Consider the following 56,588-nt stretch of genomic DNA (forward strand, 5'->3'; position numbering starts at 1 on the left):
CGATTGAAACGAAAAGTGGCGGCGTGGGACGACGAATTCCTCGTAAGCGTCATCTCACGATAATTAACTCACCCGATTCCCCTGCCCCTTCGGTGCTGTGTCGTGCAAATCTTGTGCGATGTGATATAAGTGGGGATGCAGCGGCACGGCTCGCAGGGGTTTCGCCGGATGGAGGCCATGCGTCTGGCGCAACACTGGCGCCGTCACGGCTTTTGTACGGCCCGCACGGCGGGCTTGAAACACCGGCCACGATCGTTTATATCAGCCTCAAATTCTTGGTCGGTATGACGAAGAGTGGGTCCACCCGGTCCCGCTCTTTTTTATTACCCGCCGATAACTTCGGAATAGAGCGACAGGATCTCAATGACTGCAACGGCAAGCGAGGGCGACGATCGCATCATCCGCGAAAGCGGCATTGATGCGCGCATCGCGCTGATCGTCCAGCCGGTTCTGCGCGGCATCGGCTTCCGCCTCGTGCGGGTGCATCTGTCGGGCCAGAACGGGCTGACGCTGCAGATCATGGCCGAGCGCGAGGACGGCACCATGACCGTCGAGGATTGCGAAGAGGTCAGCCGCGCGGTGTCGCCGGCGCTCGACGTCGACGATCCGATCGAAAAGGCCTATCATCTGGAGGTCTCGTCGCCCGGCATCGACCGGCCGCTCGTCCGCAAATCGGATTTCACGACCTGGACGGGTCATCTGGTCAAGATGGAAACCTCGATCGTGGTCGCCGACCGCAAGCGGTTCAAGGGCAAGATCGTCGAGGCCGGCGAAGACGATGTGCTGATCGAGCGCGAAAAGGCAGCCTATGGCGAGGAGCCGACGGTGCGTGTCCCCTATGACGCGATTTCCGAAACGCGCCTGATCCTGACCGACGATCTCATCCGCGATGCCCTGTCGAAGGACAACAGGGCGCGCAAGGAAGCAAAAAAACGTCGCGGCGAACCGGACGACGATGAGTCGGGTACGGAAGCGGACGCCACGGAAGAACACGAACAGGAACTATGATTGAGCTGCCGGGCGCGAAGGTCCGGCAAACAGGCTCGGGAGAAAAACGATGGTTGTAAGCGCCAACAGACTTGAACTGCTGCAGATCGCCGACGCGGTCGCGCGCGAAAAGTCGATCGACAAGTCGATCGTCATCGCCGCCATGGCCGATGCGATCCAGAAGGCGGCGCGTTCGCGTTACGGCCAGGAGACCAACATCCGCGCCGACATCAACCCGAACACCGGCGAGATGAAGCTGCAGCGGCTGATGGAAGTGGTCGAGAAGGTCGATGACTACGCCACGCAGATCGCCATTTCCTCGGCCCGCGAGCGCAATCCGGACGCCCAGCTCGGCGACTTCATCGCCGAACAGCTGCCGCCGATGGATTTCGGCCGCATCGCCGCCCAGTCGGCCAAGCAGGTCATCGTGCAGAAGGTGCGCGAGGCCGAGCGCGACCGCCAGTATGACGAATACAAGGACCGCATCGGCGAGATCGTCAACGGCACCGTCAAGCGCGTCGAATACGGCAACGTCATCGTCGATCTCGGCCGCGGCGAGGCAATCATCCGTCGCGACGAACTGATCCCGCGCGAAAACTACAAATACGGTGACCGCGTCCGCGCTTACGTTTACGACGTGCGCCGCGAGCAGCGCGGCCCGCAGATCTTCCTGTCGCGCACCCATCCGCAGTTCATGGCCAAGCTGTTCACCATGGAAGTGCCGGAAATCTATGACGGCATCATCGAGATCAAGTCGGTCGCCCGCGACCCCGGCTCGCGCGCCAAGATCGCGGTCATCTCGCGCGACAGCTCGATCGATCCGGTCGGCGCCTGCGTCGGTATGCGCGGCAGCCGCGTCCAGGCCGTCGTCGGCGAGTTGCAGGGCGAGAAGATCGACATCATTCCGTGGTCGCCCTCGGCGGCGTCCTTCATCGTCAACGCGCTGCAGCCGGCGGAAGTCGCCAAGGTCGTGCTCGACGAGGATGCCGAACGCATCGAAGTCGTGGTTCCCGACGACCAGCTGTCGCTGGCCATCGGCCGCCGCGGCCAGAACGTGCGGCTTGCTTCGCAACTGACCGGCTGGGATATCGATATCCTGACCGAGGCCGAAGAGTCCGAGCGTCGCCAGAAGGAATTCGTCGAGCGGTCGTCGCTGTTCATGGAAGCCCTCGACGTCGACGAGATGGTCGGCCAGGTGCTCGCCTCCGAAGGCTTCACCAGCGTCGAGGAAGTCGCCTATGTCGATTCCGGCGAGATCGCCTCGATCGACGGCTTCGACGAGGACACCGCTTCGGAAATCCAGACCCGCGCCCGCGAATATCTGGAGAAGATCGAAGCCGAACACGACGACAAGCGCAAGGCCCTCGGCGTCTCGGACGAATTGCGCGAAATCCCTGGCATCACCACCGCCATGATGGTGACGCTCGGCGAGGACGGCGTGAAGACGATCGAGGACTTCGCCGGCTATGCCGCCGACGACCTGACCGGCTGGAAGGAACGCAAGGACGGCGAAACCAAGGTATTCCCCGGCGTGCTGGCCAATCATGGCGTGACACGCGCCGATGCCGAACAGATGGTTCTGGCCGCCCGCCTTAAGGCTGGATGGATCACCGAAGACGAGCTTGCGGCCGAAGAAGAATCGGCTGACGAAGCCGTTGGTGCGTGAGGTGAAACCGCATCGCACCGAACCCGCCCTTGGACGAGATGAACGATCGCACCTGCATCGTCACCCGCAGACAGGCCGAACCGGATGATCTGATCCGGTTCGTCGTCGGCCCGGATTCGGTCGTCGTTCCCGACATCAAGAGAAATTTGCCCGGCCGAGGTTGCTGGGTGAGCGCCGACCGCCTACATATCGACAAGGCTGCGGCGAAGAACCTTTTCGCTCGCGCCTTCAAGGCACAGGTGGCCGTGCTGCCCGATCTTGGCGGCATGGTCGACGGGTTGCTTTCCAGATACGCTCTGGGCATGCTTGGTCTTGCCCGCAAGGCAGGCGCGATTGCGCTGGGCGCCACCAAGGTCGAGAGCGCTGTGCGCGGCGGATTGGCGCTTTTCGTGCTTCACGCGACCGAAGCGTCCGACGACGGTGTACGCAAGATCAGCCAGGCACGACGGGCGACAGTCCATCTCGGCGGCCCCGCAATCCTTGCCTACAAACTTTTCTCCGAGGCCGAGTTGAGCTTGGCATTGGGGGGTACAAATGTGATACATGCTGCCGTTCTCGCGGGAGACGCGGGCAGGGCGGTCCAGAAGCGCATGGTTGCGCTCGACCGGTATCGGGGCGGTTCCCCGGACGATCTGGCAATGCTTGCGGCTGTTGCTGACGAAGATGATGCCGCAGAGGATATGGAATGAACGATACGAAATCGGGTGACGACAATACGCTGAGTGTGACGCCGAAGAAGACCTTGACGCTGAAGCGCCCCGGTATGGAACAGGGCACTGTGCGCCAGAACTTCTCGCACGGCCGCACCAAGCAGGTCGTCGTCGAAACCAAGAAGCGCAAGTTCTCGATGCCCGGCGACAAGCCGGAGCCGGTTGCCGCTCCCGTCTTCACACCGAAGCCGGCGGTCGTGGCCGCACCCGCCGTCGTTCAGGAAGCGCCGAAGGCGCCACCACCCGCGCCGCCGGCCCCGGTCGAGCGCGGCGGCATGGTGCTGAACGAACTGTCGCGCAGTGAAATGGAAGCACGCCGCAGGGCGCTCGAGGGCTCGAAGGTTCGCGAGGTCGAAGACCGTCAGCGCGCCGCCGAGGATGCCAAGCGCCGCGCCGAGGATGAAGAGCGCCGCAAGCGCGAACGTGATGAATCCGCGCGCCGCCAGGCCGAGGAAGAGGCGCGGTTGCAGACCGAGGCCGAGTCCCGCCGTCGGGCCGAGGAAGAGGCGCGCCGCCGCGCGCCGCTGACCGCCGAACTTGCGACGGTCGACGACGAAGAACAGGCCAAGCCGAAGCGGACTGGTGCCGGTGCTCCGGTGCGCCGTCCGGTCACGCCCGAAGTGGCGCGTCCGGCCAAGCCGACCAAGAGCGAGGAAGACCGCCGCCGCGGCAAGCTGACCCTGAATTCAGCATTGTCCGACGAAGATGCGCGAGCCCGTTCGCTGTCGTCGATGCGTCGCCGCCAGGAAAAATTCAAGCGCGCGATGCACAATGAGCCTCGCGAGAAAGTCATGCGCGAAGTGATCCTGCCAGAGACGATTACCATTCAGGAACTGGCGCAACGCATGTCCGAGCGTGCGGTCGACCTGGTCAAGTTCTTCATGAAGCAGGGCCAGATTCTGAAGCCGGGCGACGTCATCGACGCCGACACGGCCGAACTGGTTGCCACCGAATTCGGCCATACGGTTCGCCGCGTCGCCGAATCCGACATCGAGGAAGGCCTCTTCAACATCGCCGACAATGCCGAGGACCTGGTGTCGCGTCCGCCTGTCGTGACGATCATGGGTCACGTCGATCACGGCAAGACCTCGCTGCTCGATGCCATCCGCAACGCCAACGTGGTCTCCGGCGAAGCCGGCGGCATCACCCAGCATATCGGCGCCTACCAGGTCGAGAAGGGCGGTCACAAGATCACCTTCATCGACACCCCCGGTCACGCCGCCTTCACGGCGATGCGTGCTCGTGGCGCCCAGGCGACCGACATTGCCATCCTGGTGGTCGCGGCCGACGACAGCGTCATGCCGCAGACGATCGAATCGATCAGCCATGCCAAGGCGGCCGGCGTTCCGATCATCGTGGCGATCAACAAGATCGACAAGCATGACGCCGATCCGCAGAAAGTCCGCTCGGAACTGCTGCGCCACGAGGTCTTCGTCGAATCCATGGGCGGTGAAGTTCTGGACGTCGAAGTGTCGGCGACCAAGGGCACGAATCTCGACAAGCTGCTCGAGGCGATCCTGCTGCAGGCCGAAATTCTCGACCTGAAGGCCAATCCGGATCGTACCGCCGAGGGCGTCGTCATCGAAGCCCAACTCGACAAGGGCCGTGGCCCGGTCGCCACCGTGCTGGTGCAGACCGGCACGCTGATGCCGGGCGATATCCTCGTTGCCGGCAACGAATGGGGCCGGGTGCGTGCGCTGGTCAACGATCGTGGCGCGCAGATCAAGGAAGCGCCGCCGGCGATGCCGGTGGAGGTGCTTGGTCTGCAGGGTACACCGCAGGCCGGCGACCGCTTCGCCGTGGTCAACAACGAGGCCCGCGCCCGCGAGATCACCGAATATCGCCAGCGTCTGGCGCGCGAGAAGGCGGTTGCCAAGCATGCCGGCCAGCGCGGTTCGCTCGAGCAGATGATGTCGCAGTTGCAGACGAGCGGGTTGAAGGAATTCCCGCTGGTCATCAAGGGCGACGTGCAGGGCTCGATCGAGGCGATCAACGCGGCGCTGGACAAGCTCGGCACCGACGAAGTGCGTGCGCGCATCGTCCATGCCGGCGCCGGCGCCATCACCGAAAGCGACGTGTCGCTGGCGGAGACTTCGGGTGCCGCGATCATCGGCTTCAATGTCCGCGCCAACGTCCAGGCGCGTGCCGCCGCGGCGGCCGCGGGCATCGAGATCCGCTACTACTCGATCATCTACAACCTCGTCGATGACGTGAAGGCGGCTCTATCGGGCCTTCTGTCGCCGGAGCGTCGCGAGACCTTCATCGGCAACGCGCAGATCCTCGAAATCTTCGACATCACCAAGGTCGGCAAGATCGCCGGCTGCCGTGTCACCGAAGGCAAGGTCGAGCGTGGTGCGGGCGTGCGCCTGATCCGCGACAACGTCGTCATCCACGAAGGCACGCTGAAGACCCTGAAGCGCTTCAAGGACGAAGTTTCGGAAGTCCCCGGCGGCCAGGAATGCGGCATGGCCTTCCAGAACTACGAGGATATGCGCGTCGGTGACGTCATCGAGTGCTTCCGCGTCGAGATGGTGACCCGGACGCTCTGAGTTCGAGTGACTTGTCCATACCGGGCGGTGGTCGAAAGGCCGCCGCCCAAGGTCTATTGAGAATGGCCCATATGAGACATGCGGCACGGTCCCATCCCGCGCCCCACGCTTTCAGGATCGAGAAAAATGCCCCGTCCAACCGCATCCAGCCCATCCCAGCGCATGCTGCGCGTCGCCGAACAGGTTCGCCATGCGCTGTCCGAGACCTTGCAACGCGGCGAGATCATCGATCCGCTGATCGAGAACACCGTGGTCTCGGTCTCGGAAGTGCGCATGTCGCCCGACCTGAAGGTCGCCACCGCTTTCGTCTCGCCGCTCGGCGCCAAGGATACCGATGCGGTGGTCGAGGCGCTGAACAAGCATGCGAAGTTCGTCCGTGGCCGGGTCTCGGGCGCATTGCGGCAGATGAAGTTCATGCCGGAGTTCCGCTTCAAGCTCGACACCTCCTTCGACAATTTCGCCAGGATCAACGACCTGTTGAAGTCGCCCGAGGTGGCGCGCGATCTGGGTCCTGAAGACCAGGACAAAGACGACAACAAGGACACCGAATAGTGGCGCGTCGCGGCAAGAAGAAAGGCCGGCCGATCTCGGGCTGGCTGATCCTGGACAAGCCGGTCGGCATGGGCTCGACCGAGGCCGTCTCCAAGATCAAATGGCTGTTCCAGGCGGAAAAGGCAGGCCATGCCGGCACGCTCGACCCGCTCGCCTCCGGCATGCTGCCGATCGCGCTTGGCGAGGCCACCAAGACCGTGCCTTACGTGCAGGACGGCGCCAAGATCTATCGCTTTACCGTGGCGTGGGGGCAGGAGCGCTCCACCGATGATCTCGAGGGTCCGGTGACGAAGGAGTCCGATCTGCGTCCGTCGGAGGCCGAGGTGCTTGCCCTGCTGCCGAAATACACCGGCATCATCATGCAGACGCCGCCACAATTCTCCGCCATCAAGATCGCGGGCGAGCGCGCCTATGATCTGGCCCGCGATGGCGCGACAGTCGATATTCCACCTCGCGAGGTCGAGATCGGCCGGCTCGATATTGTCGGGCACAACGCTGACCACACGGTTTTCGAGGTCGAATGCGGCAAGGGCACTTACGTGCGCTCGCTGGCCCGCGACATGGGCCGCGACCTCGGCTGTTTCGGCCATATTTCAGAATTGCGCCGGGTCGAGGTCGAGCCGTTCACGCCGGAGGATTTCGTCACCATCGCCGAGCTGGAAGCCGCTCGTTTCGGCGTGCGGGATGAAGACAGCTCGGAGGCGACGGATGTCGCCGACACGGCAGAAGCCTCCGGCATGACAGAAGCCATTGACGCGAGAGAAGCCGCTGGCGCGGTGGAAGCGCCAATCGACTTCGACGCCATCGATGCGCTTCTGGTCGATACGGCGGCCGCCCTCGACTGCCTGCCGCAGGTCGCCATCAGCGACGATGCGGCGACCAAGATCCGCCTTGGCAATCCAGTCATCATCCGTGGCCGCGACGCGCCGGTGGAAGCCGAGGAAGCCTGCGCCACGGCGCGCGGCAAGCTGGTCGCCATCGGTGCCATCGAGCAAGGCATGTTCAAGCCCAAGCGGGTCTTTGCCGGCTGAGGGCACTCATCTAATGTCCGCGGGATAGCGTTAGAGGGGCTCCATGGCAAAGGCTGAAGCGGTGAAGAAGCGGGCGCCGGTGAGGACGCGGCGGCCGCCGGTCGGTGCATCGCCGGGCACGCTGATCGCCGACCCGGCGGCTCGTCGCTCGGAACTGCGGCTGACCATGATCTCGCCGCAGAAATTCCAGACCATCGAAAACGCCAGCATCGACGACCTCAACACCCATTGCGACAAATGGCCGGTTATCTGGCTCGACTGCACCGGCCTCGCCAATATCCCCCTGATCGAGGAGATCGGCCGCATTTTCAGCCTGCATCCATTGGCGCTGGAGGACGTCGTCAACACCGGCCAGCGGCCGAAAGTCGATTTCTTCGAGGACCATGCCTTCGTCGTCGTCAGGATGATCGACGATGTCACGTCGCACCGCTATGAGCAGATCTCCGTCTTCTTCGGCAATAATTTCGTCGTCACCTTCCAGGAACGTGAAGGCGATCCCTTCGATCCCGTGCGCAAGCGCATCGAGAGTTCGGCGCCCAACCGGTTGCGCGCGCGTGGAGCGGACTATCTCGCCTATGCGCTGGTCGACGCCGTCGTCGACAGTTATTTTCCGCCGATCGAGGCGGCCGGCGAGTTGGTCGACAGCATCGAGGACGAGATGCTGCATTCGCCGGACAAGCATCAGATGCGGCAGCTGCATGAATTGCGGCGCGATGCCAATGTGCTGAAAGGGGTGCTGTGGCCCCTGCGCGACGCGCTGGCGACGCTCATCCGCAACGACGTGCCCTATGTGAAGGCCGAGACCAAGATCTTCCTCAACGACACACTCGACCATTCGCTCAGGCTGATCGAACTGGTCGAAACCCAGCGCGACATGCTGACCGGCCTGATCGAGATGCATCTGTCGCTGAGCCAGGCGCGCACCAACGACGTCATCAGCTATCTCACCATCGTCTCGGTCATCTTCATGCCGCTTACCTTCCTGGTCGGTATCTGGGGCATGAATTTCGATCCAGGGTCTTCGCCCTGGAACATGCCCGAGTTGAAGGCCTACTACGGCTATCCCCTATCGCTTTTGTTCATGGCGCTTGTCGCGTTCGGGCTGATTGCCTTCTTCAAATGGAAGAAATGGCTCTGACAAGGATAAAACCGGCCATTTCCGACCTGAAAAGCCGGCTTGTGAATTGGGCTGGTATTTTCCGGGGAATTGCACTATATGCGCCGCAGCACAGCGCTAAGGCGCTTTGCTAGTACCGGCCCCTGCTGGACGACATCCCGGCTGAGGGCGACCCGTTTCCTCAAACAGATAAGGAAAAACACGATGTCGATTACTGCCGAGCGCAAACAGGAATTGATGGGTGAATTCGCAACCGCCAAGGGCGATACCGGGTCTCCGGAAGTCCAGGTGGCCATCCTTTCCGAGCGCATCAAGAACCTGACCGACCATTTCAAGGACCACAAGAAGGATAACCATTCCCGCCGTGGTCTGCTCGCTCTCGTCTCCCAGCGCCGCAGCCTGCTTGATTATCTCAAGCGCAAGGACGACGCGCGCTACCAGACGTTGATCGAGAAGCTCGGTCTGCGCCGTTGACGAATTGACCGGCGGGCTTTCTTCGGAAAGTCCGCCGGTCGCGCATTCTGCCAGTCGCATCGACTGGCCAGACCCGGTTTCGATCGTGCAGAGGGCACTCGAAACCGCCCATGGACGGTCATGGGGCAGGATTGCAGGACGCTCGTGCGCGCTAGCCGCGCCGAAATTACCCGAGCTTCCCGTTGTCTTGCCCGTGGCTGCCCGAGAAAGGAAGCCAAGGGAAAGGGCATCCGCGCACCGTGAAACGGCGCGGCCCTTTCCTCATATTAAGGACAAGATATGTTCAATCACCACAAAGTGGAAATCGAATGGGGCGGCCGTCCGCTCATCCTCGAAACCGGCAAGATCGCGCGCCAGGCTGATGGCGCGGTGCTCGCCACCTACGGCGAGACCAAGGTTCTCGCCACCGTCGTTTCGATGAAAGAGCCGAAGCCAGGCCTCGATTTCTTCCCGCTGACCGTCAACTACCAGGAAAAGACCTACGCCGCCGGCAAGATCCCGGGTGGCTATTTCAAGCGTGAAGGCCGTCCGAGCGAGAAGGAAACGCTGGTTTCCCGCCTCATCGATCGCCCGATCCGCCCGCTCTTCGCCTCGGGCTACAAGAACGACACCCAGATCGTGGTCACCGTCGTCCAGCACGATCTCGAGAACGATCCCGACATCCTGTCGATCGTTGCCACCTCGGCTGCCCTGACCCTGTCGGGCGTACCCTTCATGGGCCCGATCGGTGGCGCCCGCGTCGGTTACATTAACGGCGAATACGTGCTCAACCCGCACGTCGATGAGATGCAGGAATCGAAGCTCGACCTGATCGTCGCCGGCACGACCGACGCCGTGCTGATGGTTGAGTCCGAAGCCAAGGAACTCGGCGAAGAGCTGATGCTCGGCGCCGTCATGTTCGGCCACAAGGGCTTCCAGCCGGTCATCGACGCCATCATCAAGCTGGCCGAAGTCGCCGCCAAGGAGCCGCGTGATTTCACCGCGCCGGACTATTCCGCCCTTGAAGCCGAGATGCTGAAGATCGTCGGCGACGAGCTCAGCACTGCCTACAAGAACGTCGACAAGCAGAAGCGCTATGCCGCCGTCGACGCCGTCAAGACCAAGGTCAAGGCCGCGTTTGCCCCGGCCGAAGGCGAGGACGCCAAGTACACCTCCGAGCAGATCGGCACCGTGTTCAAGGAACTCCAGGCCAAGGTGGTGCGCTGGAACATCCTCGACACCGGCTCGCGCATCGACGGCCGTGACCTCAAGACGGTCCGCAAGATCGTCTCCGAAGTCGGCGTCCTGCCGCGCACCCATGGTTCGGCGCTGTTCACCCGCGGCGAGACCCAGGCGCTGGTCGTTGCCACGCTCGGCACCGGCGAGGACGAGCAGTATGTCGACTCGCTGACCGGCATGTACAAGGAGAAGTTCCTCCTTCACTACAACTTCCCTCCCTACTCCGTCGGTGAGACCGGCCGCATGGGTTCGCCGGGCCGCCGCGAAATCGGCCATGGCAAGCTCGCCTGGCGCGCCATTCGCCCGATGCTGCCGAGTGCCGACCAGTTCCCCTACACGCTGCGCGTCGTCTCGGAGATCACCGAGTCCAACGGCTCGTCGTCGATGGCCACCGTCTGCGGCACCTCGCTGGCGCTGATGGATGCCGGCGTGCCGCTGGCCAAGCCAGTCGCCGGTATCGCCATGGGCCTGATCAAGGAAGGCGAGCGCTTCGCGGTTCTGTCCGACATCCTGGGTGACGAAGATCACCTCGGCGATATGGACTTCAAGGTCGCCGGCACCGCCAACGGCATCACCTCGCTGCAGATGGACATCAAGATCGAGGGCATCACCGAGGAGATCATGAAGATCGCGCTGGACCAGGCCAAGGATGGCCGCCAGCATATCCTCGGCGAGATGGCGCACGCTCTGACCGGCGCGCGTTCGGAACTCGGTGAGTTCGCGCCGCGCATCGAAGTGATGCACATCCCGACCGACAAGATCCGCGACGTCATCGGCTCGGGCGGCAAGGTCATCCGCGAGATCGTCGAAAAGACCGGCGCCAAGATCAACATCGAGGACGACGGCACGGTCAAGATCGCTTCGTCCAACGCCAAGGAGATCGAGGCGGCGAAGAAGTGGATCCACACCATCGTTGCCGAGCCGGAAGTCGGCGAAATCTACGAAGGCACGGTCGTCAAGACCGCCGACTTCGGCGCTTTCGTCAACTTCTTCGGTCCGCGCGACGGCCTCGTCCACATCTCGCAGCTTGCCAACGACCGGGTCGCCAAGACCTCGGACGTGGTCAAGGAAGGCGACAAGGTCTGGGTCAAGCTGATGGGCTTCGACGAGCGCGGCAAGGTCCGCCTGTCGATGAAGGTCGTCGACCAGGCCACCGGCAAGGAACTTGCCCGCGACAAGAAGACCGAAGGCGAAGAAAACGCCGCCTGATCGGTCTTGAGGTCATGAATCGAAACGGGCGCGGCTTATGTCGCGCCCGTTTTCATTTTCGGGCTGTAGAGACAGACTTCATTTCGAGATCGAAAAATGTCCGCCGAGCCGCTGAAGACCCTTTTTCATCCCTTTGAGGCCGAGGCCGTTCCTCTGCCAGGAAAGGGTAATCGCGTCCTGTTTCTCGGCGCCGAACCGGGTTTTCGGCTGCCCGAAGGCTTCGAGGCCGCGCTTCATCTCGTGCAGGGCTTCCGGCCGCATTTTCGCGCGCTGCAGGCCTCCGGTGTCATCGTCACCGCGCAGGCGGAAGGCGACGGCTTCGACATGGCACTCGTGCTGGCTGGTCGGCATCGCGGCCTGAACGAAGTGCGCATCGCGCAGGCGTTTGAGCGCGTGGCGCCGGGCGGACTGGTCGTCGTTGCCGGCGGCAAGGACGATGGTATTGCCAGCCTGCGCAGGCGCGTTGACGAGCTTGTGCCGCTTGAGGGTCATCTACCGAAACATCACGGCATCGCCTTCTGGTTTCGCCGTTCCGCCGATCTGGCCGCCGCAGAAGAATTGCGTGCCGCCAATCCCGCCTTGCTGGTCGAAGGCCGGTTCCATACCGCGCCCGGCATGTTTTCCTTCGACCGGATCGATACCGGCTCGAAACTGCTGGTCGAAAACTTGCCCAATGATCTGCGTGGCAGTGTTGCCGATTTCTGCGCCGGCTGGGGCTATTTGGCCGCCGAGATAGCCGCCCATTCACCCGGCATTCTGGCGCTCGACCTCCATGAGGCGGATTTCGCCTCGCTCGAAGCCGCGAAGCTCAATCTGGCAGGGGTTAGCCAGTCGATCGCCAGGAACTTCTTCTGGACCGATCTGCTGAAAGAACCGGTCGAGAAGCGCTACGACGCGATCGTCATGAACCCGCCCTTTCATCGCAGCCGTGCGGCCGAGCCCGAGATCGGCGCCGGCATGATCCGCGCTGCGGCCAAGGCCTTGAAGCCAGGCGGGCGGCTGTTCATGGTCGCCAACCGCCAGCTTCCTTATGAGCCGATCCTGTCGGCGGCCTTTTCGAGCCATGCCGAACTCGCTCGCGACGGCATGTTCAAGGTGCTTGCCGCGCGGCGTTGATACAATGCGTAGCGTTTAATGCAGATTGGCGACGCGCCGGACCTCGTCGGTGACATGCGAGTCGCCAACCCTGAACTTGAGTGGTGCCGGCCGGCCGAACAGATAGCCTTGCACCACCTCGCAGCCAGCCGCCCTGAGCAGCGTCGCCTGGCTTTCGGTCTCGACGCCTTCGGCAATGATGCTGACGCCGAGCGCCCGCGAAAGCCCGACGATGGTCGAGACGACCGCGCCGGAGCTGGAATCGGTATCGAGGCGGCTGACGAAGGACCGGTCGATCTTCAGCTTGCCGAAAGAGAAATCGATGAGATAGCTCAAATTGGAATAGCCGGTGCCGAAATCGTCGACGGCGACCGAGATGCCCATGTCCGCAAGCTGCTTCAGGATGGCGGCGGCGCGGTCGCGGTCCTGCATCATCGCCGTCTCGGTCACTTCCAGCTCCAGCCGCGACGGCTTGATGCCGGTGCTCGTCATGGTATCGCGCACGGTACCGACGAAGTCCTTGGTCATGAACTGCACGGGCGAGATGTTGACGGCAACGAAGCAGTCGTCGGGCAGATGCCGGGCGTCGCTGCAAGCCTTGCGCAGCACCCATTCGCCGATCGGGCCGATCATGCCGGTTTCCTCGGCGATCGGGATGAATTCCATCGGCGGGATCATGCCGCGTTCGGGATGCCGCCAGCGGATCAGCGCTTCATAGCCGACGATGCGGCCGGTCGGGAGGTCGAGCTGCGGCTGGTAGTGAAGATCGAAGTCACCGCGCTCGAAAGCTGTATTCAGTTCGGATTCGATCCACTGGCGATGATCGGCGACCCTGCCCATTTCGGCATGGAAGACAGACCAGTTGCCGACGCCGCTGGCGCGGGCATTCTGCAGCGCCAGATTGGAGCGGCGCAGGATGAGGACGGGATCGACACCGTCCTTTGGCATCGCCACGATGCCCACCGAAAGGCTGACCGATTGCAGGTGCGTGCTGAGTTCATAGGGCTCCATCATCTCGTCGATGAGCCTCTCGATGGTGCTTTCCAGCGACCCGGACACCTGATTGTCGGGGAGTAGAACCGCGAATTCACCGGCGCCGATGCGTCCGATCAGCGCCCGCTGCGGCACGCACGTTCTCAAGCGGTTGGTGAAGGCGCGGATCAACTCGTCGCCCTGGCTGTAGCCGATGGCGTCGTTGATCTGCTTGAAGCGATCTATATCGATGTCGATGAGGAACATCGGCTCGCCGGTCCGGCTTGTCGAGCACGCCGCCTCGGCAATCTTGCCGACCATCGCCGGACGCGCCAAAAGACCCGTCAGTTTGTCGAAATGGGTTTCCGTGAAGACGAAATCCGCCGATTCGTCGACGCCGGCGAAGAAGGACATCGCGGCTGCCGACGCCGCCAGTGCGCAAAGCGCGGCCATCACCGCGACCATCATGTCCGCGGAGATGCCGGCAAAGCCATCGCCGAGACCGAGCTTCAGGCCCCAGAGTCCGAGGACGAAACTGCCGAGGCCCGAGCTCGCTATGGTGAGCAGCCGGAACACCGGTGTTCGCTTCGGGTTGCTGACGGCGGACATTGAAAAGATCCCCAGAGTACGGGGCTTTCTAGCGGATATGTCCTTAAAATGAGTTTCCGCGAATGCGTCTAATTTTATTGGAGCGAAAGTATTTCTTGAGAGGGTTAAAGCGCGTCGGGTTGAAACGGATTCCGTCGGCGCATTTTAAGCTTTTGTTTTATAAATGTCGTTGTCCCAAAACCACCGCGCACTCTTGGGCGACATGCATTAGTCTCGTCCACCGTCGGTCTGCTTCAATTCGTCCAGCGTAGGCATGGAAACGATGTGATAGCCGGAATCGACGTAGTGGATTTCGCCGGTAACGCCGGAAGAAAGATCGGACAGTAGATAAAGCGCGGAGCCGCCGACCTCGTCGATGGTCACCGTACGACGCAGCGGCGAGTTGCGCTGCTGGTAGGAGAACATGTGGCGGGCGTCGGAAATGCCGGCGCCGGCAAGCGTGCGCACGGGTCCAGCCGATATGCCGTTGACCCTGATGCCGCGCGGACCGTAATCATTGGCGAGGTAGCGCACACTGGCCTCCAGCCCTGCCTTGGCGACGCCCATGACGTTGTAGTTCGGCATGACGCGGACCGACCCCGCATAGGTCAGCGTGATCATCGATCCGCCGTCCTGCATCAGGGCGGCGGCATGGCGGGCGATCTCGGTAAAGGAGTAGCAGGAGATCACCATGGTGCGGACGAAATTGTCCCGGCTGGTGTCGGCATAAAGGCCTTTCAACTCGTTCTTGTCTGAAAAGCCGATGGCGTGGACGACGAAATCCAGCCCGCCCCATTCCTTGCCCAGGGTCTCGAACGTCGCGGCGACCGAAGCGCTGTCCTCGACGTCGCACGGCACCACCAGCGAGGCACCGAGCTTGTCTGCCAGCGGCTTGACCCGGCGCCCGAAGGCATCGCCCTGATAGGTGAAGGCGAGTTCCGCCCCATGTTCGGATAATTTCCGGGCGATGCCCCAGGCGATCGAATGATCGTTGGCGACACCCATGACAAGCCCGCGCTTGCCCTTCATCAATCCGTCCATGGCCGCCAATCCTTATTAAAAAAAACGCTGGCCTTATGCGGAATAGCGCTGGAAAACGAGCGTTGCGTTGGTGCCACCGAAGCCGAACGAATTAGACAAGACAGTGTCGATCCTGGCGTCGTCGATGCGCTTTCGCACGATCGGCATGCCCTCGAATTCGGGGTCGAGGGTCTCGATATGGGCGCTTTCGCCGATGAAACCGCCCTGCATCATCAGGATCGAGTAGATGGATTCCTGCACGCCGGCCCCGCCCAGAGAATGGCCGGTCAGCGATTTTGTCGAGGTGATGTAGGGCATCTTTTCGCCGAACACCTCGCGGATCGCGCCCATTTCCTTGGAATCGCCCACCGGCGTCGATGTGCCATGGGTGTTGATGTAATCGACCGGCGTGGAAACCGTGGCCAGTGCCTGGCGCATGCAGCGGACCGCGCCCTCGCCTGACGGGGCAACCATGTCGTAGCCATCCGAGGTCGCGCCGTAGCCGACGATCTCGGCGTAGATCTTGGCGCCGCGCGCCTTGGCATGCTCAAGCTCTTCCAGCACCAGCACGCCCGCGCCGCCGGCGATGACGAAGCCGTCGCGATTGGCGTCATACGCGCGAGAAGCGGTCGATGCCTTGTCGTTAAACTTCGACGACATGGCGCCCATGGCGTCGAACAGGTCCGACATCGTCCAGTCGAGATCCTCGTGGCCGCCGGCAAAGACTATGTCCTGCTTGCCCCACTGGATCAGTTCGTAGCCATTGCCGATGCAATGCGCCGAGGTCGAACAGGCCGAAGAGATCGAATAGTTGACGCCGTGAATCTTGAACCAGGTGGCAAGCGTTGCCGATGCGGTCGACGACATCGCCTTCGGCACCGCGAATGGACCGATACGCTTGGGACTGCCGTTCTTCAGCGTGGTCTCGGCTGCCTCGAAGATGGTGCGGGTGGATGGTCCGCCCGATCCCATGACGATGCCGGTGCGCTCATTGGTGATGTCGCTCTCTTCGAGGCCCGCATCCGCGATCGCCTGGTCCATGGAGACGTGGTTCCAGGCCGCACCTTGGCTCAGGAAGCGCATCGCCCGGCGGTCGATCATGGCGGATGGATCGAGCGTCGGCGCGCCCCAGACCTGGCATCGGAAGCCATGCTCGGCGAACGAATCGGAGAAACTGATGCCGGATCTGGCGTCATGCAGCGAGGCTTGCACTTCGTTGGCATTGTTGCCGATCGACGACACAATGCCGAGGCCTGTGACTACGACACGTCTCATTCGCAACTCCTTCCAGGGATGCTGGCCAGGAGGCTGGCCAGGGCTGCGGTCAAACGACCGCCGACTGCTTGGACAGACCGACCTTCAGGTCCGTTGCCGCGTATATGGGCTCGCCGTCCGCCTTTAGCCAGCCATCGGCGATGCCGAGCACCAGCCGGCCTCGCATCACGCGCTTGAAGTCGATGCCATACTCAACCTTTTTCACCGAGGGCGTCACCATGCCCTTGAATTTCACTTCACCGGTCGACAGCGCCATTCCCTTGCCGGGTTCGCCGAGCCAGCCAAGATAGAAGCCCGTCAATTGCCACATGGCGTCGAGGCCGAGGCATCCCGGCATGATCGGATTGCCGATAAAATGGCAGGCAAAGAACCACAGGTCGGGCTTGATGTCGAATTCCGCGCGGATGAAACCCTTCTCGAAGGCGCCGCCCGTCTCGCTGATCTCGGTGATACGGTCGAACATCAGCATGGGCGGATAGGGAAGCTGGGCATTGCCCGGTCCGAACAATTCGCCGCGGGCGCAGGCCAGCAATTCGTCGTACTCGTAGCTGGATTTACCCGGCATCAATCTCTCCCCATATCGTTCCGGGCTATCGGGCGCCCTTGTCGTTGGTTTCCTAACACAATCTGTTTCAGGCCGGAAACCGGCGTTTGCGCTTAACCTGCTCGTCTGCCTGGGTCAATGCGCGCTATTGATCGCATTCGGGCGACAGAATATATGTCGGCGGAGGCCCGGTTTCGGCAGACGTTCATTTTTTTGCCATTCTGGGCGTGTCTTGGGGCGGAACTGTGGGGTTCGACAAGAAGATGGACCTGGACGGCCGGAAGGAAAATGTCGCTGTGGACAAACGGGTCCGTGAAGCCGGCCTGAGGCCGACGCGTCAGCGCATTGCGCTGGCCGACCTGCTTTTCGCCAAGGGCGACCGTCATCTGTCGGCCGAGGAACTGCATGAGGAGGCCGTCGCCGCCGGCGTGCCAGTATCGCTGGCCACCGTCTACAATGCCCTCCACCAGTTCACCCAGGCGGGACTGCTGCGCATCCTCGCCGTCGAGGGCGCCAAGACCTATTTCGACACCAACACCTCCGACCATCACCATTTCTATATCGAAGGCGAGAACCGCATATTCGACATCGACAGCGGTCCGGTGACCGTTGCCAACCTGCCGGAGCCGCCGGAGGGGATGGAAATCGCCAATGTCGACATCGTGGTGAGGCTGCGCCCCAAGCGCCGCGAATGAGCGGCGAGGGATTGAAGCCGCTTGATCTGACGATACGGCTCGAATGGGCAATCGTTGCGGTGGGCGCCTTCGTATTCTATGCGTCGATCGGCGTTTCCTGGTGGCTCTTCGGATTGCTTGTCCTGGCGCCTGACCTGTCGATGTCAGGCTATCTGGCGGGACCGCGCGTCGGTGCCCTTGCCTACAACGCCTTGCATATTCTGATCGTGCCCGTGCTGCTGCTGCTCGCCGGGCACATGGAGGGCAATGCGACCGCGGTGGCGGTTGCGCTGATCTGGATCGCCCACATCGCCATCGACCGTGCGCTGGGCTACGGCCTGAAGCTGCCAACCGGCTTTCAGGACACCCATCTCGGCCGCATCGGGCGCTAAACCACCACCGCGACTCTTCGAGATGTCGCGGTCAAAGGGGTAAAAATCAGTTCTTGACCCGCTCGCCGGGGTAGGCGCCCCAGACGATCGACTGGGCAAGCCAGCCGGTGTGGCCATCGAACGTCATTTCGCACCACTGGCCATCGCAGGATTTGATCGTGCCCATGACGCCCGGCTCGACCATCGCGACCACCCTTGCGTCCTTGTCGGGGCTGTTGAGAAGATTGATCTGGGCGCCCTTGCCGCGCTGCCACGGTGCGACGATTGCCGTGCGCCGGCCGGAAAGCAGCGACTGGTTGATCCAGCCTTCCGACCCATCGGCATCGCGCACGCGGCGCCATGTATCGAATTCTTGGATGATCTCCATCGGCAGGCCGGCCTTCATATACATCCAGTCGACCGAGTAGTTGGCGCCGGGGCCGACGCGCGAGTTGACGCGGCCGGATTTCAGGCTGACGAATCGCGGCAGCGGCAAACCGCTCGGCCCGAGCGTGACGACGCTCTGCGCGGGTGCCGCCGCGCTCTGCGCCGCGGCAAGCGGAGAATAAAGCAAAGCGCCGAGAAGTGCTGCGCTGAGGGTCAGGCGAAACGACGCGAAACCAGACACTTTCATTCCTTTCGGCGCTTGCCTGGCGGCAGCGGCGCCCCTTTTTCTTTGTCTTCGGCGGCACCGCTTGTTACATGAGGTAATCGGTACCGCGACCGGCTTTCAGTTTCGCCGGTCTTGGTTAAAGAGGTCTCAACGAGATCGGGGTACGAGGAAACAATGGTAGGCAAAAAGAAGCCTCTCGTCGTCATCACGCGAAAGCTGCCCGACCCGGTCGAGACCCGCATGCGCGAACTGTTCGACGCCCGGCTGAATGTCGAGGACAGGCCGATGACGCAGCCGGAACTGGTGGCGGCGGTCAAGGAGGCCGACGTGCTGGTGCCGACGGTGACCGACCACATCGACGCGGCACTGATCGCCCAGGCCGGCGACAACCTCAAGCTGATCGCCAATTTCGGCAACGGCGTCGACAAGATCGATGTCGAGGCCGCGGCTAAGCGGGGCATCACCGTCACCAACACGCCCAATGTGCTGACCGAGGACACGGCCGACATGACCATGGCGCTGATGCTGGCGGTGCCGCGGCGGCTGGCGGAAGGAGCCAACGTGCTCACCGGCGACAAGAAATGGGCCGGCTGGTCGCCCACCTGGATGCTTGGCCGGCGCATCTGGGGCAAGCGGCTGGGCATTGTCGGCATGGGGCGCATCGGCACCGCCGTCGCCAGGCGGGCCAAGGCCTTCGGCCTGTCGATCCATTACCACAACCGCCATCGCGTGCTGCCGGCCGTCGAAGACGGGCTGGAGGCGACCTATTGGGAAAGCCTCGACCAGATGCTGGCCCGCATGGACATCATTTCGGTCAATTGCCCATCGACGCCGGCAACCTTCCATCTGCTTTCGGCGCGGCGGCTGGCGCTGCTGCAGCCCACGGCCTATGTCGTCAACACCGCGCGCGGCGACATCATCGACGAGGAAGCACTGGTCAAGCTGATCCAGGACGGCAAGATTGCCGGCGCCGGCCTCGATGTCTACGAGCACGAGCCGGCTTTGAACGGCAAGCTGCTGAAGCTCGCCGCCAAGCACAAGGTCGTGTTGTTGCCGCATATGGGCTCGGCGACGCTCGAAGGCCGCATCGACATGGGCGAAAAGGTCATCATCAACATCCGCGCCTTCGTCGATGGCCATCGCCCGCCGGACCGCGTGCTGCCACTGCGAACCTGACGCAATCGAAACGCAGATGAAAGACCGGGCTTACACAAGCACCTTGCGCATGGTGATCGAGGTCGGCCTGTCGTAGCCCTCATGCGCCGTCCGTTCGGTCTCATAAAAGCCGAAGCGGGCAAAGGCTGCATGGTTTCCGGTCAGCTCGATCCGCGTCTGAAGCTCGATTGCCACCTTGCCGTGGCTGCGGGCAAAATCTTCGACCGCCTGCATCAGCCGCCGGCCAATGCCCTGTCCCTGCCAGTCCGGCGCGATGGCGAGCTTGCCGACATAGAGTTCCGCCGGCCTTTCAAGGGCAAAGATACAGCCGACGATCCTGTCGCCGTTGAGTGCCACGAAGCCGGTCTCCCGCCGAGCCTTGTCCCGCAGGCTGTCCGCGGTCAGCAGGTGGGCGGAGGAGGGTGGGTCGATAACCCCGTCCATCGAGGCGAAGGCACGCATGATCAGTGCGAGCACATCGTTCCAACGGTCGAAATCGGCCGGAATCTGCGCAATGGAGACAGCTTCGGTCCGCTCCACGCAGTCAGTTTCTCTTGTAGCGGATCGTGTCGAAGCGCGCCGCCAGCCCATCATAGAGCAGCAGCCTGCCGACCAGCGGCTCGCCGACGCCGGTGATCAGCTTGATCGTCTCCATTGCCTGCAGCGTGCCGACGACACCGGTCAGCGCACCAAGCACGCCGGCTTCGGCACAGGACGGCACCAGGCCAGGCGGTGGCGCCTCGGGAAACAGATCGCGGTAGCCCGGATTGGGCTTGCCGTCCTTGCCGTCCTCGAATGGCTTCAGCACCGTGACGGAGCCGTCGAAGCGTCCGACAGCGGCATGCACCAGCGGTTTCCCAGCGTTCGCGCAGGCATCGGCCACCACATAGCGGGTTTCGAAATTGTCGGAACCGTCGACGACGATGTCATAGCCGGCGACGAGGGCGGGGGCATTGTCCGTGGTCAGCCGGAACGTGTGCGTTTCGACAAAGGTGTTGGGATTGATGCGGGCGATTGCCGCCTCGGCGCTATGGGTTTTCAGCATGCCGACACTATCGGTGCCGTGAATGACCTGACGCTGCAGGTTGGAAAGCGAAACGGTGTCGTCATCGACCACGCCGAGCGTGCCGACGCCGGCGGCGGCAAGATATTCAAGCACCGGCGCGCCCAGCCCGCCGGCGCCGATGACCAGCACTCGCGCCTGCTTCAGCCTCTGCTGGCCGGCGCCGCCGATCTCGGGCAGCACGATGTGGCGGGCATAGCGTTCGATCTCGTCGGCGTTCAGGGCGGCAGGGGTCATCGCCGGATCATATAGCGGCTGAAAAACCTTGTCAGGGGCTAATCCATGACATGCATAAACCTGCGGCGGGTCGCCCAAAAGTGCGAAGCGGTTCTGGGATGATGACCTATGCAAGCGTCAAATATCTAGATCGTTGGCCCAACCGTGCCGTGGTCGACAGTCAGGAATTGCGCACGCCCCTTGAGACTGGAAAACAGCGCCGCATCGGTTCCGGTCATGAACACCTGGCAGTTCAATTCCTCAAGGATGGAAAACAACGCCGCGCGCCGCCCGCCATCGAGATGCGCGGCGATCTCGTCGAGCAGCAGGATAGGTGTCATGCCCGACATTTCGCCGGTCAGCCGGGCATGCGATAGCACGATGCCGACCAGCAGCGCCTTTTGCTCGCCTGTCGAACAGAGCTCGGCCGGCATCGCCTTGGGACGGTGCCGAACCACCAGATCCGAACGGTGTGGCCCTTCGAGCGTGCGCCCGGCGGCGCGGTCGCGGTCGCGTCCCTCGGCAAGCGTCCTGCGGAAGCGCTCTTCGACATCGACTGCTGGCATGCTGGAAACCTCGGCCTCCAGATCCCCCGAAAGGCCGATATCGGCCTGCGGAAATGGCCCCGTGTCGGGCAGCCTGTCGATCATGGCGGCGAGCAGGCGCACCATCTCGGCCCGTGCCGCGGCGATCGCCACACCGGTCTCGGCCATCCGCGTCTCGATCGCGTCGAACCAGCGGTCGTCCCGGGATCCTTCGGTAAGCAGTCGGTTACGGCCACGCATCGCCTTTTCGTAATCGATCGCACGTTGCCCGTGGCCGGGGTCGATCGCAAGCACCAGCCGGTCGAGAAAGCGCCGTCGATCCGCGGCCGGTCCTGTGAACAAGGCGTCCATCGCCGGTGTCAGCCACACGACGCGCAGCCATTCCAGCATGTCCTCGGCCGAACGTGCCGAAGCTCCGTTGATGCGCACCCGCCTGCCGCCTTCGCCGGGGCTGTCGCCGCCGGAAATGCCTGTTCCGATCTCGACTTGACCGTCAGCTCCGTCGAGCCGGGCATGCAGGGCAAAGCCGCCATCGCCACCCTCACGCGCGACATCCGCATAAGGGGCGCGGCGCAAGCCACGCCCCGGTGTCAAAAAGGAGATCGCTTCGAGGAGATTGGTCTTGCCGGCACCATTGTCGCCGGAAAAAACCACGGCACCCGGCGCCAGATCGATCGTCAGCGCCGCGTAGTTGCGAAAATTAGTAAGCGTAAGCTTACTTATGTAGGTCTGTGCCGGCAACCGCTATCCGCCTGTAGAGCGGTTCATCGTTTCACGTAAACGCCGAACGGCCCTATCTCTTTGTTTTGACGCAATTCCGGACGGAAAACCGTTTCACACTTTTCCTGGAATTGCTCTGGAAGTCGCCGCAACCATGGTTCTCATAGCCGGTCCCGGCCGCAGAGCCGGATTGATGACTCGGCCTAGGCTACACCCGCATCGGCATCAGCACATAGAGTGCGGTTTCGTCGGCCATGTCGTGGATCAGCGTCGGCGAACCGGCGTCGGCCAGCATGAACTTGGCCTCGGTGCCGGTCAGTTGCGCGGCAACGTCGAGCAGATACTTGGCATTGAAGCCGATTTCGATCGGATCCGACGAATAGTCGGCTGCGAGTTCCTCGGTGGCGCTGCCTGAATCCGGATTGTTGACCGCAAGCGTCACCTGACCCTCGCTGATCGAAAGCTTCACCGCGCGGCCGCGTTCGGAAGAGATGGTCGAGACGCGATCGACAGCGGCGGCAAAACTCTGGCGGTCGATGATCAGCTTTTTGTCGTTGCCGGTCGGAATGACCCGCTGATAATCGGGGAAGGTGCCGTCGATCAGCTTCGAGGTCAAAATTACGCTGCCGATGGTGAAGCGGATCTTGGTGTCCGACAGTTCCGTGGTCACCGCGACGTCCGGATCGTCCACCAGCTTCTGCAGCTCGCTCACCGTCTTGCGTGGAATGATGATGCCCGGCATGCCCTCGGAACCCGCCGGCGCGTCGATTTCGGCGCGCGCCAGGCGGTGGCCGTCGGTCGCCACCGAGCGCAGCTTCAGCTTGCCGCCGACCTCATGCGTGTGCAGGTAGATTCCGTTCAGATAATAGCGTGTCTCCTCGGTGGAGATGGCGAACTGGGTCTTCTCGATCAGGCCCTTCAGGGCAACCGAGTCGAGACGGAAGATATGCGAGAACGATCCGGCCGAAAGCTCGGGGAAGTCGGATTGTGGCAGGCACTGGAGGCGGAAGCTTGAGCGGCCTGACGTCACCGTCATGGCGTTGCCGTCCTCGTCCGTCTTCAGCATCACCTCGGCGCCGTCGGCGAGCTTGCGAACGATGTCGTAGAGCAGATGTGCCGGAACCGTCGTCGCCCCGCCGCGCTCCACCTTGGCGGGCGTCGCTTCCGTCACCTCGAGGTCGAGATCGGTCGCCTTCATTTCAAGGCTGGCGCCTTCGGCGCTGAGCAGCACGTTGGACAGGATCGGTATGGTGTTGCGCCGCTCGACCACACGGTGGACGTGGTTGAGCGACTTCAGGAGGTTTGACCGTTCCAGGATAACACGCATGACGAAACAGGCTCGCTTGAATGAATGACGGGGCACCAATGAGCGGCGTCCCGCGAAAGGTCTGAACAGGCTCAGAATCTGCGTAAACTGACAGGAAAAAACCGGCAAACGCAAGCCCGCGCCACCGGTAAGGGTCGGCTGCGCGGGCTTTCTGGGGATAAAGGGCACGAAGCCCGCGAGCCGGTGTTGTAAAACCGAAATCCGGGCCGCTTCCAGGCGGCGCCACGAGCCCATTCCGGGCCCCGGACCGCACAGGCAAGCCATTGAATTCCGGTGTTGTTCCGGTTCGGGCTCGCCCGGACCGGTCAGGCTTGGTCGTTGATCAACCGCCTCAAGAGCTCGAGTTCCTGCGCCAGCGTGTTGTCGTTGCCGGAAAGGTCCTCGATCTTGCGCACGGCATGCAGCACCGTAGTGTGATCGCGGCCGCCGAAACGCCGTCCGATCTCGGGCAGCGAGCGCGGCGTCATCACCTTCGACAGGTACATGGCCACCTGCCGCGGCTTGACGATGGTGCGCGTGCGCCGGTTGGACAGCAATTCGGTCTTCGACACATTGTAGTGGCGCGCGACGATGCGCTGGATGTCCTCGATACGGACCCGCTTCGGCTCGCCGGTTCGATAGATGTGGCCGAGGATTTCGTCGATCCGGTCGATGGTGATCTGCGGCTCGAAGGATTGACGGAACAGCAGCTGGTTGAAGGCGCCTTCCAGTTCGCGTCCGCTGCCGGTCACGGTGCGGGCAACGTGGTTGAGGATCTCTTCCGAAATGTTCAGCGACGCATCATCGACCCTGGCGGTGGCAAGGCGCAATTTGAGCATGCCAAGGCGCATGGCGAAATCGGGCGCCGACATTTCAAGCGCGACACCGCCATTGAGGCGCGAACGGACCCGCGGTTCGAGCGATTCCAGTTCCGACGGCGGCCGGTCGGCGGCAACGACGACCTGCTTGGCGCTATCGAGCAACATGTTGATCAGGTGGCAGAATTCATGCTGGATCGACTTGCCCTGCAGGAACTGCATGTCGTCGATGATGAGCAAGTCGATGTCGCGCAGCTGTTCCTTGAGCGTCAGCGCGTTGTTGTCACGGATAGCGGTGGCAAAGCGCCACATGAAATACTCGGCCGTGAGATAGACGACGCGCGACTTGGGATTCTGCTTCAGCGATTCCGCGGCGATAGCCTGCAGCAGATGTGTCTTGCCGAGCCCGACGGTTGCGTGAAGGAAAAGCGGGTTGAAGCGCACCGCGCTCGATTGCGATTCCGCCACTGCCTTGGCGGCGGCGAAGGCCACCCGGTTCGACGGGCCCTCGATGAAGGAGCCGAACGTATAGCGAGGATCAAGCGGTGACCCCAGCACATTGTGCCGGAATTCGCTCTCGACCGGCGTGCCCGGACGCGGAACCGGTGCACGCTCTGTCCGGCCGGGGCTGACGGTGCCCGCGGCAAGCGCCGTCTGCGTCTGCCGCGTCATCTTGCGTGCCGGTACCACCTCCGGCTCGGCTTGGCTGCGTCCCTGACGGGTCGCCGTGCGCACGACAATGTCGATCTTGAGGAGATCAGGATCCTCCTGCTTCCACAGCTCGGAGATGAGGTCGAGATAGTGGCCGTTGATCCACGAGCGCAGGAAGGCGGTGGGCACCGAGATGCGGACAATGCCCTTGGAAGCCTCCGCGACCTTCATGCGGCCAAACCAGCTCGAATAGACTTCGGTTCCCAGACGCGCCTTCAACTGAGTCTTGACCCGGTCGAATTTTTGCTCCGCGTCGCTGGACACCGCCATGTCTTTTGCTCCGATCAAAGTTCCAGGAAATGGGAGGTCGCCCGTAAGTTCCCTTTCGATGCCGCTCTGCATGATCTTTTCCTTGTCCTTCCGTACCTGTTTTCCACCGGGGATGCGCCTCCTGCATCCGGTTCCGGCGACTGCGTCTTTGCTGCGATGTCCGCTGCCGCCGCCGGCAGATGAACGTCGCCCATTGTCTGCGGGAACCGGTGCCGGCTCATGGAAGCCAGTCCGCGTTGGGTATGTCAGGGCAACAAAACACCGTCCGTCGAAAAGATCGCCGGCCGCCGTCTACCCGCCATGTCTAGTTACGCCAGTCCCCTACCGCATCGAAAAAGACAAACCAAACCCGTCCGCAGACTTGATCCGCGTTGCAAATCCCGCCAATTTAAGCTGGTCCGTGTCAGGCTGGTTGAGGGCCAGAGGCCCGTCCCTTTCGATAGATCGACATTACCGAAATCGCTGTGGATAGGGCAAGGCCACGTCTAACGGATTTTTAAGGAATCTGGTTACTGGAGGCGGGTTCGGGTGGCGTACCGCAACGGCACATTTTAACAAAGCCATTGTGATTCAAACCCTTTTCCGGCGAATATGAAAAACCGGGCGCTGAGAGAAATATTCTGAAATAATTCACTTGACAGCCACTTGTCCCCCATCGCCCCGGCTCGATGTGGACAAGCTGTGGATCACCGCCGGTAAACGTCTGAAAATTAAAGACTATTTCTGGTAGCTAAGAATCCGCAAGCCGGTCATTTCCAAGCGTGCTGATCAAGTGCAGGCATGCATATGCCGGCAAAGTATTCCCAATGGTGAAATCCGCATAGAACGTCGTTTCCGGACATTCTTTTTAAGTGCTTGCCGGCAAACGAAAAAACCCGGCACAAACGGCCGGGTTCGAACAACGTCAGTGTAGGCAAGTAATGTCAGGCTGACAGGACTTTGACCCGTTGAGCCAGTCGCGACACCTTGCGGGACGCCGTGTTCTTGTGGATCACGCCTTTGGTAGCGGCGCGCATCAATTCCGGCTCCGCGATCTTGAACGCAGCCTGCGCGGCGGCCTTGTCACCGGAGGCAAGTGCCTCTTCGACTTGGCGGATATAGGTGCGCACGCGCGAGCGGCGATTCTTGTTGATCGCTGCGCGGCGTACGATCTTGCGCGTTGCCTTTTTGGCCGAGGATGTATTGGCCATGATGCCTCTCTTCTGATCTGGTCGGCGCATGCGGGATGCCGCAGGGCGCAAAAAACAAACGGGCAGCCACGGGGCCGCCTCGGTTGGTGGGGCTTATAGTTCAGCTTTTCCGGCGCGTCAACGCTGCCCGGCCTTCTTTTTGGCGGCCAACAACCATCTTCTTCGCAGTTGAAGGATTGGCGTCAGCGGTTGGTGAAATTCGGCTTCCGCTTCTCGGCGAACGCCGCCATGCCTTCCTTCTGATCGTCCAGCGCAAACAGCGAATGAAACAGTCGGCGCTCGAACCGCAATCCCTCGGCAAGCGTCGTCTCGAAGGCGCGGTTGACAGCCTCTTTTGCCATCATCACCGATGGCAGCGAGAAACTGGCGATCTTGGCGGCCGCCTTCAGCGCCTCCTCGACAAGGTCGCCCGCGGGCACGACCCGCGACACTAGGCCCGAACGCTCGGCTTCGGCGGCATCCATCATCCGCCCGGTCAGACACATGTCCATCGCCTTCGCCTTGCCGACGAAGCGGGTCAGCCGTTGCGACCCGCCCATGCCTGGAATGACGCCGAGCGTGATTTCGGGCTGGCCGAACTTTGCCGTGTCGGCGGCGATGATGAAATCGCACATCATCGCCAACTCGCAGCCGCCGCCGAGTGCATAGCCCGCTACGGCCGCGATAACAGGCTTTCGCGCCCGCGTAAGCTCCTCCCAGCCGACGAAGAAGTCTTGGGCGTAGGCGTCCGCATAGGAGATCGACTGCATCTCCTTGATGTCGGCGCCGGCGGCGAAAGCCTTTTCGGAACCGGTGATGACCATGGCGCCGATACCGGCATCGGCACCGAAACCGTTCACGGCCGCGACCACTTCGGTCAGGATCCGCGAGTTCAGCGCGTTGAGCGCCTGCGGCCTGTTCAGCCTGATCAGTCCGACCTTGCCATGCGTCTCGGTGATGATCGTTTCATAGGTCATGACTGCTTCTCCTCGCTCGCGCTCGTCTAACTCACCGCTGACATGTCCGGCAATAGAAGGTCGATCGGCCGCTCTGCACGATCCGTTCGATGTGGCCACCGCAGCCGGGTTTCGAACAGGCCTCGCCTTCGCGGTCGTAGGCGGCGAAGGAATACTGGAAATAGCCCAGGGACCCATCGGTCTGCATATAGTCCCGCAGTGAGGACCCGCCTGCCGCGATCGCATCTGATATCACCGAGCGAATGGCTTCGGCGAGATGTTCGCTTTGGGCCTGGGCTTTCTTTCCGGGCTTGGCGATCGTGCCCGCCTCGCGCAGCGGCGACAGGCCGGCGCGCCACAGCGCCTCCGACACATAGATGTTGCCGAGCCCGGCGATCAGCCTCTGGTCGAGAAGCGCTGCCTTCAGCGGCGATCGCCGCCCTTTCATCAATGAGGCAAGCAGGGCGCCGTCCAACGTGTTGCCCGTTGGCTCAACGCCCAGTCCGGCCAGCATCGGATGAACGTTCGGCCCTTCCGCAAACAACATGAAGCCGAAGCGGCGCGGATCATTGAAGATCACGCGAGATCGGGCGCCCGCCGGAGATACGACATGGAAGACGACGTGGTCGTGGTTGGAACTCTTCGAACGGTCGTGCTGGAAGATGCCAGGCGTGTCGCTGCCGTCCGCCGTTTCGATGCGGAATGAGCCCGACATGCCGAGATGGCAGATCAGCACGGGACCGCCTTTCAGGTCCATCGTCAGATATTTGGCCCGGCGACCAAGTGCCGTGATCGTCTTGCCGGTCAGCCGCTGCGAGAATTTCTCGGGAAATGGAAAGCGCAGATCCGGTCGGCGCGCCTCGACACGGGCAATGGTTGCGCCTTCCAGAACCGGCTGCAGTCCGCGCCGGACGGTTTCGACCTCCGGCAATTCAGGCATGACCGCCAATCGCCGTATAGAAAGAAGTGCCATAGCGGCCGTGCGCCAGCCCAAGATGCTCGGCCACGGTTTCACCGATGTCGGCGAATGTCGTTCTCAGCCCGATGTCGCCGCCCTTGAAACCCGGTCCGGTGCCGATCACCGGAATGCGCTCGCGCGTATGATCGGTACCGCGCCAGGTCGGATCATTGCCGTGATCGGCCGTCAGGATGAGAAGATCGCCCTGCCGCAGCCTTGCAAATGCCTCCGGCAGTCGCCGGTCGAAGGCTTCGAGCGCGGCGGCATAGCCTGCAACATCGCGGCGATGACCGAATTCGGTGTCGAAGTCGACGAAATTGGCGAAGACGAGATCACCGTTGCCGGCATCATCCATCGCGCCCAGCGCCTCGTCGAACATCGCCATGTTGCCCGCCGCCTTGCGCACTTGCGAAATTCCGCGATGAGCGAAGATGTCGCCGATCTTGCCGATGGCGATGACACGGCTGCCACGCGCCGTCAGCCGGTCGAGCAGGGTCGGCTCCGGCGGCGGCACGGCGTAGTCATGGCGGTTGTAGGTCCGCTCGAAAGTGGCGGCGGTTTCGCCGACGAAAGGCCGTGCGATAACCCGTCCGATCCTCAGCGGGTCGACCAGCTTGCGTACCACCTTGCAGAATTCATAAAGCCGATCGAGGCCGAAATGGACTTCATGCGCGGCGATCTGCAGGACCGAGTCGACGGACGTGTAGCAGATCGGCTTGCCGGTGCGGATGTGCTCCTCGCCGAACCGCTCGATGATCTCGGTGCCCGATGCATGACAATTGCCGAGAATGCCCGGCACCTTGCCTTCGCGGATCATCGCCTCGGTCAGTTCAGCCGGAAAGGCGGGAACCGTATCCGGGAAATAGCCCCAGTCCAGGCGCACCGGCAGGCCGGCGATTTCCCAATGGCCCGATGGCGTGTCCTTGCCGCTTGAAATCTCCTGCGCGGCGCCGTGGAAGGCCGTGGCGAGCAGATCCGCCCCGCTGCTGGCAAAGCCCAGTCCCGTCGCGGTTTCGGCAGCCTTGCCAAGCCCGAGCGAGGCCATGTGGGGGACAAACAGCGGTCCACCGCGAAGCCCCTCGCGATCCGCGCGGCCTTCGGCACAGGCCTCGGTGATGTGCGCGAATGTGTTGGCGCCGGCATCGCCGTAGCGGTCGGCGTCGGTCGCGCCACCGATGCCGAAAGAGTCCAGAACGAAGAGAAAAGCGCGCGCCATCGGTTGGTTGCCAGTTTGAACGACCAGACATAGGGTTCCGCGACTTCATTGGCAATTCGGAAACCAAACGGCAACGGCTTGGCGCGATAGTCCAGTGATGTCGCCCAAAGGTGCGCGGCGGTTTTGGGCAACGACATGCACAAACAAGGAATGCATGTCGCAACGATGCGACGGATGGGTATGGGTCGAGGAAACGAGACGGCGGTTCGGAGCGTTGCACTGAAGGCCTCTGCTGCCCTCATGCTGGTGCAGGCCGTGGTCTGGTCCAGTCCGGCGCATGCCGACTGGCGCGATGACATAGGCACGTTTCGCATCGGCATCGTTGCCGAGCCAGGCGCCGGCAACACCGTTCCCGGGCTGGCTGCGTTGACCGACGCCTACACCAAGGCCCTGGGCATGAAGGTCGAGTTTGTCGTTGCCCACGACTATGCGGCGCTGATCGAGGCGCAGGCCAATGCCCGCATCGAATACGCGATCTATTCGGCGACCGCCTATGCGACGGCCTCGCAGCGCTGCGAATGTATCGAGCCGCTTGTGGCTCCGGTCGATTCCGACGGTGCGATCGGCATCCGCTCCGTTCTGCTGACGCGGGACGGCAAGCTGCCCGACCTAGCTGCGATGGAGAGCCATCGCATCGCCATGGCGCCTTCTGACAGCGTCGGCGGTTCCCTCTTGCCACTTGCGGCTTTGACCGGGGAAGGCCGCGAGGTCGCTGAAGACGCACCGTTTCTGATCCATGCCGACTCGGCCGCGGCCGCCGAGACGATGCTGATCGATGGTAGGGCCGATGGCCTGTTCGGCTGGGCGACGGCCGCTGCCGACGGTCAGCCGGAAGCATCGGGCACGCAGGCCAGGCTTGAAGCGGCAGGGCTTTCGGTTATGGCACTTCGGATCGTGTGGACGTCGGGCCTGCTGAGATATGGTCCTCATGCGGTGCGCAGCGATCTTGATCCTGAAGCCAAGCGTCGGCTCACCGTGTTCCTCACCAACCTCAAGTCGACGACGCCTGATATCTACGACCTCCTGGAATCGAAGCATTCCGGCGGCTTCGCCATCGTGACAACAAAGGATTACGAGATGGCCGCTTCTATCGTGCGCTTCGTCTCGGGCAGAGGTCAGCAGCAGTAGCGCAATTCCAAAACGGAAAATCTGCGTAACGGGTTCTCACCTGCAATCGCGTGGGATTAAGAGCCGGAGCGGTTCTGCAAACTGCCCGGCCGTCCCGGTTCAACAGTCGCCGCAAGTAACCGTCACGCTTCTGCGAGGGCGCAGATAGTAGGTTTCGCCCATCGTTATGTTGCTGAAAGCCGAGGTCAATCCGAGCTTCTGCTGGTTGCTCGCCGACCAGGCGATGACCGGCGTGTAGCCGAGAGTGCTTTCGACGCGGATGAGGAAGGTGTTGGCGACCTTGAGCGATGCTGGAACGGTGGTCTCCGTGGTCGCGGCGGCGCCGGGGCTGGCGACGCCCGCGACCAACTTGCGTGACCATACCACCAATGCCTTCGTCCCATCGGCCGAGACCTGTATCGCCGTTATGGTGATGCTCGGGGCCGAGCGGCTGTAGGGCTGAAGGGTGACGGTGCCGATCTTCATGATGGCGTCGACATCCGCTTTGAGGACGCTTGTCTGCTGGGTGACGAGATCGGCCACCATGCTGCCGATACGACTGACCTTCTTGCTGGTCTCGATGGCCTGTGACGCCTCCATTGTCAGGAAATACATGATCAGCAGAATAGGCATGATCAAGGCGAATTCGACCGCCGCGATGCCGCGGCGATCGGCCCAGAATCGACCTGCTTTCCGCCAAACTCCCGTAGTCCTGAGATGTGCCCCCGCACGCATCATGCCCGTTGCCCTTTTTCTTTTTGCTGCTCGTGCATCCGCCTCGAACTCAGTTGTCGAACGGCTCGTTCTGCCAGGTCACGGATGCGAAATGCAGCGTCTTGTTGCCGCCCATCGACTGGGCCAAAAGGTCGGTCATGATGGGCCATTTGTAAAAGACCCGCAGCATGTTCCTCGATTCCGGCGCACCCGCCGTAACAGCAAAGGGCGGCTCGGCGGTGCCGTTCGTCAGGATGATTTGGCCGCCCTGGATCTTGAAACCGGCCGCGGCCGCGTCGGCGAACGTCGTATATTGGCGAAGATCCACTTGCAGCTGATCCTTGCAATCCTGGGAAACGATGATCTGCAGTTTTGTGCAGATCATGTCCCGCAAATTGGTTCCAGCGATGTCGGCCGCCCTCAACTGGCCGGTGCGCAATCGTCGCGCGACATCGTCGGTGATGTTGGCCATCACTTCCTGCGCGGCGAACGAGATGCAGCTTTCCAGAATGGCAAAGACAAGCAATGCGAACGGGACGGAAAGGATCGCGAATTCGATTGCCGTGGCGCCGCGGCGGTCACGAAGAAAACGGGCGAAAAACCTTGGGCGTCTCGCCTTGTGTTCGCCTGCACAGCCGAATTCCTTGCTCATGTCTGATCCTGCCGATCTCTATGCGGTCTCGGAAGGAGCAACTAGCGCAAACCGATTGAGGTCCGGTTTGGATGATCGTTAAAGTCGGCGTTGGCTTCTTAACCAGCCGATAACCTGAACGGCATTCGGCTGCACCATCCTAATGGCTGACACTCATTTCCGCTTCGGAGGACTTCTCCGCATCACTCTTGTAGGAGCTTTCGCAATAGGGCGTGCAGGACATCGTCTGGATTTCGGCACGCCTATAGATACGCACGGACGAGGCGGCCTGGCGCACGACGGTAACCTGCTCGTCGACGATTGGGCTGCCGTCGGTGTCGAGCACGACCAGATTGGTGACGCCGAAGCCCTTGCCGGTCAGCACGATCGTCGAGGCGTCCTGCACGGAAGCGTCGGCGATTGCCGGGTTGCCGACCACGATGGTGTCGGCCGGGCGCGACAGTTTGACGATCTTGGCCTGGTTCATCGTGACTTCGATGCCGGGGCCGGCCATGGCTGGCGCGACGAAGGTCGTGGCGGCAAGAAGCGCGGCAATCACGATTGACGATCTCGGCTGGGCCATTGAGGCGCTCCACGCAAGCAGACTGATCAACGGAACATGAACGAGATTGGTGAACCAACGGTTAAGCATGCGGTGCTGCCAATGGTGCCATGACCGGCAAGGGCGCCCGCGAGGCGCGATCCGGTCGGGGCCGCAAGCCCCGCCAAACCCGGGATTGGAAGGTCCGGCGGCACTTTAGCCCGAAGTTAACCACGCAATATATTCGAACCGGGAAAGGAATCGGTAAGGCTGTTTATTAAGCCGATCGAAAGAGCTTCTCCCTAGATTGGCAGCATCCGATCAACCATCACAGAAGTTGACGGAAGTGCTGTAACACGTGGAGTAGGAGCTCTCGAATGTCTAATCTCATCGCACGTTTTGTGAAGGACGAATCCGGCGCGACCGCTATCGAATATGGTCTGATCGCCGCTCTCATCGCGCTCGCCATCATCACCGGCGCCGGCGCACTCGGCAATGCGCTCAACGGCAAGTTCACCGCTATCGGTTCCACCCTGAATACCAGCGGCGGCTAATCTGCCATATTGTTGAGCGCTTGGATTGCATTCTCGAAAAGGGCCGCCACATGGCGGTCCTTTTTCCATGCCGCTGCCAACATCCGTCGTCCTTTCGTTCTCGGCCTCATCAATCGTTAATCGAACATGCCTAGATTGGGGCCCGTGGAATTCGGACAAATAGGCACAGCGCCGATGCTTGAAGCCCTGATCTTCGTCGTTTTTCCGTTCTGCATGCTGTTTGCCGCGATCTCCGACATGCTGTCGATGACGATCGCCAATCGCGTGCCGGTGCTGCTCGTCGTCGTCTTCGCGCTGGTTGCGCCGCTGACGGGCATGGGATGGGCGGCCTATGGCGGGCATTTCGCCGCCGGCGCCCTAGTCCTGGCCGTGACGTTCGGCTTGTTCGCTCTGGGCGGCATGGGCGGCGGCGACGCCAAGCTTCTGGCTGCCACCGCGATGTGGATGGGTCTCAATGTCAGTCTCGTCGAGTATCTTGTCGCCTCGACAATCATCGGTGGCCTGCTGACGCTCGCGATCATCCTCTACCGGAAGTCGCTGCTTGCGGCCGTTACCGGCCAGAATCCGTTTCTGCGCCATTTCGCCGACGAGGCAAAAGGCGTTCCCTACGGCGTAGCGCTCGGCCTTGGTGGGTTGCTGACCTATCCGGATTCGCCTTTGATGGGATGGGCGCTCACCAGGCTCGCGGCCTGACCGCGATTTAATTTTATCTGTCAGCATTGCCGCAACCGGTTCTCAACAGGCCCGGCCCCGGCCATTTTGGCCGATCAGGGCGCATTCCGGCTAATTTATGTAAACCTTAAATTAATCACGATCGTAAGCATTACATTAACCTTGTTTTGACGATTGCCGCTGCAAAGTCCGGCCTGGCTACGTGGTTTGCCAGGGCAAGGGTTCGGACAGATGCCAGCATCGCGATTGATAATTCTGAGCGTGGCGGTGGCCGCGGCCGGCGGCGCGGGCTATGTCGCGAAAAACATGGTGGCACCGCCGCCCCAGGTCGTCGTCGATTCCGGCCCCCAGGCCCCGGCCGTGGCTCTGCAGGATGTGCTTGTGCTTTCGGGCGACGTTCCGATGGGCAGCCCGATCGAAAACAACATCGCCTGGCAATCCTGGCCCGCCGACGGCGTCAATGCGAATTTCATCACCCGCACCGCCGAGCCCGAGGCGCTGGAGAAGCTGAAGAGCTCCCTTGCCCGTGTGGCGATGTATGCCGGAGAGCCTCTGCGGCGTTCCAAGCTGATCGGCGAGGGGCAAAGCTTCATGTCGTCGATCCTGCCTTCCGGCATGCGGGCGGTCGCCACGGCTATTTCGGCCGACACGTCGGCCGGCGGCTTCATTCTTCCGAACGATTTCGTCGATGTGATCATGACCCGCAGAGCCGATGCCAGCGCCGCTGGCGCCGGTTTCAACACCGAGACCATCCTCAAGAACATCCGCGTCCTGGCCATCGACCAGACCATTCAGGAGGACGAGGAAGGCAAGAAGACCAGGGTGGGCCAGACCGCCACGCTGGAACTGACGCCCAAGCAGGCGGAGATCATCACTGTCGCCCAACAAATGGCCGATCGCTTGACCCTGGCGCTGAGGGCGGTCGCGGATACGCAGGAAAAGAATCTGGGTGAGGCCGACTACCTCGTTTCCGGCAATGGCCACAGGGGAACGGTGAGGCTGATCAAGTCGGGCGAAGTTTCCGAAGTAGGGGCAAGGAAATGAGGCTAAGTGGTAAACTGCCGGCAATCGCAGCCGCGGCATTCGGCCTGCTGCTCGTCGGAACGAATGTGCAAGGCAGCGCTGTCGAGGCAAAGAATGCCCAGGTCACGGCATCGACGGCCACCCAGCGCGTCAAGCTTGGTCTTAACAAGTCGGTGGTCATCGACCTGCCGAGCGATGCCTACGACATTCTCGTCGCCAACCCGGCGGTGGCCGATGCGGTGACCCGCACCGCAAGGCGCATCTACCTGTTCGGCAAGGCGGTCGGCGATACGAACATCTTTGTCTTTGGCCCGAATGGCGAGCAGATCGTCAGTCTGGATCTGGCTGTCGAACGCGACGTTGCTGGCCTTGAGGATTATATCAGGCGCTTCCTCCCGACGTCGGCCATCAAGGTGGAACTGCTCAATGACAACGTCGTCCTGACCGGAACGGTCGATACGCCGCTGGACGCAAAACGCGCGGTCGACCTGGCGACGATCTTCGTTTCGGGCGGTGAAGCGACGACGGGCCAATATTCGCAGACCGCGGCCGGCGGTTCGGCCCAGAGCGGTGTCGATATCAACAATCCGGACCAGGAGCGCCGCACCAGCAAGATCGTCAACCTGCTCCAGATCATCGGCGACGATCAGGTCACGCTGAAGGTGACGGTCGCCGAAGTCAGCCGTTCGGTGATGAAGCAGCTCGGCGTCAATATGGTCGGCAGCGGCGGCAGCAACGGCATCAGCTACGGCGCGCTCAGTGACCCTTTCACGGGTCTCGGCAAGCCGCTGTCGAATGCGGGCTTCAATATCGCCGCCTCGGGGCTGCAGGCCTATATCAACGCCATGGAGCAGTCCGGGGTCATGAAGACCCTGGCTGAGCCGACCTTGACCGCCGTGTCCGGTGAGAAGGCGACCTTCAAGGTCGGTGGTGAATACAATATGGTGACCGGCGTTTCCGCGAACGTATCGCAAGACAACCAGACCGGCCTGAAGACCTACAGCGTTGAAAAGATCGAGTACGGCATCGGCCTGGAATTCCAACCGGTGGTGTTGTCTCCCGGCCGCATAAGCCTGAAAGTCCGAACCTCGGTTTCCGAACCGACAACCGAGGGGTCCGTGTCGGCATCCACGGACAATCAGAGTATCGGCATGAATGCCCTTTCGCTGCGCAAGCGTCTTGCCGACACGACGGTGGAATTGCCATCTGGCGGCTCCATGATGATCGCCGGCCTGGTTCGTGACGATGTCAGGCAAGCCGTCAACGGCTTGCCCGGGCTGACAAAGATACCGGTGCTCGGCGCGCTTTTCCGCAGCAGGGACTTCGTGCGCAACGAGACCGAACTCGTCATCATCATCACGCCCTATCTGGTGAAGCCGGTGGCGCGCAACGACCTTGCCAAGCCGGACGACAATTTCAACGCCGCCAGCGATGGCGCCGGCATGTTCCTCGGCCGCGTCAATCGCGTCTACGGCACCATGCAGACCGACAAGCCCAACGGCCGCTACCACGGCGTCGTCGGCTTCATCTACAAGTAAGCGGGGAAGCGGACATGTCTCAGTTAGCATTGAAGGCAAGCACCATCGCCACAACGATGCGCTTTGGCCGTTCGCAGGTCTGCCGGCGAGCCGTTCCGGTCGTGGCGGTTGCGGTTGTGGCGCTGCTCGCCGGCTGCGCCCATCGCGACAGCATCACCGTCGGCGCCATCCCGGATGACTATCGCACCAACCATCCGATCGTGATCGCGGAGAAGAATCAGAAGATAGACCTGCCGGTGGGCGCCGGCGATCGCGGGATGACCGGCTATCAGCGCGATACGCTTTCGGGCTTTCTCGACGGTTACGACAAGAGCGCCGCCCCGGCGCTGACGATCGCAATCCCGATCGGCTCGGCCAACGAGATCGCCGCGGCCGCTGCCGGGCGCGATTTCGCCAGGCTGGCGGTCGCCAGCGGCATCAAGCGCAACCGGATCGTCATGACGTCCTATCAATCTGATTCCGCCGAGGCCTCGGCCCCGGTTCGCGTCGCCTTTATCTCGGTGAAGGCCCAGACCGACAAATGCGGACGCTGGCCCGATGACCTGGGCGACACCTCGGAAAACAAGCACTATGCCGATTTCGGCTGCTCCTATCAGAACAATCTTGCCGCCCAGATGGCCAATCCGGCCGATCTGCTCGGCCCGCGCAAGCCCTCCACAATCGATGCTGAAAATCGTGGTGCGGTGATCGATGTCTATCGTGCAAGAGGCATTTCGGACGAGTTCCTCGGCAATTCGGAAGTGACGTACTGAGCCGCCAGTCTCGGATTGAACAGGCCACGGGAAAGAGCATGACGATGAGCAACCTTGCCTACGACGCCCCGGTGGACGGCAGCGATACCTCGCAGCAGGACATCGCCGCGATGCAGGCATTGCGGCCGATCCCGCGCATCTCGATCCAGGCATTCTGCGAGACCGAGGGCGTGGCCAATCCGGTCGAGCGCGCCGGCGAGGACCGCCGCATGACGAAGGCGCATCTCAAGGTCCATATGGGCGGCGTCCCCACCGCCATTGAATTCTACCAGTCAGCGCCGACGCCCAACCTGATCCTGCTGGAATCGCGCAGCGAGCCGAAGCAATTGCTGGAGCAGCTCGCCCAGCTTTCGGAATATTGCGATCCGACCTCGAAGGTGGTGGTGATCGGTCATTACAATGATGTTGGTCTCTACCGCGAACTCATCCGCAACGGCATTTCCGAATATGTGATCGCACCGGTGTCGATGGCCGACATCGTCAGCGTGATATCGTCGATTTTCATCGATCCGGAAGCCGAGCCGCTCGGCCGCTCGATCGCCTTTGTCGGCGCCAAGGGTGGTGTCGGCTCCTCGACGATTGCCCACAATGTCGCCTGGGCGATGTCCACCCTGTTCAAATCCGAAGTGGTCGTCGCCGATCTCGATCTGGCGTTCGGCACGGCCAACATCAACTTCGACCAGGATCCGGCGCAAGGCATCGCCGAGGCGGTGTTTTCGCCGGAGCGTATCGATGAAGTCTATCTTGACCGGCTGCTGACTCAATGCGCCGAGCATTTGTCGCTGCTGGCAGCGCCTTCGACGCTCGATCGAGTTTATGATTTCGATCCCGAGGCCTTCACGCAGCTCATTGACACCGCTCAGCGCAGCGTGCCGCTTTTGGTTCTCGATGTTCCCCATGTCTGGACGGGCTGGACCAAGAACACGCTGATCAAGGCCGATGAGATCGTCATCACGGCGACGCCGGAACTGGCCAATCTGCGCAACACCAAGAACCTCGTCGACATGCTGAAGCGGCTTCGTCCCAACGACCCGCCGCCGAAGCTGATCATCAACCAGGCCGGCGTCCCGAAGCGCCCGGAGATTTCGCCGTCCGATTTCGCCGAGCCGCTCGGCCTGTCGCCGATGTCGGTCATCGGGTTTGATCCGTTGCTGTTCGGCAATGCCGCCAACAACGGACGCATGCTCGGCGAAATGGATGCCAAGAACCCGGTTGTCGCAATGATCAACGAAATCGCGCATGTGCTGACCGGGCGCAGCGAAATCAAGGCCAAGAAGAAGGCCGGGCTTGGCAATTTGCTCGGCAAGCTCTCGCGCAACAAGAAGTGATGCTTCAGCAGTGGAATCGGTAGTCGATCATGTTTGGTAAAAGAGGCAGCGACGACGGCAGCCGGTTCACGCCGGAATTTCGCCAGCCAGCACCGGCGCCTGTTGCGCCGCCGGCTGCAAGTTCCGCGGACACGGCGGTTCTGGCCCGGCCCGCGGCCGCGCCAAGCGCACCTGTCGCGCCGCCGGCGCGCCGTGCGGTCGAGGCGCCGCCATTGGCGCCTGAGCCGAAGCGGGCACAGCGCGAAAGGAGCGAAACTTACTACGACACCAAGAGCCAGGTTTTCTCCGCGCTCATCGACACGATCGATCTGTCGCAGCTTTCCAAGCTCGATCCTGAGAGCGCGCGCGAGGAAATCCGCGACATCGTCAACGACATCATCGCGATCAAGAATTTCGCGATGACGATCGCCGAGCAGGAAGAGTTGCTCGAGGACATCTGCAACGATGTGCTCGGCTATGGGCCGCTCGAGCCGCTGCTCGCACGCGACGACATCGCCGACATCATGGTCAACGGGTCCAAGAACGTCTACATCGAAGTCAACGGCAAGGTCGAACAGACCGGCATCCGCTTCCGTGACAACCAGCAGCTCCTCAATATCTGCCAGCGCATCGTCAGCCAGGTTGGCCGCCGTGTCGACGAGTCCAGCCCGATCTGCGATGCCCGCCTTCCCGACGGCTCCCGCGTCAACGTCATCGCGCCGCCGCTCTCCATCGACGGCGCCACGCTCACCATCCGCAAATTCAAGAAGGACAAGCTGACGCTCGATCAGCTGGTCAAGTTCGGCGCGATCTCACCGCAGGGCGCCGAAGTCCTCAAGATCATCAGTCGCGTTCGCTGCAACATCGTCATCTCGGGCGGTACCGGCTCGGGCAAGACGACGCTGCTAAACTGCCTGACCAACTATATCGACCGCGAGGAGCGCGTCATCACCTGCGAGGACTCGGCCGAGTTGCAATTGCAGCAGCCGCATGTCGTCCGCCTCGAAACCCGCCCGCCCAATCTGGAGGGCGAGGGTGAAGTGACGATGCGCGACCTGGTCAAGAACTGCCTGCGCATGCGGCCCGAGCGCATCATCGTCGGCGAAGTGCGCGGACCCGAAGTGTTCGACCTTCTGCAGGCGATGAATACCGGCCATGACGGCTCGATGGGAACGATCCACTCGAACAGCCCGCGCGAATGCCTGAACCGTATCGAATCCATGATCGCCATGGGCGGTTATTCGCTGCCGCAGAAGACAGTGCGCGAAATCGTCGTCGGCTCTATCGACGTGATCATCCAGGCGGCGCGTCTGCGCGACGGATCGCGCCGCATCACCCACATCACCGAGGTGATCGGGATGGAGGGCGACGTCATCATTACGCAGGATATCGTCCTCTACAACATCAAGGGCGAGGACGCCAATGGCAGGCTGCTGGGAGAACATGTATCGACTGGCATCGGTCGTCCGCATTTCTGGGACCGTGCCCGCTACTATGGCGAGGAGCAGCGCCTCGCCATAGCACTCGAGGCGATGGAGAAACGCGCTGACTGACGCATCCTGGGGCGTAAGGGTTCGGGCCAATGTTTGGAATTGACGGTACAGTACTGGCGTTTATCGTACTCGCCGGCTTCAGCGCCGGCGCCGTCGCCTATGCATTTCTGTTCACTCGGATCAGCAACGAGAAACAGGTCGGCAAGCGGCTCGAAACGATCAGGACCGCCGAGACGGATCGCTCGGTCGTCAAGGCCTCGCGCGATCGCGCGGCGGAAGCCACCAAGCGACGCAAATCGGTTCAGGATTCGCTCAACGAGCTCGACGCAAAGCAGAGGACCAAGGACAGCGCCGTCAAGAAACCGCCGCTGAAAGCCCAACTCCGTCAGGCCGGCCTGAAGGCGACCGTAGAGCGCTTCTACATATATTCCGCAGTATGCGGCGTCGTTTTGACGATGGCCGCCTTTGTGGCCGGAGCGCCGATGCTCGCCTTGCCGGGAGTGCTGGTTGCTGGGGGGCTGGGCCTGCCGCGCTGGTTCGTCTCGTTTCGTCGCGCCCGCCGGGTCAAGGCATTCCTCAACGAATTTCCAAACGCGCTCGACATCATCGTGCGCGCGGTCAAATCCGGCCTGCCGCTGAACGATGCCGTGCGCCTGATCGCCAACGAATCGCCCGAGCCTGTGAAGGCCGAGTTTCGTCGCATCGTCGATTCACAGCAGATGGGCCTCTCGATCCCCGACGCAACATTGCGCATGCCCGAAACCATGCCTTGCACTGAGGCAAGCTTCTTCGGCATCGTCATCCAGATTCAGTCGCAAGCCGGCGGCAATCTCTCCGAGGCGCTGGGCAATCTTTCGCGTGTGCTTCGCGATCGCAAGAAGATGAAAGCCAAGGTCCAGGCGCTGTCGATGGAAGCGAAGGCGTCCGCCGCGATCATCGGTGCGCTGCCCTTCGTCGTCGCCTTTCTCGTCTACCTGTCGAGCCCGGCCTACCTGATGCCGCTTTTCAACACCAGCGTCGGAAATCTGATCCTTGGTTGCGCCGCGGTCTGGATGTCGATCGGCATCCTGGTGATGCGCAAGATGATGAACTTCGAAGTCTAGGATGCTGGCATGACCGAGCAAGTCATCAAAACCCTGACGGATCCGAGCTTCCTGATCGCGCTGCTGGTCGGAATAGCGGTGTTTGCGACCGTCTTCACCTTGCTGCCGGCGTTTGGCGGAAACCAGCTCAAGTCTCGCATGAAAAGCGTTGCCCTGGAACGCGACGAACTGCGAGCCAAACAGCGCGCCCGGCTTGCCGTCGAGGCGGATCGCCGTCGCAAGGGTCTGCGCGAGGAACAGTCTGTTGGCATGCGCAACATCGTCGACCGGTTGGATCTGAGGCGCGCGCTCGCCGACGAGGGCACGTTGCAGAAACTCAAAGTGGCTGGATTTCGTGGCCAGAATCCGCTGACGCGGTTTCTTTTCTTCCGTCTCGTGCTTCCCTTTGTCGGCTTCGCGCTGGCCACAATCTACATCTTCGTGCTCGGAGGATTGCCCGACAAGCCATTGGTCATCAGGCTGTTCGTTTGCATCCTCGTTGCTTATGGCGGCTTCTACGCACCGGTCGTCTATGTCAACAACCGCGCCACCAAGCGCAAGCAGTCGATCCAGATGGCGTGGCCGGATGGGCTCGATCTGATGCTGATCTGCGTCGAATCGGGCATGTCGGTGGAAGCAGCGCTGCGCAAGGTCGCCGACGAGATCGGCGCGCAATCGGTGGCGCTGGCGGAAGAATTCATCCTCACCAATGCCGAGCTTTCCTATCTGCCGGAGCGCAAGCAAGCCTACGAGAACCTGGCAAGCCGCACCGGACTGGATTCGGTCAAGGCGGTGTCGCAGGCACTCGTCCAGGCCGAGCGTTACGGCACGCCGGTGGCGCATGCACTGCGCGTGCTTGCCGCCGAAAGTCGTGACATGCGCATGAACGCGGCCGAGAAGAAGGCCGCCGCCTTGCCGCCAAAGCTCACCGTGCCGATGATCCTGTTTTTCCTGCCTGTGCTTTTCGCCATCATTCTGGGCCCCGCCGGCATTCAGGTCAGTCAGCGCGGTATCTTCGGAGATCATTCGGCGCCGGCAGCAGCCCAGTAGCGGCGCGGCAAATCCCAGTACGACACGTGAAGAAGCCGCGCTGGATGCAGCGCGGCTTCTTCATTTGAAGGCCCTGGCAGATTGTCGTCTCAGTTGGTCGCGGGCTTTGACTTGTCCTGATCCTTGAGCTGGCTCCAGGCATTCTGCTGCGCCAGCATCTGCCTGAGATAGGCGACGTTTGCCTGCGCCTGTTCAGGCGAGAGTTCCTGTGAGGCAATCTTCTCGGCCTCGTCGAAACGGCCCTGCAGCCCGACGACCAGCGCTAGGTTCTGGCGGACCCGGCTGTCCGCATTCGGCTGCTGCGCGGCCGAGCGCATATAGGTTTCGGCGGTGCGCAGGTCCCCTTCCAGCACATAGGACATGCCAAGGTTGGAGAGCACCGAAGGCTCGTTCGGCTTGAGTTCGAGCGCCTTGCGGTACAGCTGGCGCGCATCGGCCTTCTGGCCGGTCTGATCGAGAATGGCCGCTTCGGCCGACACCAGCCTCCAGTCGGGATATTCCGGCGTTTGAGCGCGGCGTACGGCGTCGAGTGCCGCCTCGAACTGGCCATTGGCCGCCAGCGCCTTGCCATAGGCGGCAAGCACGTCACGATCCTTCGGCAGAGCGATCGCCAGCTTGCGCATCACGGCGAGCGACTGGTCGGCGTCGCCATCCATCTGCAGTGCCGCCGCATAATTTGTCGCTATCCGCTTGTCGTTGGGGTTCCTGGCGTAAGATTGGCCAAGTGCGCCGGTGGCATTGTGCAGTTCTGCGGCCGACATGGTTTCCAGAGGTTTGCCGCCGGTGCGTCCGATAGAGCCGGTGGAGAGCTTGTCGGTTCCGCAACCGGCGACGCCCGCCGCGAGCGCCAGCATAAGGGCCGTGGTGATGAGCCGTTTTCCCCTGGCGTTGATCGTGCGGTTGGTCGGCATCGGCACCGGGCCTCCATTCATGCGCGGCCATTGCGTGGCCGTCTTCCCTCCCGCAGAAATATTCTGTTAACCCTAACGGACAGTTAAGAACGCCGACTCAGGCGCCCGCCGCACGGAGACCATCGAATGCCTGTCGAACTCGTCGAGAAGAAATTGCCGGGCGCACTGCCGGTTCATCTGGTCGCCAGGGACGGCCTGGACGCGGCCGGTCTTGCGCCAGCCGCTATCGCCTGGGCCAGAGCCAACGGCTTTTCCGGCGAGGCAGGCAGGACGCTGGTCGTGCCTGGCGAAAACGGAGCGCTCGGCGGCGCCTTGTTCGGTATCGGCGATGGCGAAGGCACGCTCGCCCTCGGCGCATTGTCGAAAGCCTTGCCGGAAGGCGACTGGCATTTCGCCTCGATGCCGGTCGAGCCGGAACTCGCGGCAACCGCGCTGGTGCTCGGCGGCTATGTCTTCACCCGTTATGGCAAGAAACCCGGCAAGGCGCTGCGCTTCGGCCTGCCTGCCGGAGTCGATGCCGGGCGGGTTCGCCGCATCGCCGATGGCGTTTTCCTGGCACGCGATCTGGTCAACACGCCGACCAGCGATATGGACCCGGAAGACTTGGAGAAGGCGGTGCGGACCCTGGCCGGCAGCCACAAGGCCAAAGTCTCGGTGGTCACGGGTGACGATCTCCTCGAGCAGAACTTCCCGATGATCCATGCCGTCGGCCGCGCGTCGACCGCCGCGCCGCGCCTGATCGACATGCATTGGGGGCAGCAAGGCGCGCCGAAGGTGACGCTGGTCGGCAAGGGTGTCTGTTTCGACACTGGCGGTCTCGATATCAAGCCGTCGTCCGGCATGCTGTTGATGAAGAAGGACATGGGCGGTGCCGCCAACGTGCTCGGCCTGGCCTCGATGATCATGGCTGCCGGGCTGAATGTGCGGCTGCGCGTGCTCATTCCCGCGGTCGAGAATTCGATTGCCGGCAACGCCTTCCGGCCTGGCGACGTACTGACGAGCCGCAAGGGCATCACTGTCGAGATCGGCAACACGGATGCCGAGGGAAGGCTGGTGCTGGCCGATGCGCTGGCGCTGGCCGACGAGGAGGAGCCGGGGCTTCTGGTCGACATGGCGACGCTGACCGGGGCTGCCCGCGTCGCGCTGGGCCCCGATCTTCCGCCGTTCTATACCGGCGACGAAGTGTTGGCATCCGATCTCGCTGAGGCTTCCGTCGCGGCAGAGGACCCGCTGTGGCGCATGCCGTTGTGGCGGCCTTACGATGCCAAACTGTCGTCGAAGATCGCCGACATCAACAATGTTACCACGGACGGTTTCGCCGGCTCGATCACGGCGGCACTGTTCCTGAAGCGCTTTGTCGAAAAGACCGCGGGCTGGGCGCATTTCGACATCTTCGCCTGGAACCCCGCCGACCGCCCGCATGGCCCCGCCGGCGGCGAAGCGCAAGGCATCCGCGCGCTGGAGCGGATCATTTCGAAACGCTTTGGCTAGCAACAAGAAGGTTAGCGACTGAAACGGAACCGAAACAATTTGCCGTCATGCTGGCGCGATGTCGATTGCGATGCGCCCGAGCCAGGCCTTGCGACTGTGGCAGCAAGTGATGCTGTCGCAGGTGCGCGACAATGCGCCTGATCTGACCATGCGCCAGACCGCGATCCTGTTCACAATCTATCTTGACCCGCCGCCACATACCGTGCGCGGGCTAGCCGCCCGCCTCAACGTCACCAAGCCGGTGATCACCCGCGCGCTCGACACGATGGGTGCATTGAAACTGGTGTCGCGGCATCGCGATGAGCTCGACAAGCGCAATGTTCTGATCAGGCGCACGGTCGAGGGCGCGCTCTTTGTCGAGCGCTTCGGCGATGGTATCATCGCCAAGGCCCACGAGTTACCCATCTAATTTCAGAGTTGCCGATTTGACTGCCAGGGATGCCCGCCTTCACGCTTTCCGTTCCGACCTTGCCGATGCACGGCTGAAGGGCGAGGTCGCCGCCGACCGCTTCGTCGCTGGCCGACCAGCGCGGATCACCGCGTCCGTGGCCGATATCCGCAAGGCGCCGCGGCCGGATGCCGGCGTCAACACGCAAGCCCTGTTCGGCGATGATGTCCTCGTCTTCGAGGTCACTGAGGGCTGGGCCTGGATCCAGGGCGAACGCGACGGCTATGTCGGCTATGTCGCCGATACCATGCTGGGCGGGCGGGACCATGCGCCCACGCACATCGTCTCGGCACCACGCACTTTTCTTTATCCTGGACCCGATCTGCGGTTTCCGATCTCAGGACAATTGTCGATTGGATCGACGGTGACAGTGACGGATGCGGCCGAGACGCGCGGCACGCCCTATGCCGTCCTGCCCTCCGGCGAGGCGATCATCGCGGGTCATCTGCGGCCTCTCGGTGATGTGGCCACCGATTATGTTTCGGTGGCTGAGATGTTTCTCGGCACACCCTATCTCTGGGGCGGCGCTTCCGGCTTCGGCATCGATTGTTCGGGCCTGGTGCAACTGGCGATGCGCATGGCCGGCAGGAACGTGCTGCGCGATACCGACATGCAGGCGGCGACGCTCGGTGAGCCGCTGGAACCGGGACCTGATTTCTCAGGGTTGCGGCGCGGCGATCTGGTGTTCTGGAAGGGCCATGTCGCCGTCATGACCGACGCCGACACCATGATCCATGCCAACGGCCACACCATGCTGGTGTCGCGCGAAGGGCTGAAGGATGCCGTCGCCCGCATCGGCTACCTCTATGGCGACCCGACGGGGTTTCGGCGGCCGTAGGAAAGAACGATCCCCTTTTGTTCCGATTCTTCTTGGCGATTGACTGCCGTCGCGCTACCTCTGGCGGGTGACAGAGCAGCCGCGCCTTGCCGAACAGAATGCCACCGTGGCCCTGCCCGAACCATTCATCCGATGGTTTGGCGAGAAAGGCTGGTCGCCGCGCGCTCATCAGATCGAGTTGTTGGCGAAGGCTCAAGCGGGGCAATCGGTCCTGCTGATCGCGCCGACCGGCGCCGGCAAGACGCTGGCCGGGTTTATGCCCTCGCTGACCGAATTGGCCAACCGGCCTAAGAGGAAACCTGGCCAGGCGCAGCGCGGCATTCACACGCTCTACATCTCGCCGCTGAAGGCACTGGCCGTCGACATCGAGCGCAATCTCGGCAAGCCGGTGGAAGAAATTGGTCTGCCTGTCACCATCGAGACGCGCACCGGCGACACGCCCGCCCACAAGCGCCAGCGCCAGAAGCTGGTCCCGCCCGATATTCTGCTGACCACGCCCGAGCAACTGGCGTTGCTGATTGCAGCAGGCGATGCGAGACGCTTTTTCGAGGACCTGCGCTACGTCGTGCTCGACGAGTTGCATTCACTGGTCACGTCGAAACGTGGACATCTGCTGGCGCTCGGCCTGGCGCGGTTGCGCGGCTTTGTCCCTGGCCTGCAAACGATCGGGTTGTCCGCGACGGTGGCCGAGCCGGACGAGTTGCGGCGCTGGCTGGTCAGCCAGAATCCGCCCAAAGATTCGACGAGCCCGGGGATGGCCGAATTGATCGTCGTCACCGGCGGTGCGAAGCCCGAGATCTCCATCCTCGATTCGGAAGAGCGCGTGCCGTGGGCAGGACATTCAGCACGCTACGCCACGCCGGAGATCTACCGCGAGATCAAGCGCCACAGGACGACCTTGCTGTTCGTCAACACCCGCAGCCAGGCGGAGCTGCTGTTCCAGGAATTGTGGCGGGTCAACGAGGACACCTTGCCGATCGCACTGCATCACGGCTCGCTCGACGTCGCCCAGCGCCGGCGCGTCGAGAAGGCGATGGGAGACAACGCACTGCGTGCCATCGTCGCGACGTCGACACTCGATCTCGGCATCGACTGGGGCGATGTCGACCTGGTCGTCCATGTCGGTGCACCGAAGGGTGCGAGTCGGCTGGCGCAGCGCATCGGCCGTGCCAATCACCGCATGGACGAGCCATCCAAGGCGATCCTCATCCCGGCCAACCGTTTCGAGGTGCTGGAATGCCGGGCGGCCCTCGACGCCAATTATCTCGGCGCGCAGGACACGCCGCCATTGATCGATGGTGGGCTCGATGTGCTGGCCCAGCATGTGCTGGGCTGCGCATGCGGTGCGCCGTTTCGTGCCGATGATCTGTTCGAGGAGGTGCGCACGGCTGCGCCCTATGCAAGTCTCGATCGGTCGACATTCGACCGCGTTGTCGATTTCGTCGCCACTGGCGGCTATGCGCTCAAGAACTATGAGCGATACGCCCGCATCCGGCTGAACAAGGACGGGTTGTGGCGGGTGTCCAATCCCCGCGTTGCCCAGCAATACAGATTGAATGTCGGCACCATCATCGAAGTGCCGGCGCTCAATGTGCGCTATGTGCAGGCTGGCAGCAGAGGCGCGGCTTCGCGCGGCGGCCGGGTTCTCGGCAAGATCGAGGAAGCCTTCCTCGAAACGCTGACGCATGGCGATACATTCATGTTTGCCGGCAAGGTGTTGCGCTTCGAAGGCATTCGCGAGAATGAGTGCTTCGTGTCGAACGCGCCTGGCAGCGATGCCAAGGTGCCTTATTATGGCGGCGGCAAGTTTCCGCTTTCGACCTATCTCGCTGAACAAGTCCGCATCATGCTGGACGACCCGCAGCGATGGAAGAAGCTGCCGGAGCAGGTGGCTGATTGGCTGCGATTCCAGGCCGACAAATCGGTACTGCCGAAACGCGACGACCTGTTGATCGAGACCTTTCCGCGCGGCAACCGCCACTATCTGGTGGCCTATCCGTTCGAAGGCCGGCTGGCGCACCAGACGCTCGGCATGCTGCTCACCCGCCGCTTGGATAGGGCGGGAGCCAGGCCGCTTGGCTTCGTCGCCACCGACTATGCATTGGCCATATGGTCATTGGGCGATATGGGCGCGATGTTCAAAGCCAGGAGGCCTTCGCTTAGTGCGCTTTTCGACCAGGACATGCTGGGCGACGACCTCGAAGCCTGGCTGGCCGACAGTTGGCTCCTCAAGCGCACATTCCGCAACTGCGCGCTGATCTCGGGACTGATCGAAAAACGTCATCCAGGCCAGCAGAAAAGCGGCCGCCAGGTCACCGTCTCGACCGATCTGATCTACGATGTGCTGCGCAGCCACGAGCCCGACCACATCCTGCTGCAGGCGACGCGTGCCGACGCGGCGACCGGTCTGCTCGATGTCAGCAGACTTGGCGACATGCTCTCGCGCATCCAGGGTCGAATCGTGCATAAGGCGCTCGAACAGATATCGCCGCTCGCCGTGCCGATTATGCTCGAGATCGGCAAGATGCCGGTGAACGGTGAGGCCGATGAAACGCTGCTGATGGATGCGGCTACACTGGTCGAGGAGGCGATGGGGCCGGGAATGCGTGAGGAATGAATTTTTCGCTGGCGCGCGTATCGCTGATAGCCGAGGCCGACCTTGTCGGCATCGCCGGCGAGCGCGCGGTATGCGACCCGCGTGGCGTGCTCTATTTTCCGGATCTGCGGCTTCTGGCCGTGTCCGATCTGCATCTGGAAAAGGGTTCGTCGCTTGCAAGGCGCGGCACGCTGATCCCGCCCTATGACACCGGCGCAACCCTGCTCAGACTGCAGGCGGTGATATCAGACTATCAGCCATCCATCGTCATCAGCCTGGGCGATAGCTTCCACGATGCCGGTGGCGCCGAACGCATGCATGCGAGCTTCCGTGAACGGCTGGAGGCGCTGATGGCAGGCCGCGACTGGTTCTGGGTTGCCGGCAATCACGATCCGGAAGCACCCGCCGACCTGCCCGGCGAAACAGTGCGGGAACTCGCCATTGGCTCGCTGCTGTTCCGGCACGAGCCGTCGAAGGTGCGCGTCGAGGGCGAAATAGCGGGCCACCTGCATCCCTGCGCCCGCATCGTGCAGCAGGGCCGCTCGGTGCGTCGGCGCTGCTTTGCCGGCGACGGTGGCCGCATGATCATGCCGGCCTTCGGCGCCTATACCGGCTCGCTCAACGTGCTCGACCGCGCCTATGCCGGACTGTTCCGCCTGGACACGCTGATGGCCTATATGCTTGGCACGGGCCGTATCTTCGCCATCTCGCACTCGATGCTCAGGCCCGGCTGAAACAGCCCTATCTGCCGTAATAGAGCGTGACGGTGTGCTTCGCCTCGGCGAAGAACAGCCAGCGTTCGACCAGCATGCCGGCGAACTGCACGATCGCGGCGAGCACCGATAGCGCCGCTGCGAAGGGCCAGGGCAGGGCGAAAGTAGCGGCGAACAGCAGGAGGGGCAAGGCGAAGGCCAAAGCCTGCGTGATCTGACGCAGCCGCGCGCCGTGCTTGCGCGCGATGCGAAAGCCCATTTCCTTGAGCAGGTAGTTTTCCTCTGTATGCGGCCATTCCAGCGAGCGCACCGTGCCGCCGGCCAGCCCGGTTGCGGTGTTGGCGGTGGTCGGGATTTCCAGCCGGTCGTTGTAGCGCCAGGTCGCCAGCTTCCAGCCCCAGCCGAGCAAGGTCAGAAGCACGCAAGCCACCAGGATCGTTTTCGAGCCGAGAGCAAATCCCTGTAGCAGCGCGTTCAGCAGCACGCTGCCGGTCATCGCCGAAAAGATCAGGTAAGCCGGCAACGTGTAGCGGCTGTGCCACTGGGCGATCGGTTTCAGCGAGGCATAGATCATGCCTGTGGTGCAGACGGTGACAACCGCGCCGCACGCGGCCAGTAGTCCAGCAATGGCCACCCAGCCACTGGTGCGGCCAAAAAATACCCAACCGATGCCGAACAGTCCCGCCGGGATGAAGGTGATGACCGAGGCGACGCCTTCACGCGACAGCCATGAACTGCGCCATTGCGAGAACGCCCGCCAGGCGCGCTCGGGCCTGCCGAGATGACCCGCCGAAGACAACAATCCGGCCGCGATCAAGCCGAGTGCCAGCCCAAGGCCAACAAGCCCAAGCCAGAAGTCAGGTGGGACAAATCCCTGCCCGGCGAGCACGCCAAGCAGCGCCAGCAATCCATAGCCGGCACCGGTGGCGGTGGTGAAGAAGACGACGGAGAAGGCTGGATGCATGGGCTAGTTCGAAAGCATGCGGTCGACCCAGCCGAGGAAACCGCCTTCGGCCCGCACCGGTTCGAGGGCCGGCGCGGCCACCGATGCGGCGCGCTTGGTATGGGCGCGCGGCGGCAGGTATTTGTTGGTCGGGTGATAGCCGAGCTCCGGCATCAGGTCGACACCGCCGCGCTCCGCCACCAGTTGCGAGACAGCTGACAGGGGATCGCCTAGGTCGCCGAAATGCCGGGCGCTGGTCGGGCAAGCGGCGACGCAGGCCGGCACGCGGTCTTCTTCGGCCAGATTGTCATTGTAGATCCGGTCGACGCACAGCGTGCACTTCTTCATGACGCCGACATCGGTGTCGAATTCGCGTGCGCCGTAAGGACAGGCCCAGCTACACAATTTGCAGCCGATGCACTTGTCCTCGTCGATCAGCACGATGCCGTCCGAAGCCCGCTTGTAGGAGGCGCCGGTCGGGCAGACGGTGACGCAGGCCGGCGTCTCGCAATGCAGGCAGGAGCGGGGAAAGTTGACGGTGCGCCCGCCCATCTCGGTCGTGTGTTCGTAGCTGTGCACGCGGTTGAACCAGACGCCGTCGACATGGCCCCCATAAGGGTCGATGTCGGTCAGCGGCGCCATGTGGCCGCCGGTGTTCCATTCCTTGCAGGCGGTGACGCAGGCCTGGCAGCCGACGCAGGTGTCGAGATCGATGATCAGCCCTAGTTTCTTGCCGCTTTGACTTGGCAGGCAGGTCATTCGGCCGCCTCTCTCGCCCTGCGGAACTCAGCGCCGAAAGTCAGCTTGTCGGGCGAGGGTTCGAAATGCGGTGGCTGCTGGAAACGCTCGAATTGCGGCTCGGTGAAGCCGGCCTCTTCCGCCGCGCATTTGACGACGCGCACGCGCAGATCGAACCATGCCGCCTGGCCGGTGACCGGATCGGAATTCGAATAGCGCTTGCCGTTGGCGTCGGCCGAGGTCTGGTCGCCGATGATATGGTTGAGCAGGAAGCCGCGATTGGATTCAGCCGCGTCGTCCTTCAGCCCCCAGCTGCCGCGCCGCTTGCCGATGGCGTTCCAGGTCCAGACCGTGCTTTCGTTCACTCCGTCGATCAGCTTGATCTGTCCCTTAACCCTGCCATTGATGCTCTCGATCCACACCCAGTCGTCATCGACAAGGCCTAGATCTGCTGCCGTCCGGTGATGCACGAACAGCCGGTTCTGGCTGGTGATCTGCCGCAGCCACGCATTCTGCGATCCCCAGGAATGGTACATGTGCATCGGCCGCTGCGTCAGTGCATGCAGCGGATAATTTTCGAGGCCGACGACCGCTTCCTCGAAGGGCATGTACCAGAACGGCAGCGGGTCCATGTAGGTCTCGATGCGTTGGCGATCGCCCTCCGGTGGCAAGACGCGGCCATGACCGCGCGCGGCCAGCCGGAAGCGTTGCATCGGCTCGCAATAGAGCTGGAAGACGATCGGCTCCGCCTTGGGGATGAAGCCCATCTGCACCGCGAAATCGAGATAGGAGCGGTTGGACATCTTGTAGTAACGCTGGTCATCCGCGAAATCGTGATGCCAGAAGCCGCCATTGTCGATGTAGCGTTGCAACTGGTCCGGATTGGCCTCGCCCCTGCCGGTCGAGGTTCCATCCTTGCCACGCCAGCCGGCGAGCGGGCCGATGCCGGGCGTGCGCTCATGGTTGACGATGTAGTCGGCGTAGTCGCCATACTTGGCCGAGCCATCGTCGTTGACGAAGCCGGGCAGGCCGAGCCGCGCGCCGAGTTCGATCAGCACCGACTGGAACGGCCGGACATCACGGTCCGGCTCGACAACAGGATGACGAATGGCGTCCCCCGGCCCGTCGGCATGGCTGATCGGCCGGTCGAGCAGGCTGATGCAGTCATGCCGCTCAAGATAGGTCGTGTCCGGCAGCACGAGGTCGGCGAACGGCACGGTCTCGGAATAATAGGCATCGGAATAGATGATGAACGGGATCTTGTAGTTGCCCTCGTCATCATAGTCGGTCAGCATTGCCATGGTCTCGACGGTATTCATCGAGGAATTCCACGCCATGTTCGACATGTACATCATCAGCGTGTCGATCCTGTAGGGATCGCCGGCCCAGGCGTTGCGGATGACGGTGTGCATCAGGCCATGCGCGGCCAGCGGCGCATCCCACGAATAGGCCTTGTCGATACGGGTCGGTGTTCCGGCCGCATCGACCAGCAGGTCGTCCGGCCCGCAGACGAAACCGAGTGGCATGCCGTCGAGCGGCGTCATCGGCTTGATGGTCTTGCCGGCCGGTTTCGGTTCGGGCGGCGCGGATCGGGGATAGGGCGGCTTGAAGCGGAAGCCGCCCGGCACATCCACGGTGCCCAGCAGCACCTGAAGCAAATGGATGGCGCGGCATGTATGAAAACCGTTCGAGTGGGCGGAGATGCCGCGCATGGCGTGCATCGAGACAGGCCGCCCCTTGATCGTCTCGTGCCTGCGCCCGGCCCAGTCGGTCCAGGCGATAGGCAATTCGATCGTCTGTTCGAAGGCGACATGGGCGAGTTCGGCGGCGATCCTGCGGATCGTATCGGCGGCAATGCCGCAGCGCTCGGCGACCGCGTCCGGTGCATAGCTCTCATCAAGGTAGCGGTCGGCCAGCAACTGGAACACCGGAACGCAGCGGCGTCCGCCGATCGTGAAGTTGCCGGTCAGCGCGGGTCTCGCAGTGGCATCGGTGGCGCTGACCGGTGTCTTCGCCACCCTGTCCCAGGCCAACGGATTGCCATCGCCGTCACGGACGAACAGCCCGTCATCGGCCGCTTCCGGCTCCTGAATGACGAGGACGTGAGCGTTGGTGTAGCGGATCAAGTAGTCGAGATCGACGCGGCCCGCCCTGAGCAATTCGTGGATGAGGGCGAATACGAACAGGCCGTCGGTGCCGGGCCGGATACCGATCCAGTCGTCGGCGATCGCATTGTAGCCGGTGCGGCACGGATTGATCGAGACGACTTTGGCGCCGCGCGCCTTGAGCTTGCCGAGACCGATCTTGATCGGGTTGGAATCGTGGTCCTCGGCGACCCCGAACAGCATGAAGTACTTAGCGTTGTCCCAGTCCGGTTCGCCGAATTCCCAGAACGAGCCGCCGATCGTGTAGAGGCCGCCGGCCGCCATGTTGACCGAACAGAAGCCGCCATGGGCGGCGAAATTCGGCGTGCCGAACCGGCTCGCCCACCAGCCGGTCAAGGATTGGGATTGATCGCGGCCGGTGAAGAAGGCCAGTTTCTTGGGGTCGGTCCGACGGATGTTGGAGAGCCGCTCGGTAGCGATCGAAAACGCCTCTTCCCACTCGATCTCGCGGAACTCGCCAGAGCCGCGCGGGCCGGTGCGCAGCAATGGCTTCTTCAGCCTTGCCGGGCTGTAGTGCTGCATGATGCCGGCGCTGCCCTTGCCGCAGATCACGCCGCGATTGACCGGATGGTCCTTGTTGCCGTTGATGTAGCGGACCTTGCCATCCTTGATGTGGACATCGATGCCGCAGCGGCAGGCGCACATGTAGCAGGTCGTCTTGGCGATGCTGTCGGAAACGGCAGGCGAGGTGTCGACGCCATCGCCTTCATCCGGTGCGCGGGTGTCGGCAAGCGGGCGTTGCGATGGTGCCGAATTCGCGCCGCGAGGCGGTCCCTGCATCATGATCCGGGGATGCCCGTGCGGCCAACGGATTTGGCCCGTGTCTTCGGTCCGGGGCCGCGCATGTAGTGCTCTTCCGGATGATATCGATCGCCGGCCAGCCGCCGCCTTATGCCGCGGGTCCAATGCGCAAGCAGGGATCTGAACCGCCCGATCATTCTGCTCTCTGCGATCTCCCGGCGAGTTTTTTCTAACTTCGCGGCAAAACTTAGAATAAAGATATCGATCTGTCTAATCAATTGTTCTTGTAAATTCGATCGATATTGTTTCTTAATGCGCCCATGACCCTGGACCAATTGCGGATTTTCGTCGCCGTCGCCGAGCGCGGCCATATGACCAGGGCGGCGGAACTGCTGGGCATTTCGCAGTCGGCCGCATCGGCGGCCATCCGGGCGCTTGAAGAACAGCACGGCGTCCATCTGTTCAACCGGGTCGGCCGCAACATCGAGCTCGCCCAGACCGGTCACCGGTTCCTGCCGGAGGCCAAGGCCGTGCTCGAACGGGCCGCCGCCGCCCGCAATGTGCTGGAACATGTCTCGCAGACGGTCACCGGCAGCCTCTCGATCGCCGCCAGCCAGACCATCGCCAGCTACTGGCTGCCGCGCCGGCTGGCTTCCTTCCACGAAGCCTATCCCGCCGTCAGGCTGAGCGTCAGCATCGGCAACACCAGGCAGGTCGAGGCCAATGTCCTCGATGGCGCGGCCGATCTCGGTCTGGTCGAGGGGCGCACCGAGTCCGACATCCTGCGCCGCGCCAAGGTCGACATCGACAGGCTGATGCTGGTCGTTGCCAGCTCGCATCCGGAGATCGCCGAAGTTACGCCCGGCCATCCTGACATCAAGGGCCTGCGCTGGATCATCCGCGAGGGCGGTTCGGGCACGCGCGAAGTGCTGGAGGATCTGGCGCGCCGCGAAGGAATTTCGCTAGCCGACCTCCAGATATTCCTGGTGCTGCCGAGCAATGAGGCTATCCGCCAGGCGGTCGAGGCGGGAGCCGGCGCCACCATCATTTCGGAGCTTGTCGTGGCCCGCGCCGTGGCCGAAGGCAGTCTCAGGTCCGTGCCGCTCGACTTGCCGAAACGCGACTTCGCCATGATCACCCATCGCGATCGCCAGGCAAGCCTGGCCCAGATGGCGCTCAAGGCGCATCTGGGTACGTCAGCAGACCATGGGTGAGACGCGCGTCAGCCGTATTTTCGCTGCGCATCCAGCGCCAGGCCAAGTCCGACCGAGCCGAACATGTCGCCTTCGATGACGGATGCCTGCGGCACCAGCGACAGGATCTCTCGCCTTGCCAGCGGGATCGCGGTCGATCCGCCGGTCAGGAACACCGCAGTGATGTCGAGCGGCCTGACCTGGGCGTCCTGGATGGTCTGCCCCACCGTTGCGGTGACCCGCTCGATGTCCCTGGCAATCGTGGCATCCAGCCCACCGCGCGTGATTTCGGCGGCGAACTCGGCGCCCGGTAGCTTCACTGCCACATGGGCGGACGAGCTGTCGGTCAGCTCGATCTTGGCCTTTTCGACAAGTGCCGCCAGCGCATGTCCGTAGCGGTGTTCGACGATGTGGATGAAACGGTCGACAAGGTCGGCGCGCTCGGCCTCGTAGCGGATCTGGCGCAGATGCGTCATCGCCTTGGCGGTGTAGACCAGGTTGATGCGCTGCCATGTCGCGAGGTCGATGAAGTAGCTTGCCGGCAGATTGCGCTTGCCATCCTTGGTTGGCGTCAGGTAGCCAAGCTGCGGCATCACATGGGCGATGCTCAGCAGCCGGTCGAAATCCGTGCCGCCGATATGGACGCCCCGGCTGGCCAGGATGTCGTCCTTGCGGTCGAGCGAACGGGAACGCTGCGGTGAAACGCGCACGATCGAGAAGTCCGACGTGCCGCCGCCCATGTCGATGATCAGCGCCAGTTCCTCGCGCGTCACCTTCTGTTCGTAGTCGAGCGCCGCCGCGATCGGCTCGAACTGGAAAGCGATGTGCTTGAAGCCCTGGGCGCGCGCGGCGTTTTCGAGTTCGCTTTGCGCCTTCGCATCGGCCTCGGTATCGTCGTCGACGAACTGCACCGGCCGGCCAAGCACCACGGTCTCGACCATGTCGCCGGCATCTACCTCCAGCTTCTTCTTGAGATGGCCGAGGAACATGCCGACGATCTCCATGAAGCCAATCGACCGCGATTTGATGCGTGTCTTTTCATGGGCAAGCGAACTGCCGAGCACGCTCTTCAGCGAACGCATCAGCCGGCCCTCGATGCTGTCGGTGTAGTTGGCGATGGCCTGGCGGCCGAAACAGGTGCGGTTGTCCTCGAAGTTGAAGAACACGGCACTGGGCAGCGTGACCTGACCGTCTTCAAGCACGACGAGGCGCGGCTGCCCGTTCCGGACCACACCGACGGTGGAATTGGAAGTGCCGAAGTCGATGCCGCCGAAGGCTGGTCGCATGACAAGTTCCTGTATTTGTCGTCGGCGAGCCGATAGGCGCCATGAGAAATCGCGCGCTGCCCGGGGACAGGCTGCTCTGCCGAACCGAATTGTTTGTGTCTGCCAGTTGGCTGGGGAGCGCGGTCTACCGCATGCTCCCACAAAGGGAAACCACTTTTCGGGAAAAGTTCTAAAGCGCGTCGTGTTTGAACGGATTCAGGCGACGCGCTTTAGGTTTTTGACTCGATGCATGTCGTTTTCCCAAAACCGGGGCCACTTTTGGGCGACATTGCATTAGTCTCGCCGGAAGATCA

At 62.5% G+C, this 56,588-nt stretch carries 52 protein-coding genes (1 of these 52 running past the window's edge); 29 read left to right on the forward strand and 23 right to left on the reverse strand.

Going from position 1 to position 56,588, the window contains the following annotated elements; genetic code table 11:
* Positions 1 to 363 precede the first annotated feature (363 nt).
* From rimP to NKG99_RS18585, 10 genes are all read left to right on the forward strand, one after another.
* The gene (gene rimP, locus NKG99_RS18540; RefSeq protein WP_352870138.1) at positions 364 to 1,008 is read left to right on the forward strand and encodes a ribosome maturation factor RimP; all 645 of its coding nucleotides are present in this window, start codon (positions 364 to 366) and stop codon (positions 1,006 to 1,008) included.
* Between the two features lie 49 nt (positions 1,009 to 1,057).
* The gene (gene nusA / locus NKG99_RS18545; protein ID WP_352870139.1) at positions 1,058 to 2,653 is read left to right on the forward strand and encodes a transcription termination factor NusA; all 1,596 of its coding nucleotides are present in this window, start codon (positions 1,058 to 1,060) and stop codon (positions 2,651 to 2,653) included.
* Positions 2,654 to 2,691: 38 nt separating this feature from the next.
* Positions 2,692 to 3,342, forward strand: a complete 651-nt coding sequence (locus NKG99_RS18550; protein ID WP_352870140.1) for an RNA-binding protein — start codon at positions 2,692 to 2,694, stop codon at positions 3,340 to 3,342.
* On the forward strand, positions 3,339 to 5,912 hold the full coding sequence (infB, locus tag NKG99_RS18555; protein ID WP_352870141.1) for a translation initiation factor IF-2: 2,574 nt from the start codon (positions 3,339 to 3,341) through the stop codon (positions 5,910 to 5,912). Before NKG99_RS18550 ends, infB begins: the two co-directional genes overlap by 4 nt.
* Positions 5,913 to 6,038: 126 nt before the next feature.
* Entirely contained in the window at positions 6,039 to 6,464 is a 426-nt protein-coding gene (gene rbfA / locus NKG99_RS18560) for a 30S ribosome-binding factor RbfA (protein ID WP_352601443.1), read from the forward strand.
* The gene (gene truB, locus NKG99_RS18565) at positions 6,464 to 7,495 is read left to right on the forward strand and encodes a tRNA pseudouridine(55) synthase TruB (protein ID WP_352870142.1); all 1,032 of its coding nucleotides are present in this window, start codon (positions 6,464 to 6,466) and stop codon (positions 7,493 to 7,495) included. Before rbfA ends, truB begins: the two co-directional genes overlap by 1 nt.
* Before the next feature lie 43 nt (positions 7,496 to 7,538).
* Positions 7,539 to 8,633, forward strand: coding sequence for a magnesium/cobalt transporter CorA (corA, locus tag NKG99_RS18570; RefSeq protein ID WP_352870143.1), 1,095 nt, complete (start codon positions 7,539 to 7,541; stop codon positions 8,631 to 8,633).
* Between the two features lie 78 nt (positions 8,634 to 8,711).
* A complete protein-coding gene (rpsO, locus tag NKG99_RS18575; protein ID WP_352870144.1) occupies positions 8,712 to 9,086 on the forward strand; it encodes a 30S ribosomal protein S15 in 375 nt (124 codons plus the stop codon).
* Between the two features lie 279 nt (positions 9,087 to 9,365).
* A complete protein-coding gene (gene pnp, locus NKG99_RS18580) occupies positions 9,366 to 11,513 on the forward strand; it encodes a polyribonucleotide nucleotidyltransferase (protein WP_352870145.1) in 2,148 nt (715 codons plus the stop codon).
* A gap of 96 nt (positions 11,514 to 11,609) precedes the next feature.
* Positions 11,610 to 12,629: a class I SAM-dependent methyltransferase gene (locus NKG99_RS18585; protein WP_352870146.1), complete on the forward strand. Its 1,020-nt coding sequence runs from the start codon at positions 11,610 to 11,612 to the stop codon at positions 12,627 to 12,629.
* Positions 12,630 to 12,644: 15 nt separating this feature from the next.
* On the opposite strand, the gene NKG99_RS18590 is transcribed toward NKG99_RS18585, so the two are convergent.
* From NKG99_RS18590 to fabA, 4 genes are all read right to left on the reverse strand, one after another.
* On the reverse strand, positions 12,645 to 14,189 hold the full coding sequence (locus NKG99_RS18590) for a putative bifunctional diguanylate cyclase/phosphodiesterase (protein WP_352870147.1): 1,545 nt from the start codon (positions 14,187 to 14,189) through the stop codon (positions 12,645 to 12,647).
* A 207-nt stretch (positions 14,190 to 14,396) separates the two neighbouring features.
* Complete coding sequence (gene fabI, locus NKG99_RS18595) at positions 14,397 to 15,209, reverse strand: enoyl-ACP reductase FabI (protein WP_109666399.1); 813 nt, start codon at positions 15,207 to 15,209, stop codon at positions 14,397 to 14,399.
* A 33-nt stretch (positions 15,210 to 15,242) separates the two neighbouring features.
* Positions 15,243 to 16,463 (reverse strand): beta-ketoacyl-ACP synthase I, encoded by a 1,221-nt coding sequence (gene fabB / locus NKG99_RS18600; RefSeq protein WP_023758107.1) that lies wholly within the window; start codon positions 16,461 to 16,463, stop codon positions 15,243 to 15,245.
* A gap of 49 nt (positions 16,464 to 16,512) precedes the next feature.
* Positions 16,513 to 17,028 carry a 3-hydroxyacyl-[acyl-carrier-protein] dehydratase FabA gene (gene fabA / locus NKG99_RS18605; RefSeq protein ID WP_352870148.1) on the reverse strand — a complete coding sequence of 172 codons (516 nt, stop codon included), beginning with the start codon at positions 17,026 to 17,028 and terminating at the stop codon, positions 16,513 to 16,515.
* A 242-nt stretch (positions 17,029 to 17,270) separates the two neighbouring features.
* On the opposite strand from fabA, the gene irrA reads away from it, so the two are divergent.
* Positions 17,271 to 17,702 (forward strand): iron response transcriptional regulator IrrA, encoded by a 432-nt coding sequence (irrA, locus tag NKG99_RS18610; RefSeq protein WP_024503471.1) that lies wholly within the window; start codon positions 17,271 to 17,273, stop codon positions 17,700 to 17,702.
* On the forward strand, positions 17,699 to 18,073 hold the full coding sequence (locus NKG99_RS18615; protein WP_352870149.1) for a DUF4260 domain-containing protein: 375 nt from the start codon (positions 17,699 to 17,701) through the stop codon (positions 18,071 to 18,073). Before irrA ends, NKG99_RS18615 begins: the two co-directional genes overlap by 4 nt.
* 46 nt (positions 18,074 to 18,119) lie before the next feature.
* Here NKG99_RS18615 and NKG99_RS18620 read toward each other — a convergent pair whose 3' ends face one another.
* On the reverse strand, positions 18,120 to 18,680 hold the full coding sequence (locus NKG99_RS18620; protein ID WP_352870150.1) for an SH3 domain-containing protein: 561 nt from the start codon (positions 18,678 to 18,680) through the stop codon (positions 18,120 to 18,122).
* Between the two features lie 159 nt (positions 18,681 to 18,839).
* Between NKG99_RS18620 and NKG99_RS18625 the strand changes: the two genes are divergently transcribed.
* Entirely contained in the window at positions 18,840 to 19,841 is a 1,002-nt protein-coding gene (locus NKG99_RS18625) for a 2-hydroxyacid dehydrogenase (RefSeq protein ID WP_352870151.1), read from the forward strand.
* 30 nt (positions 19,842 to 19,871) lie between these two features.
* Here NKG99_RS18625 and NKG99_RS18630 read toward each other — a convergent pair whose 3' ends face one another.
* From NKG99_RS18630 to NKG99_RS18670, 9 genes are all read right to left on the reverse strand, one after another.
* The gene (locus NKG99_RS18630; protein WP_352870152.1) at positions 19,872 to 20,360 is read right to left on the reverse strand and encodes a GNAT family N-acetyltransferase; all 489 of its coding nucleotides are present in this window, start codon (positions 20,358 to 20,360) and stop codon (positions 19,872 to 19,874) included.
* A gap of 4 nt (positions 20,361 to 20,364) precedes the next feature.
* Positions 20,365 to 21,120, reverse strand: coding sequence for a molybdopterin-synthase adenylyltransferase MoeB (locus tag NKG99_RS18635; protein ID WP_352870153.1), 756 nt, complete (start codon positions 21,118 to 21,120; stop codon positions 20,365 to 20,367).
* 125 nt (positions 21,121 to 21,245) lie between these two features.
* On the reverse strand, positions 21,246 to 22,385 hold the full coding sequence (recF, locus tag NKG99_RS18640; protein WP_352870154.1) for a DNA replication/repair protein RecF: 1,140 nt from the start codon (positions 22,383 to 22,385) through the stop codon (positions 21,246 to 21,248).
* A gap of 187 nt (positions 22,386 to 22,572) precedes the next feature.
* The gene (dnaN, locus tag NKG99_RS18645) at positions 22,573 to 23,691 is read right to left on the reverse strand and encodes a DNA polymerase III subunit beta (protein WP_352629705.1); all 1,119 of its coding nucleotides are present in this window, start codon (positions 23,689 to 23,691) and stop codon (positions 22,573 to 22,575) included.
* A gap of 305 nt (positions 23,692 to 23,996) precedes the next feature.
* On the reverse strand, positions 23,997 to 25,541 hold the full coding sequence (dnaA, locus tag NKG99_RS18650) for a chromosomal replication initiator protein DnaA (RefSeq protein ID WP_352870155.1): 1,545 nt from the start codon (positions 25,539 to 25,541) through the stop codon (positions 23,997 to 23,999).
* A gap of 851 nt (positions 25,542 to 26,392) precedes the next feature.
* On the reverse strand, positions 26,393 to 26,659 hold the full coding sequence (gene rpsT / locus NKG99_RS18655; RefSeq protein WP_013533694.1) for a 30S ribosomal protein S20: 267 nt from the start codon (positions 26,657 to 26,659) through the stop codon (positions 26,393 to 26,395).
* A gap of 182 nt (positions 26,660 to 26,841) precedes the next feature.
* Positions 26,842 to 27,615 (reverse strand): enoyl-CoA hydratase, encoded by a 774-nt coding sequence (locus tag NKG99_RS18660; RefSeq protein WP_352870156.1) that lies wholly within the window; start codon positions 27,613 to 27,615, stop codon positions 26,842 to 26,844.
* A gap of 31 nt (positions 27,616 to 27,646) precedes the next feature.
* Entirely contained in the window at positions 27,647 to 28,534 is an 888-nt protein-coding gene (mutM, locus tag NKG99_RS18665; RefSeq protein ID WP_352870157.1) for a bifunctional DNA-formamidopyrimidine glycosylase/DNA-(apurinic or apyrimidinic site) lyase, read from the reverse strand.
* Complete coding sequence (locus tag NKG99_RS18670) at positions 28,527 to 29,768, reverse strand: phosphopentomutase (RefSeq protein WP_352870158.1); 1,242 nt, start codon at positions 29,766 to 29,768, stop codon at positions 28,527 to 28,529. Before NKG99_RS18670 ends, mutM begins: the two co-directional genes overlap by 8 nt.
* A 240-nt stretch (positions 29,769 to 30,008) precedes the next feature.
* On the opposite strand from NKG99_RS18670, the gene NKG99_RS18675 reads away from it, so the two are divergent.
* Positions 30,009 to 30,896, forward strand: a complete 888-nt coding sequence (locus NKG99_RS18675) for a phosphate/phosphite/phosphonate ABC transporter substrate-binding protein (protein WP_352870159.1) — start codon at positions 30,009 to 30,011, stop codon at positions 30,894 to 30,896.
* 99 nt (positions 30,897 to 30,995) lie between these two features.
* On the opposite strand, the gene NKG99_RS18680 is transcribed toward NKG99_RS18675, so the two are convergent.
* The 3 genes from NKG99_RS18680 to NKG99_RS18690 form a co-directional block, all read right to left on the reverse strand.
* Positions 30,996 to 31,613 carry a TadE/TadG family type IV pilus assembly protein gene (locus NKG99_RS18680; protein ID WP_352870160.1) on the reverse strand — a complete coding sequence of 206 codons (618 nt, stop codon included), beginning with the start codon at positions 31,611 to 31,613 and terminating at the stop codon, positions 30,996 to 30,998.
* A 46-nt stretch (positions 31,614 to 31,659) separates the two neighbouring features.
* Positions 31,660 to 32,241 (reverse strand): TadE/TadG family type IV pilus assembly protein, encoded by a 582-nt coding sequence (locus tag NKG99_RS18685; RefSeq protein ID WP_352870161.1) that lies wholly within the window; start codon positions 32,239 to 32,241, stop codon positions 31,660 to 31,662.
* A gap of 139 nt (positions 32,242 to 32,380) precedes the next feature.
* Positions 32,381 to 32,803 carry a pilus assembly protein N-terminal domain-containing protein gene (locus NKG99_RS18690; RefSeq protein WP_352870162.1) on the reverse strand — a complete coding sequence of 141 codons (423 nt, stop codon included), beginning with the start codon at positions 32,801 to 32,803 and terminating at the stop codon, positions 32,381 to 32,383.
* A 335-nt stretch (positions 32,804 to 33,138) separates the two neighbouring features.
* Here NKG99_RS18690 and NKG99_RS18695 point away from each other — a divergent pair, with 335 nt between their 5' ends.
* From NKG99_RS18695 to NKG99_RS18735, 9 genes are all read left to right on the forward strand, one after another.
* Entirely contained in the window at positions 33,139 to 33,315 is a 177-nt protein-coding gene (locus tag NKG99_RS18695; RefSeq protein WP_352554696.1) for a Flp family type IVb pilin, read from the forward strand.
* Between the two features lie 174 nt (positions 33,316 to 33,489).
* The gene (locus tag NKG99_RS18700; protein ID WP_352870163.1) at positions 33,490 to 34,008 is read left to right on the forward strand and encodes an A24 family peptidase; all 519 of its coding nucleotides are present in this window, start codon (positions 33,490 to 33,492) and stop codon (positions 34,006 to 34,008) included.
* 210 nt (positions 34,009 to 34,218) lie between these two features.
* A complete protein-coding gene (cpaB, locus tag NKG99_RS18705; RefSeq protein WP_352870164.1) occupies positions 34,219 to 35,031 on the forward strand; it encodes a Flp pilus assembly protein CpaB in 813 nt (270 codons plus the stop codon).
* Positions 35,028 to 36,548: a type II and III secretion system protein family protein gene (locus NKG99_RS18710; RefSeq protein WP_352870165.1), complete on the forward strand. Its 1,521-nt coding sequence runs from the start codon at positions 35,028 to 35,030 to the stop codon at positions 36,546 to 36,548. The genes cpaB and NKG99_RS18710 overlap by 4 nt, the downstream gene beginning before the upstream one ends.
* Before the next feature lie 14 nt (positions 36,549 to 36,562).
* Positions 36,563 to 37,300, forward strand: a complete 738-nt coding sequence (locus NKG99_RS18715) for a CpaD family pilus assembly protein (protein ID WP_352870166.1) — start codon at positions 36,563 to 36,565, stop codon at positions 37,298 to 37,300.
* A 38-nt stretch (positions 37,301 to 37,338) separates the two neighbouring features.
* On the forward strand, positions 37,339 to 38,628 hold the full coding sequence (locus NKG99_RS18720; RefSeq protein ID WP_352870167.1) for a CpaE/TadZ family protein: 1,290 nt from the start codon (positions 37,339 to 37,341) through the stop codon (positions 38,626 to 38,628).
* A gap of 29 nt (positions 38,629 to 38,657) precedes the next feature.
* A complete protein-coding gene (locus NKG99_RS18725) occupies positions 38,658 to 40,160 on the forward strand; it encodes a TadA family conjugal transfer-associated ATPase (RefSeq protein ID WP_352870168.1) in 1,503 nt (500 codons plus the stop codon).
* A gap of 29 nt (positions 40,161 to 40,189) precedes the next feature.
* On the forward strand, positions 40,190 to 41,203 hold the full coding sequence (locus tag NKG99_RS18730) for a type II secretion system F family protein (protein ID WP_352870169.1): 1,014 nt from the start codon (positions 40,190 to 40,192) through the stop codon (positions 41,201 to 41,203).
* 9 nt (positions 41,204 to 41,212) lie between these two features.
* A complete protein-coding gene (locus NKG99_RS18735; RefSeq protein ID WP_352870170.1) occupies positions 41,213 to 42,232 on the forward strand; it encodes a type II secretion system F family protein in 1,020 nt (339 codons plus the stop codon).
* A gap of 89 nt (positions 42,233 to 42,321) precedes the next feature.
* Here the strand turns inward: NKG99_RS18735 and NKG99_RS18740 are convergent, their stop codons facing one another.
* Complete coding sequence (locus NKG99_RS18740) at positions 42,322 to 43,143, reverse strand: tetratricopeptide repeat protein (protein WP_352870171.1); 822 nt, start codon at positions 43,141 to 43,143, stop codon at positions 42,322 to 42,324.
* A gap of 126 nt (positions 43,144 to 43,269) precedes the next feature.
* On the opposite strand from NKG99_RS18740, the gene NKG99_RS18745 reads away from it, so the two are divergent.
* The 5 genes from NKG99_RS18745 to pdeM all read left to right on the forward strand — a co-directional run bounded on the left by NKG99_RS18745 (position 43,270) and on the right by pdeM (position 49,250).
* Positions 43,270 to 44,634, forward strand: a complete 1,365-nt coding sequence (locus NKG99_RS18745; RefSeq protein WP_352870172.1) for a leucyl aminopeptidase family protein — start codon at positions 43,270 to 43,272, stop codon at positions 44,632 to 44,634.
* A gap of 58 nt (positions 44,635 to 44,692) precedes the next feature.
* Complete coding sequence (locus tag NKG99_RS18750; RefSeq protein ID WP_352870173.1) at positions 44,693 to 45,043, forward strand: MarR family winged helix-turn-helix transcriptional regulator; 351 nt, start codon at positions 44,693 to 44,695, stop codon at positions 45,041 to 45,043.
* Positions 45,006 to 45,920: a C40 family peptidase gene (locus NKG99_RS18755; RefSeq protein ID WP_502910973.1), complete on the forward strand. Its 915-nt coding sequence runs from the start codon at positions 45,006 to 45,008 to the stop codon at positions 45,918 to 45,920. Before NKG99_RS18750 ends, NKG99_RS18755 begins: the two co-directional genes overlap by 38 nt.
* 67 nt (positions 45,921 to 45,987) lie before the next feature.
* Entirely contained in the window at positions 45,988 to 48,537 is a 2,550-nt protein-coding gene (locus NKG99_RS18760) for a ligase-associated DNA damage response DEXH box helicase (protein ID WP_352870175.1), read from the forward strand.
* Positions 48,534 to 49,250: a ligase-associated DNA damage response endonuclease PdeM gene (gene pdeM, locus NKG99_RS18765; RefSeq protein WP_352870176.1), complete on the forward strand. Its 717-nt coding sequence runs from the start codon at positions 48,534 to 48,536 to the stop codon at positions 49,248 to 49,250. Before NKG99_RS18760 ends, pdeM begins: the two co-directional genes overlap by 4 nt.
* Positions 49,251 to 49,257: 7 nt before the next feature.
* Here the strand turns inward: pdeM and NKG99_RS18770 are convergent, their stop codons facing one another.
* Genes NKG99_RS18770 through NKG99_RS18780 form a run of 3 tightly spaced genes read right to left on the reverse strand, consistent with a single transcriptional unit; the run spans position 49,258 to position 53,858 of the window.
* Positions 49,258 to 50,193, reverse strand: coding sequence for a dimethyl sulfoxide reductase anchor subunit family protein (locus NKG99_RS18770; protein ID WP_352870177.1), 936 nt, complete (start codon positions 50,191 to 50,193; stop codon positions 49,258 to 49,260).
* A 3-nt stretch (positions 50,194 to 50,196) separates the two neighbouring features.
* Positions 50,197 to 50,931, reverse strand: a complete 735-nt coding sequence (locus NKG99_RS18775) for a 4Fe-4S dicluster domain-containing protein (RefSeq protein ID WP_352870178.1) — start codon at positions 50,929 to 50,931, stop codon at positions 50,197 to 50,199.
* Entirely contained in the window at positions 50,928 to 53,858 is a 2,931-nt protein-coding gene (locus tag NKG99_RS18780) for a molybdopterin oxidoreductase family protein (RefSeq protein ID WP_352870179.1), read from the reverse strand. The genes NKG99_RS18775 and NKG99_RS18780 overlap by 4 nt, the downstream gene beginning before the upstream one ends.
* Positions 53,859 to 54,136: 278 nt before the next feature.
* On the opposite strand from NKG99_RS18780, the gene NKG99_RS18785 reads away from it, so the two are divergent.
* Complete coding sequence (locus NKG99_RS18785) at positions 54,137 to 55,030, forward strand: LysR substrate-binding domain-containing protein (RefSeq protein ID WP_352870180.1); 894 nt, start codon at positions 54,137 to 54,139, stop codon at positions 55,028 to 55,030.
* Positions 55,031 to 55,038: 8 nt separating this feature from the next.
* On the opposite strand, the gene NKG99_RS18790 is transcribed toward NKG99_RS18785, so the two are convergent.
* Both NKG99_RS18790 and NKG99_RS18795 read right to left on the reverse strand, forming a co-directional pair.
* Complete coding sequence (locus NKG99_RS18790) at positions 55,039 to 56,295, reverse strand: Hsp70 family protein (RefSeq protein ID WP_352870181.1); 1,257 nt, start codon at positions 56,293 to 56,295, stop codon at positions 55,039 to 55,041.
* 273 nt (positions 56,296 to 56,568) lie between these two features.
* A protein-coding gene (locus tag NKG99_RS18795) for a TIGR02186 family protein (protein ID WP_352870182.1) crosses the window boundary here: on the reverse strand, positions 56,569 to 56,588 show its final stretch. 772 nt of this gene lie beyond the right edge of the window; only the last 20 of its 792 coding nucleotides appear in the window; the start codon falls outside the window, past its right edge — the gene reads right to left on this strand; its stop codon occupies positions 56,569 to 56,571.

Origin of the sequence: Mesorhizobium sp. M1409 (assembly GCF_040317535.1) — a bacterium.
GTDB lineage: Bacteria > Pseudomonadota > Alphaproteobacteria > Rhizobiales > Rhizobiaceae > Mesorhizobium.

Excerpts from the sequence above, each read along its gene's own strand:
- NKG99_RS18615 (WP_352870149.1), top strand. The coding sequence starts at position 17,699 with ATGAGCGGCGAGGGATTGAAGCCGCTTGATCTGACGATACGGCTCGAA.
- NKG99_RS18720 (WP_352870167.1), top strand. The coding sequence starts at position 37,339 with ATGACGATGAGCAACCTTGCCTACGACGCCCCGGTGGACGGCAGCGAT.
- fabB (WP_023758107.1), bottom strand. The coding sequence starts at position 16,463 with ATGAGACGTGTCGTAGTCACAGGCCTCGGCATTGTGTCGTCGATCGGC.
- corA (WP_352870143.1), top strand. The coding sequence starts at position 7,539 with ATGGCAAAGGCTGAAGCGGTGAAGAAGCGGGCGCCGGTGAGGACGCGG.
- NKG99_RS18670 (WP_352870158.1), bottom strand. The coding sequence starts at position 29,768 with ATGGCGCGCGCTTTTCTCTTCGTTCTGGACTCTTTCGGCATCGGTGGC.
- NKG99_RS18590 (WP_352870147.1), bottom strand. The coding sequence starts at position 14,189 with ATGTCCGCCGTCAGCAACCCGAAGCGAACACCGGTGTTCCGGCTGCTC.
- NKG99_RS18790 (WP_352870181.1), bottom strand. The coding sequence starts at position 56,295 with ATGCGACCAGCCTTCGGCGGCATCGACTTCGGCACTTCCAATTCCACC.
- pnp (WP_352870145.1), top strand. The coding sequence starts at position 9,366 with ATGTTCAATCACCACAAAGTGGAAATCGAATGGGGCGGCCGTCCGCTC.
- cpaB (WP_352870164.1), top strand. The coding sequence starts at position 34,219 with ATGCCAGCATCGCGATTGATAATTCTGAGCGTGGCGGTGGCCGCGGCC.
- NKG99_RS18700 (WP_352870163.1), top strand. The coding sequence starts at position 33,490 with ATGCTTGAAGCCCTGATCTTCGTCGTTTTTCCGTTCTGCATGCTGTTT.
- rbfA (WP_352601443.1), top strand. The coding sequence starts at position 6,039 with ATGCCCCGTCCAACCGCATCCAGCCCATCCCAGCGCATGCTGCGCGTC.
- NKG99_RS18735 (WP_352870170.1), top strand. The coding sequence starts at position 41,213 with ATGACCGAGCAAGTCATCAAAACCCTGACGGATCCGAGCTTCCTGATC.
- NKG99_RS18635 (WP_352870153.1), bottom strand. The coding sequence starts at position 21,120 with ATGACCCCTGCCGCCCTGAACGCCGACGAGATCGAACGCTATGCCCGC.
- infB (WP_352870141.1), top strand. The coding sequence starts at position 3,339 with ATGAACGATACGAAATCGGGTGACGACAATACGCTGAGTGTGACGCCG.
- rimP (WP_352870138.1), top strand. The coding sequence starts at position 364 with ATGACTGCAACGGCAAGCGAGGGCGACGATCGCATCATCCGCGAAAGC.
- NKG99_RS18770 (WP_352870177.1), bottom strand. The coding sequence starts at position 50,193 with ATGCATCCAGCCTTCTCCGTCGTCTTCTTCACCACCGCCACCGGTGCC.
- NKG99_RS18715 (WP_352870166.1), top strand. The coding sequence starts at position 36,563 with ATGTCTCAGTTAGCATTGAAGGCAAGCACCATCGCCACAACGATGCGC.
- NKG99_RS18690 (WP_352870162.1), bottom strand. The coding sequence starts at position 32,803 with ATGGCCCAGCCGAGATCGTCAATCGTGATTGCCGCGCTTCTTGCCGCC.
- NKG99_RS18550 (WP_352870140.1), top strand. The coding sequence starts at position 2,692 with ATGAACGATCGCACCTGCATCGTCACCCGCAGACAGGCCGAACCGGAT.
- NKG99_RS18710 (WP_352870165.1), top strand. The coding sequence starts at position 35,028 with ATGAGGCTAAGTGGTAAACTGCCGGCAATCGCAGCCGCGGCATTCGGC.
- NKG99_RS18730 (WP_352870169.1), top strand. The coding sequence starts at position 40,190 with ATGTTTGGAATTGACGGTACAGTACTGGCGTTTATCGTACTCGCCGGC.
- NKG99_RS18780 (WP_352870179.1), bottom strand. The coding sequence starts at position 53,858 with ATGATGCAGGGACCGCCTCGCGGCGCGAATTCGGCACCATCGCAACGC.
- NKG99_RS18675 (WP_352870159.1), top strand. The coding sequence starts at position 30,009 with ATGCTGGTGCAGGCCGTGGTCTGGTCCAGTCCGGCGCATGCCGACTGG.
- rpsO (WP_352870144.1), top strand. The coding sequence starts at position 8,712 with ATGCGCCGCAGCACAGCGCTAAGGCGCTTTGCTAGTACCGGCCCCTGC.
- NKG99_RS18725 (WP_352870168.1), top strand. The coding sequence starts at position 38,658 with ATGTTTGGTAAAAGAGGCAGCGACGACGGCAGCCGGTTCACGCCGGAA.
- NKG99_RS18745 (WP_352870172.1), top strand. The coding sequence starts at position 43,270 with ATGCCTGTCGAACTCGTCGAGAAGAAATTGCCGGGCGCACTGCCGGTT.
- NKG99_RS18660 (WP_352870156.1), bottom strand. The coding sequence starts at position 27,615 with ATGACCTATGAAACGATCATCACCGAGACGCATGGCAAGGTCGGACTG.
- rpsT (WP_013533694.1), bottom strand. The coding sequence starts at position 26,659 with ATGGCCAATACATCCTCGGCCAAAAAGGCAACGCGCAAGATCGTACGC.
- NKG99_RS18695 (WP_352554696.1), top strand. The coding sequence starts at position 33,139 with ATGTCTAATCTCATCGCACGTTTTGTGAAGGACGAATCCGGCGCGACC.
- fabA (WP_352870148.1), bottom strand. The coding sequence starts at position 17,028 with ATGCCGGGTAAATCCAGCTACGAGTACGACGAATTGCTGGCCTGCGCC.
- NKG99_RS18755 (WP_502910973.1), top strand. The coding sequence starts at position 45,006 with ATGGTATCATCGCCAAGGCCCACGAGTTACCCATCTAATTTCAGAGTT.
- dnaA (WP_352870155.1), bottom strand. The coding sequence starts at position 25,541 with ATGCAGAGCGGCATCGAAAGGGAACTTACGGGCGACCTCCCATTTCCT.
- fabI (WP_109666399.1), bottom strand. The coding sequence starts at position 15,209 with ATGGACGGATTGATGAAGGGCAAGCGCGGGCTTGTCATGGGTGTCGCC.
- NKG99_RS18680 (WP_352870160.1), bottom strand. The coding sequence starts at position 31,613 with ATGATGCGTGCGGGGGCACATCTCAGGACTACGGGAGTTTGGCGGAAA.
- NKG99_RS18750 (WP_352870173.1), top strand. The coding sequence starts at position 44,693 with ATGTCGATTGCGATGCGCCCGAGCCAGGCCTTGCGACTGTGGCAGCAA.
- irrA (WP_024503471.1), top strand. The coding sequence starts at position 17,271 with ATGGACCTGGACGGCCGGAAGGAAAATGTCGCTGTGGACAAACGGGTC.
- nusA (WP_352870139.1), top strand. The coding sequence starts at position 1,058 with ATGGTTGTAAGCGCCAACAGACTTGAACTGCTGCAGATCGCCGACGCG.
- NKG99_RS18785 (WP_352870180.1), top strand. The coding sequence starts at position 54,137 with ATGACCCTGGACCAATTGCGGATTTTCGTCGCCGTCGCCGAGCGCGGC.
- NKG99_RS18585 (WP_352870146.1), top strand. The coding sequence starts at position 11,610 with ATGTCCGCCGAGCCGCTGAAGACCCTTTTTCATCCCTTTGAGGCCGAG.
- NKG99_RS18740 (WP_352870171.1), bottom strand. The coding sequence starts at position 43,143 with ATGCCGACCAACCGCACGATCAACGCCAGGGGAAAACGGCTCATCACC.
- NKG99_RS18625 (WP_352870151.1), top strand. The coding sequence starts at position 18,840 with ATGGTAGGCAAAAAGAAGCCTCTCGTCGTCATCACGCGAAAGCTGCCC.
- NKG99_RS18685 (WP_352870161.1), bottom strand. The coding sequence starts at position 32,241 with ATGAGCAAGGAATTCGGCTGTGCAGGCGAACACAAGGCGAGACGCCCA.
- dnaN (WP_352629705.1), bottom strand. The coding sequence starts at position 23,691 with ATGCGTGTTATCCTGGAACGGTCAAACCTCCTGAAGTCGCTCAACCAC.
- pdeM (WP_352870176.1), top strand. The coding sequence starts at position 48,534 with ATGAATTTTTCGCTGGCGCGCGTATCGCTGATAGCCGAGGCCGACCTT.
- mutM (WP_352870157.1), bottom strand. The coding sequence starts at position 28,534 with ATGCCTGAATTGCCGGAGGTCGAAACCGTCCGGCGCGGACTGCAGCCG.
- NKG99_RS18775 (WP_352870178.1), bottom strand. The coding sequence starts at position 50,931 with ATGACCTGCCTGCCAAGTCAAAGCGGCAAGAAACTAGGGCTGATCATC.